Origin of the sequence: Mycolicibacterium brisbanense (genome assembly GCF_001570425.1) — a bacterium.
Taxonomy (GTDB): domain Bacteria; phylum Actinomycetota; class Actinomycetes; order Mycobacteriales; family Mycobacteriaceae; genus Mycobacterium; species Mycobacterium brisbanense.
The window spans coordinates 1-56,497 of sequence record NZ_BCSX01000003.1 but is presented as its reverse complement, the minus strand read 5'-3'; the positions used below and the strand labels follow the sequence as shown (position 1 = coordinate 56,497).

Sequence of the window (56,497 nt, the reverse complement as noted above, 5' to 3'; positions counted from 1 at the left end):
GTCGGCGACGGTGCGGTCGAAGTACGACTGGACGGTTTCGCTGTCCCACTCGGCGATCCGCTCGGTGGCGCTCGGGTCGTCGAGGTTGACCGTAATGGCGAGCTTGTCGATGGCCTCGGTCGCCTCGATGTACTGCTCGACACCGGGGCCACCGGCCGGCCCGGCGCCTCGGAAGGGGCGGCATTTGCCGTCGGCCCACAGTTCGAGGTGATCACCGGTGTCGTAGGTCGGGAAGGTCGCGCAGCCGAACCTGTCGGCGGCGGCGAGCAGCCGGTGCTGGGTGGGCCCCACCCACTGCCCGCCGTGGTCGACCACCACGCCGTCGTCGAGCCGCTCTGAGTGCACGCGGCCACCGACGCGATCCGACGCCTCCAGCACCAACACGTCGATACCGTTGTCCGCCAACGACAATGCTGCGGCGAGGCCGGCGTACCCGGCCCCGATCACCACGGTGTGCACGGAGTCCCCGGACGGCGAGGTTGTTGTCATGGGTTCGATTCTTATTGTTAATTGGCCCGCCAGTCAAGAATGAATGTGATTCCGTCAACCGGGTTGACAACTTGTGAGGGCCACCACAGACTCTCTTAAACTGGCCCGCCAATCAGAAATGGAGCCCGGTGGACGACACGACATTCGACCGAGAACTCGAGGACCGCCTGAGCATGCTTGAGTCCCCCGACGCCCCCACGATGGAGGTGTCCGACCTGCCGATGGCCGACCTGCTGGTCGCGATCGCCGTCCTCGCCCTGGCCACCGTCGCACTGCTGTGGTGGGCGTACTGATGACCGACGCACTGCGCCAGAGCGGCGCCGAGACCAGCCTGGATGCCACGCTGACCGACCTTCCCCTGCGTCCCGCCGAACGGATCTGGGGCTTCTGGCAGCACTCCGCGGTCAACGTGGGACTCGCGGTGGCCACCTGGGCCTTCCTTCAGGGCGCGGCCGTTGCGTACTACGTGGGTGTCACGCAGGCCATCGCGTCGATCGTCATCGGCTACGGCATCAGCGTCCTGCTCGTCGCGCTGGCCCCGTGCATGCCGTCGGTCAAATACGGCATCGAACAGTTCGTCGGCCTGCGCAGCATCTTCGGCGAGAACGGCGCCCGGGTGGTGATGGTCTCGGTATCCACCGTGCTCGCGGCGGCCTGGTCGGCCGTGCTGGCCATCATGTTCGGCCACGGCCTGGTGACCGTCGTCAACCAGGTTGCCGGAACGCACTTCTCCGAATCCGGCGTGGCCGCCAGCCTGCTGGGCCTGGTCGCGATCGTGGTGTCCTGGATCGTGCTGGCGCGCGGGCCCGTATCGGTCGAGGCGGTATGCCGCTTCATCGCGCCGCTGCTGGTGCTCATCATCGTGGGCGTCATCGTGATCGTGTTCTCCGGCCACACCTGGTCGGACATCACCGCACTGGTTCCGCTCGGCGGGGCCAGCGACGACCCGCACCTGAGCTTCATGCTGGCCGTGGAGCTGAACCTGGCCGGCGGCTTCGCCTGGTGGCCCAACCTTGGCAACCTCGCCCGGCTGACCCGCAGCTCCCGAGCGGCCTTCTGGCCCAACTGGATCGGCGTCTTCGGCGCCTCGGTGTGCGCCGCGGTGGTCGGCGTGCTGGCAGCCCTGTCGCTGCAGATCGAGGATCCGACCCAGTGGATGATCCCGCTCGCAGGCGCCGGCCTCGGCGTGGTGGCACTCGTCATCATCTGCCTGGCCAACATCACCGCGATCCTGTCACAGGGCTACGCGTCGATGGTCGCGCTCAAGGGCGGCGGCGGAGCGTTCTTCCGCAAGGCGGCATGGCCTCTCATGCTCGCGGTGATCCTCGGCCCGGCCGCCGTTCTCGTGTTCTTCCCGTCTGCCGTATACGACAACTACGGGCGGTTCGTGTCCTGGGGCGCGATCGTGCTGGCGCCGCTGTGCGCGGTCCAGGTGGTCGACTACTTCGTCCTGCGGCGTCGCCGTCTCAACGTCCGCGACCTGTTCCGGCCCGTCGGCGAATCCGCCTACAGCTACTGGAACGGCTTCAACATCGCGGCATTCGCCGCCGTCGCCGCGGGCGCGGTCACCTACGCACTTCTGCTCAACCCGGTGACCTACGAACCGACCGGCGTGTTCCGCTACACGACGGCCTCACTGCCCGCCTTCGCGGTCGCCGGGCTGGCGCACTACCTGCTGACGCGGCTGGTGGTGCAACGCACGGGAGCCGGCGGCTACCCGCGCTGAGCGCTACGTTCGACGGGCGCGGTGGAAGGGGCTACTTCTTCGCCTTGTCCCCCGCCGCGTCCGTCGAGAGCGCAGCAACGAAGGCTTCCTGCGGAACCTCAACGCGCCCAATGGTCTTCATGCGCTTCTTGCCCTCTTTCTGCTTTTCGAGCAGTTTGCGCTTACGGGTGATGTCACCGCCGTAGCACTTGGAGAGCACGTCCTTGCGGATGGCCCGGATGTTCTCGCGGGCAATGATTCTCGAACCGATCGCGGCCTGCACCGGAACCTCGAACTGCTGGCGTGGGATGAGCTCCTTGAGCTTGGTGGTCATCTTGTTGCCGTAGGCCGCCGCCGAATCCTTGTGCACGATGGCGCTGAACGCGTCGACCGCCTCGCCCTGCAGCAGGATGTCGACCTTCACCAGATCGGCCTGCTGCTCGCCGGCCTCCTCGTAGTCGAGACTGGCGTAGCCACGGGTGCGCGACTTCAGCGAATCGAAGAAGTCGAAGATGATCTCGCCGAGCGGCATGGTGTAGCGCAGCTCGACGCGTTCAGGCGAGAGGTAGTCCATACCGCCGAGTTCACCGCGGCGGGACTGGCACAGCTCCATGATGGTGCCGATGAACTCGCTCGGTGCGATCACCGTCGTCTTGACCACCGGCTCGTAGACCTCGCGGACCTTGCCCTCGGGCCAGTCCGACGGGTTGGTCACCACGATCTCCGACCCGTCGTCCTTGATGACGCGGTAGACGACGTTGGGCGAGGTGGAGATCAGGTCGAGATCGAATTCGCGCTCCAGGCGCTCGCGGGTGATCTCCATGTGCAGCAGTCCCAGGAAACCGCAGCGGAACCCGAAGCCGAGCGCCACCGAGGTCTCGGGCTCATAGGTCAGCGCCGCGTCGTTGAGCTGCAGCTTGTCCAGGGCGTCGCGCAGATCCGGATAGTCCGAACCGTCCACCGGGTACAGGCCCGAGTACACCATCGGCTTCGGTTCTCGGTAGCCGGTCAGTGCCTCCTTGGCGCCGCCGCGGGCCGTGGTCACGGTGTCGCCGACCTTGGACTGCCGGACGTCCTTCACACCCGTGATGAGGTACCCCACCTCGCCCACCCCGAGGCCCGCGCTGGCCTTGGGTTCGGGTGAGACGATGCCGACCTCGAGCAGTTCGTGGGTGGCCCCGGTGGACATCATGGCGATCTTCTCGCGCGGGACGATCTTGCCGTCGACGACGCGCACATACGTGACGACGCCGCGGTAGATGTCGTAGACCGAGTCGAAGATCATCGCGCGGGTCGGCGCGTCGGCGTCACCGGTCGGAGCAGGCACCTGCCGCACCACCTCGTCGAGCAGTTCCGCCACGCCCTCCCCGGTCTTGCCGGACACGCGCAGCACATCGGACGGCTCGCAACCGATGATGTGCGCAAGCTCACCGGCGTAGCGCTCGGGGTCCGCGGCGGGCAGATCGATCTTGTTGAGCACCGGGATGATGGTCAGGTCGCGGTCGAGCGCCAGGTACAGGTTGGCCAGTGTCTGCGCCTCGATGCCCTGCGCGGCGTCGACCAGCAGCACCGCGCCCTCACACGCCTCCAGCGCCCGGGACACCTCGTAGGTGAAATCGACGTGGCCAGGTGTGTCGATCAGGTGCAGGACGTGATCCTCACCATTGACCTGCCAGGGCAGCCGCACGTTCTGGGCCTTGATGGTGATGCCGCGTTCGCGCTCGATGTCCATCCGGTCGAGGTACTGCGCACGCATCGACCGGTCATCGACGACGCCGGTGAGCTGCAGCATCCGGTCGGCCAACGTCGACTTGCCGTGGTCGATGTGGGCGATGATGCAGAAGTTCCGAATCTGCGCCGGCGCAGTGAACGTCTTGTCGGCGAAACTGCTGATGGGAATCTCCTGGTGAGCGTGGGTGTCGAGCACGTGCTGTGCCCATCCAGGGTATCGAGCACCCACCCCCGCGACACAATCGCGGCCGCCGATCCTGCCCTATGCTCGACACCATGGCGTCGCAGTGGAAGGCGTTTCAGCGCTTTGCGGAAAACCTCGTGTTCAACGAGGCGCCGAAATTCATCCGCCAGCTGCAGAATCCCGAGACCGTGCCGCGCACGGTCCAACAGGGAATCCAGCAGGGCATCAAACTCGGCCTCGAGGTACTCGCCGGCAGCCAGGCCGAACGCACTCCGGCCATCACCGCGGGCCGTCCGGTCTCGCAGCACACTGTTCCGACCGCGCACCGGGCCCGCCGGCTGATCTACGCACCCGATCTCGACGGCCGGGCCGATCCCGGCGAGATCGTCTGGACCTGGGTGGTCTACGAAGACGACCCGACCAGAGGCAAAGATCGGCCGGTCCTGGTCGTGGGCCGCGATCACCGGACCCTGCTCGGCCTGATGCTGTCGAGCCAGGAACACCACCGCAACGAGCCCCACTGGGTCGGTATCGGCACCGGCAGCTGGGACTACGACGGCCGCGCCAGCTGGGTCCGGTTGGACCGCGTGCTCGACGTACCCGAAGAGAGCATCCGCCGCGAAGGCGCGATCCTCGACCGCGACCGGTTCGAGGTGGTCGCCGCGCGCCTGCGCGCCGAGTACTCCTGGAGCTGACGCAGCGCTACCGTGGCTGCCGCCACCCAAGCGTTACCGTGGCTGCCGCCACATCGGGGTCAGCGAGGGGCCGCCATCCGGCAACCGGATCTCGCCGGTGACCTCGAATCCGAACCGCAGGTAGTACGGAATGTTGTCCGGATTGCTGGACTCCAGATAGGCCGGCGCGTGCTCGGCATCGACACGGTCCAGCCGCGACCGCATCAACACATGACCCAAGCCACCGCCGCGGACCGTGGGGTCACTGCCGATCACCGCGAGGTACCAATGCGGCTCCTGCGGATGGTGCTCCTTCATCAGCGCTTCGATCTGTTGAGCACGCGTGCCCCGCCGCCCGAACGCCCGCAGAAACGTCGGCATCATCAACAGCTGCTGCAGCCGCGTGTGTCGCCACTGTCCCGGCGCATCCCACAGCGCCGCGGCCCCGATCCGTCCGTCTCGGGTGGCCACCTCGCTGCCGCCGCCGGCCAGGAAGTGGTGCCGCGTCATGGTCGCGAACATCGGTACCAGTCCCCGCTTGCGACGCGCGTCCTCGGGCAACATCCACTTCATCACCGGGTCTTCGTAGAAAGCCCGCGCCAACACGGCGGCGAGCAGCGTGACGTCGGGTTTGTCCACTGGGCGGACATCAATGCTGGCCACCTGCCCACGATCGCACATTCGATGAGCCGGGACACCACATGAGAAGTAGGAGTAGACGCGCGGGGAACGGGTAGTTCTAGGTCAGTATTGTCACCAAGGGGTTGCCATGACCGGTCCTAAGCTCGTCCGCATCTCGACTGCTTCACCCGCGCTCGGTGTGCGGCTGTGCAGCTACCCGCGCCCGCCTGCCGTGGTCATCGAAGTCGGCGGTGAGATCGACGCTCGCAGTGTCCGTCACGTCAGCCGCTACTTGATCGGATTCATCCACGTCGGCCGCCCGTTGGTACTCGATTGCTCCCGGGTGAGCTTCGTCAACTTCGCCGGTTTCAGGGCAATCCTTCGTTTCGCAACGGAGTGCCGTCAGACCGGGCGGGATTGGGTTTTGGTGGCAAGTGATGCCGTGAAGCTGCTGTTGCCCACCGCAACCGGGCTCCGGCTGCCTGTCGTTGACACCTTGGACGAAGCGCTGCTGCGACTCGCGCAAACGCCTGATGCCAGGTGGCGGCTTCGATCGATCACCACGCTGGAATCGAAGAAGTTGGCGGGCGACTGACGAGCGTGACGCGCCGCGACCGCGCTTGGCCGGACGAGCCATGCCGGACAACCGATTCCGTGCGACCCGGGTAGCCCACATCGGGCACAACTTTCCGAAATACGGGATTAAGCAGCGGTGATCCGGGGAATACAAAGATGTTTGGCGAGGATGGGTGAGGAGCTGTCCATCATGACTGGGATCGCTGTCAGTGCGGACATCCGTCCGCAGTTTGCGCCGTCCTTGCGGTCACGGTGATCGGAAGGACAGGCAAATGATCAATTTGATTGCCACGCTCGATAGCGAGATCTTCACTGCCTATCAAGAGGTCAAGAAGGCGCGAGCCGAGGCCGACTATGCCGCGATGATCCGATGGATGACGCGCGTCGACCGACTCCTCGACCGCCGAGCGGCCACATAGCAAACTCTGCTGCGAGTCGACGCCTGCGAGAGCGCCGGGCGTCTGACGTATCGGTCTGTGTCCCACTGAGTTAGCGGCGAACCGCGCCGGATCTATGCGAATCCCACTGCGCGGTAAGCGAACCTGATCCGGGCACTTTCGATCAATTCGATTTCTACCCTGTGGCGCGCGCCCTGCGGTGCGTACATTGCGGGCTGTCGGCAGGTGTCCGGCCATCCCCGCGCAGTGCTGCGCCGACGTGTCCGCATCAACCCAGAGAGCGTCCGTGATAGAGATCGAGAGCCTCACCAAACGTTTCGGGGACCGTACCGTTCTCGACGACATCTCGTTGTCCGTCGGCAGCGGTGAGATCCTGGCGGTCGTCGGCCCCAGCGGTGCGGGCAAAAGCACGCTGTCACGCTGCGTGAGCTTCCTCGAGCGCCCGAGCAGCGGCACCGTGCGGGTCGACGGCAAGGACTTCGCGCGGCTCGACGGGGCCGAACTGATCGCGGCGCGCCGTGACATCGGCGTCATCTTCCAGACCGCTCCCCTGCTGCGGCGTCGCACGGTCGCACAGAATGTCGCGTTGCCCCTGCAGTATCTGCGGGCCACAGACGATTCCGTCGACCGGCGGGTCGGCGAGTTGCTCGAGCGGGTGGGGCTCGCCGACCGCAGCGGGTACTTTCCCGCTGCGCTCTCCGGAGGCCAGAAGCAGCGGGTCGGGATCGCCCGTGCGCTGGCGCTGCGACCGTCGGTGCTGTTGTCCGACGAGGCCACCGCGGGGCTCGACCCGACCACCACCAAGTCAATCCTCGCCCTGCTCAGTCACCTTCGTGACGAGTTCGGTCTATCCGTCATCCTCATCACGCACGAGATGGAAGTGGTGCGCGAAATCGCCGACTCGGTGGCCCGCATCGACGGCGGCCGCATCGTCGAACACGGTTCGGTCACCGATGTCATCCTGGATCCGGACTCGGCCCTGGCCCGCGAGTTGCTGCCCGAGCGTCCCGCCGTGACGCCCACCGGTCCGGCCGACGTCTGGGAGGTCTCCTACGCCTCACGTCAGGTCCCACTGGACTGGCTGACCGCCGTGCACAGCGTTCCCGGTATCTCGGGCCTGCGGGTCGACGTGCTGTCCGCCAGTGTCGAAGCCATCCGTGGCGTCGCGGTAGGGCGGGCGGTGCTGGCGATCTCACCGTCGGCCCCAACAGGTTTCGCCGACTATCTGAGAGACCGCGGGCTGCACGTCCGGGCAGGCCAGATCAACTCCACTCGGGAGGCGGCGTGACGTCGTCCGTCACCGTCGTGGCCCAGGAGGACTTCAGCACGCCATGGGCCCACGTGCCCGATCTCCTCCTGCCCGCATACGGGGAGACCTGGCTGATGGTCGGCATCACGATGGTTCTTGTCGTCATCGTCGGCACCCCGCTCGGTGTCACGCTGCACAACACCTCGCCGCTGGGGCTCTATCCGAACCCGCGGCTGTTCACCACGCTCAACACGATCGTGAATGTGGGGCGGTCCCTGCCGTTTTTGATCCTGATGGCAGCGATCATCCCGGTGACCCGGTTCATCGTCGGCACCACGATCGGTATCCCGGCCGCGATCGTGCCGATGACCACGGCGGGCGTACCGTTCTTCGCCCGGCTCGTCCAGAACGCCTTGCGTGAGGTGCGGTCCGACGTCACCGACATGGGCCAGGCCTCGGGCGGTACCACGCTTCAGGTCATCCGGACCGTGCAGCTGTCCGAAGCCCTGCCCGCCCTGGCCGGGGCCTTGACGGTCAACGTCATCGCGATGATCGAGTACTCGGCCATCGCCGGATCGATCGGCGCCGGCGGTGTGGGCAATCTGGCAATCACCTACGGCTACAACAGGTTCGACGACAACATCATGATCGCGACCGCGGTCACGCTGATCGTCACGATCCAAGTCGTCCAGTTCGTCGGCGACCGCGTCGTCAAAGCACTCACACGCTGAAAAACCGCAACACGAAGGAACATCCGTGACCGAGCAGCAGACCGCGTCGCACACCGTCGGCGATATCGACATCGAGATCAAGAAAAAGCAGCGCTGGCCGTGGATCGCGGCCGCCGTCGGCGTCGTGATCGTCGTCGTGGGCGGCATCTTCTTCGCCAACAGCACCAACCAGGACAAGCCGTTCGGCACCACGCTCGACGTCGCGACGTGGAGCACCGACATCGCCGCCGAGAACCTGCTGGCCTACATCGCCCAGAATGTCGCACCCGACCACGGGATCACCATCAAACCGGTGCGGATCGACAATCTCATCGAGATCAACCGTGCCGTCGACGCTGGCACGGTGGCCGGCAACTTCTTCGAGCATCAGCCATTCCTCAACGACGCCATCGCAGCCAACGGATTCCAACTCACCCTGGCCGCCCCGACATTCACCTGGGACCAGGCGACGTACTCGAACAAGTACCGAAGCTGGGCGCAGCTGCCGACGGGCGCCAAGATCGCGCTGCGCGACGATCCGGCCGGCCAGGCGATCGCCCTGCTCGACCTGGCCGAGGCCGGGCAGATCACCCTCAAACCCGGCAAGGAGACGCTCGCGGGACTTCCGCAGCTCGGCGACATCGCGGCCAATCCCAAGAACTACCAGTTCGTTCAGGTTCCGATCGGCCAGCTGGCACGCAGCCTCGCCGACGTCGACGCCATCGTAGTCCACATCTCCGACGTGTATGCCGCGGGTCTGACCGAGAACCAGATCTTGGCCCGGCATCCGGCTCCGAAAGGCAGCGAAGGCGGATTGGTGGTGAGCAACAAGCATCTCAACGATCCCAACGTCCAGAAACTCATCCAGACGTTCAAGGATCCCAAGGTCGCCGAATTCCTCAAGACCACCGACAACACCCTGATCCGTGACACCTTGGGGCCGATCTCGTGAGCAAACCCCTGTACTTCTCGGCCTTCGTGATGAACACCGCATCCCATGTGCTGCACGGTCTTTGGCGTGCCCCGGAGGCGCAGAACCATAAGTTCAACTCGCTTCGGCACTGGACGTCACTGGCCACCGCGGTGGATCGGGCCGGCTACGATCTGCTCTTCTTCGCCGATGTCTTCGGGCTGCGGGCACCGTGGAACGGCAACTGGCGCAAATCCGTCGAGGGCGGTATCCAGATCCCGGTCAACGATCCGTCGGTGCTCGCCTCGGCGCTGGCCGCCGCGACCGATCACCTGGGCATCGTGTTCACCAGCTCGATCGTGCAGTCCCACCCGTTCGACTTCGCCCGGCGGATGTCGTCGTTGGACCACTACACCGACGGCCGGCTCGGCTGGAACATCGTGACGAGCTTCAACGAGAACATGTTTCGCAGCTTCGGCCACGAGGGCACCCTCGCCCACGACGAGCGCTACGAGTGGGCGTACGAATACGTCGACGTGACGTACAAGTTGTGGGAAGGATCCTGGGACGAGGACGCGCTCGTGCAGGACAAGGACCGTAGTATGCACTCCGACCCGGCCAAGATCCACAAGATCAACCACGTCGGCAAGCGGTACCGGGTGGAGGGTCCGCACTTCTCGTCGCCGTCGCCGCAGCGCACACCGGTTCTGTTCCAGGCAGGTTCGTCACCGGCCGGACAGTTGTTCTCGGCCCGAAACGCCGAGGGCGTGTACATCAGCAGCCCGAATCCCGAATCGGCGCACCAGCTGACCACCGAAACTCGCGCTCTGGCAGTCGAAAACGGTCGCGAGCCGCACGACATCACATTCGCCCAGGGCCTGTCGTTCGTGATCGGCGACACCCACGCTGACGCGGTCCGACGCAATGACGAACTCAAGCGTTTCCTGGACTTGGAAGGAATTGCCCTGCACGCGTTGGGCGATGCCGGAATCGACGCGGGCAGCCTGCCGCTGGACACGCCGATCAGTCAGCTCGGTGAGTTCACCGGGATCAAGAGCTTCACGCGGTGGGCGGCCGAAGCGTCGGGCAATGCCGAGCCGACGATCCGGGACATGGCTTGGGTGCTGGAAGGAGCCAACCGCGTCGTCGGCACCGCCGACGAGATCGCCGACCGCCTCGAGGAATGGCGCGAGGCCGGTGTCGACGGCATCAACGTCTATCACGCGACGGTGCCCCAGTCATTTCAGGAGGTGGCCGACCGGCTGTTCCCGACACTGCGCGAGCGGGGGCTGATCGCCACCGACAAGTCGGGCACGCTGCGCCACAAGCTGTTGGGTCGCGGCGACCGGCTCCCCGAGCGCCATCCGGCCGCCGCCTACCGAGGCGCCTTCGCCGACAACGATCTTCTGAACGGTGTCGGCGAGCGCGTCAGCGCTCCTGCGTGATGTAGGCCTGCAGCTGCTGTTGCTCGGCTTCGAGCTCCTCCATCCGCGTCTTGACGACGTCACCGATGCTGACGATGCCGGCGAGCCGGCCACCGTCGAGCACCGGCACGTGCCGCACGCGGTTCTCGGTCATCAGCACGCTGAGATGGTCGACCGTGTCGCGCGGGGTACACGTGGCCAGCACCGTCGTCATGATCTCCGAGACCGGCTGCGCCAACAGGCTGCTGCCGCGTTCATGGAGTTTGCGCACCACGTCGCGTTCGGACACGATGCCTGCCAGTCCTTCGGAACCGACCACCACCATCGCGCCGATGTTCATTTCGTGCAGCCCGGCCAGCAGCTGAGACACTGTGGCTTCCGGGGATATCGTCGCCACGGCGGCGCCCTTGTTGCTCAGCACGTCCGCGATCCGCATCGCCCGCCTCCGATCGTGATCCACCTCACACCAGGCTAGGTCGGCAACGGTCCGGGCGAAAGGGGCTCACCCAAGGCGCGTCACCGGGTATATCTGGGCGCATGATCGAGGTCACTCTGCTCGGCACCGGCAGCCCCATCCCCGACCCGGACCGCGCCGGGCCGGCCACCCTGATCCGTGCCGGCGGCCAGACGTTCCTCGTCGACTGTGGCCGCGGCGTGCAACAACGGTTGGCCGCAGTGGGTTCCGGCGCCAACACACTCAGTGCGCTGCTGCTCACCCACCTGCACAGCGATCACATCGCCGACCTGGGCGACGTCATCATCACCCGGTGGGTGACCACCTTCACCGAGCAGATTCCGCTGCAGATCATCGGGCCGCCGGGGACGAAACGGGTGGTAGAGGCCACGCTCGAGGCCTTCGGGCCCGACATCGGGTATCGGATCGCCCATCACGCCGATCTCACCGCACCGCCGCCGGTCGAGGTGCACGAATACACCGAGGGTCTGGTGTGGGATCACGACGGCGTGCGAACGCTGGTGGGCCCCACCGATCACCGGCCCGTGGAACCGACCATCGGGTTTCGTATCGAGCACCATGGCGCGTCCGTCGTGGTCGCCGGTGACACGGTGCCGTGCGCCGGCCTCGATGCCCTCGCCGCGGGCGCGGGCGCCCTGGTGCACACCGCGATCCGCAAGGATCTGGTGGAGCAACTGCCCATGCAGCGCATCCGCGACATCTGCGACTATCACTCATCGGTCGAGGAAGCCGCGGCCACCGCCGCGCGCGCCGGGGTCGGGATCCTCATCCTCACGCACTACGTGCCGGCGATCGCTGCGGGTCAGGAAGACGAGTGGCGCGCCAGGGCCGCAACGGAATTCGACCGGCAGATCGAGCTGGGCAACGACCTGCACCGCGTCGAGGTTCATCCGGGAGTCTGCGCCATCTCACGCAGCTGATCGGCCGCGCCGGCGACGACATCGAGATCGTCAGGGGCCCAGGGACGTCCGCGACTGATGAGCACGACGTGATCGAGGCCCAGTTCCCCGAGGGCCAGGCAGCGCTGAACCAACTGGGCAACCGACTCGCCAGGTGCTACAGCGGTGGTCACCGTGCGCTGGACCGCATCGGCAGGCCGCCCGACGTCGGCGCAATGCCGGTCCAACACTCCGAGTTGGCGACGGATGGCGCGCCCGCCGTCCGGAATGTCGAACAGGTTGCACGCGTCTGCGTACTGCGCGACAAGGCGTAGCGTGCGGCGCTCGCCCGTGCCGCCGATCAACACCGGAGGATGCGGCACGGTCACCGCTCGAGGACTGCCGATCGGCTGCTGTGCCGTCAGGTACTCACCGTCAAAGGCCGTCTGATCGCCACGCCACATGCGGTCGGCCAACTGCAGCACTTCGGTCATCCGCGCGAACCGTTCTGCGGTGTCCGGCAGGTGCAGTCCCATCGCCGTGGCTTCTGCAGTGTTGTAGCCCGCGCCGAGACCAAGCCAGGCCCGACCGTTGGAGAGCACATCGAGCGTCGTCACCGCTTTGACGAGCAAGGCGGGCGCACGGAAGGTCGCCGCCGTCACCATGGTGCCCAGCCGAACGCGGCGCGTCGCGGCCGCGAGGTAGCCGAGCACGGTGTAGGCCTCCAGCATCGGCTCGTCGGTCCGGCACGACGGATCGGCCTGCAGCAGATGGTCGGCCACCCACAGGGTGTCGACCGCGGTGCCATCAAGGCGTGCGGCCAGCGCCATCAGCCGGTCGTGGATCGGTTCCGGCCACGAGTAGTTCGTGACGCTGACGCTGAGCTTCATGCGTGCCGCCGATCGGTTCTCCGCTTCGGCAGGAGCGCACCGGCGACGATCAACCAGACGAATCCGGTGAGCCGGGCGATCGGCAACACCACGGCCATTTCGGGCCAGATGAGGACCAGCGTCGCGAATTCTGCCACCACGGCGATCGCAAGACCGACCCAGGCCAGCGTCCGCGGCAACAACCCGAGCAGCAGGCTCGGCACCGCGATGCCTGCGAGCAGCAGGCCGAGTGCCACGATGTGCCCCACCCCACCGGTGAGGAACACCAGGTAGTACAGCGCGCGAACCAGTCCGTCATCGACCACCACCTCAGGCCGGGACATGGCCCAGCAGATCAGCCCGGAGAGGGCGAGGGAGCCCGCAGCGAGAATCCCACCGGCCAGGGCGATGGTCGCCCCGGGCGCCGTGACGCCGAGCTGACGCAGCCGCGTGCTCACGGTCGCGGCGTAAATCGCCAGTGGCACCGATGCCGCGAATGTGCCTACCGCACAAGCCAACACGGCCCCGTGGTGGTCGTGGACGTATCGAAGAATGTCGGCGGCGGCGCCGTAGGGCAACGGCATGACACCGCCGATCACGACGCCGACGATGACCCCCGCCAGCAGCAACCCCAGCGAGACCGCGGCGAGCGGCGCCAGCGGTGGTCCGCCTTGTCTGCCGGGCCGGGCGGGCCCGGTAGACCGACCGAGCTGGGCGGTCGGGGCGGGCCGAATTCGATCACTCGATGAATCGTTCATAATTTGAACGATATGCCCGTGACGCACGAACGGCAATCCCCGCCCGGCGATCTGCTGAATGCTTGGCCGCTATCCCGCCGAATGCTTGCCCAGCGCCCTACCGAATGTCCACCCACCATCCCGCCGAATGTTTCCATATGTGAACCATTTGACGGTGATACGGTTTCTTGCATGGAAGGTGGGCCGGATACCGCGGCGTTCCTGCTGGCACAACTCGGCCACCGAGCAGCAGCGCTGTTCGCCGAGCAGATGGCGACCGTCGAACTGACCCCGCCGCACGCAGGCATTCTGCGCGCCATCGGCGCGCAGCCCGGGCTCAGCCAGCAGTCACTGAGCACCCAGCTCAGCCTGTTGCCGAGCCGGGTGGTCAGCTACGTCGACGATTTGGAGGACCGCGGCTACGTCGAACGGCGCCGCAACCCCGACGACCGCAGATTACATGCGCTGTACCTCAGCACCGCAGGCAAGAAAATCCTTCGGCGCATCGGCGAGCTGGCGCGCCGCCACGATGAGCAGATGACTGCGGGTCTCGATGCAGCACAACGAGAGACGCTGCGCGAACTGCTGCAGACCCTCGCCGATCGCCATGAGCTGACGCCGCACGTCCATCCGGGCTTCCGCAACCTGGGCCGCGCGGGCTCGGTCAAGCCAGCCGGGTGATCTCGACAACCACATCCAAGTCTGTGGAGCCCTCACCGGAATAGATGCCCTTGAGCGGTGTGACGTCGGAATAGTTGCGCCCCACACCGACGCTCACGTACCGCTCGTTGATCTCGACATCGTTGGTGGGGTCGTAGTTCCACCATCCGCCCGTCCATGCCTGGATCCAGGCATGACTCTGCCCGTCGATGGTGTCCCCCACCGCAGCCTTGCTGTCGGGGTGCAGATAGCCGGATACGTACCGCGATGGAATCCCCATGGAGCGCAACATGATCAACGACAGGTGTGCGAAGTCCTGACAGACGCCCTTACCCTCCCGCAGCGCATCGAGGCCCGATGAATGCACACCGGTTGTGCCGGGGACATAGTCGAGTTCGCTGCGCACCCATTGCGCGGCTACGACGACCGCGTCGCGCGGTTCGTACTCCTTGGCGATCCGCTCCCCCACCCGCTGGATCCGCTTGCTCGTCGGCGTGTACCGGGTGGGGCTGAGCACCTCGTCGAACCGGTCGAGCACCGCCTCGGAGGCAAGATCGTCCCAGCTGACGCTTTCCTCGGACCGCTCGCCCACTTCAGTTTCGACCACCGACGACGACGTCACCTCCAGTTCGGTGTGCGGCGCGTGCAGGTCGAATGCCGTCACCGCGGTGCCCCAGTAGTCCACGTAGCGGTAGGACCTCGTGGCCGGCACGGTCTCCACCCGGTTGAGGATCACGTTCTGACGCGAATCCGACCGGGGGGTCAGCCGCGCCTCGTTGAACGACGCGGTGACCGGTGACTTGTACGCGTAGCCGGTCGAATGCACCACCCGCATGCGCCACATCTACAGTTCCCCTTCTTCGATCACCAGAGCGTTGCCTCGGCCCGCGTCGGTCCAGCCCACCCACGGCGCGGCATGGAAATACTGCAGCGCCAACGCTTCTCCCACATCTCGGCAGGTTTTCTGCAAACCCGCAAGCCGCACCTCCAGTGATTCCAGCAGCGCACCGGGCTGCAGGAACTCCAACTCGCTGCGCGCCCGGCCCAGCAGCCGCTGTGCCTCGGCGGTCGCCCCCACCCGGCTGTGCGGACTGTTCTGCAACTCGTCGAGGCTGTGTTCGGCCAGCCGCAGCGAATGGAAGATCGACCGCGGAAACAGCCTGTCCAACAACATGAATTCGATCACTCGGCCGGCGTCGAGCACCCCTCGGTAGGTGCGCAGGTAGGTGTCGTGCGCGCCGGCCGAACGCAGCAGCGTGACCCACGCCGGTGACGATCCACTGTCCCCGACCCGCGAGAGCAGCAGCCGCACGATCATGTCGACGCGTTCGATCGCGCGGCCCAGCACCATGAACCGGTAGCCGTCGTCGCGGCTCAGTGTCGAGTCAGCCAGTCCGGCGAACATCGCCGCGCGGCCCTCCACATAGGACAGAAACTGATGCGGGCCCAGCCGCCGGGCTACCCGCTCCCGCTCGGCCAATCCGTTGTAGGTGGTGTTGAGGCATTCCCAGATTTCGGTAGAGGTGACCTCACGGGCGCCGCGGGCGTTCTCCCGGGCCGCGGAAATGGCTCCGACGATCGAGGTCCCGCCGTAGGTGTCTCGGCTGAACGCCACGATGTCGGTGAGCGACCACATGTCGAGTCGCTCAGCGGGCGGCTCGATGCCGAGGACGCGCAGCAGTGTCCGCGACGCCTGGTCCGGGTCGACGCTGGAATCCTCCAGCAGCTGATGGACCGTGACGTCGAGGATCCGCGCGGTATCGTCGGCCCGCTCCACGTACCGCCCGATCCAGTACAGCGATTCGGCATTTCGCGCCAGCATTCACCTCACCCCTACTGCTGCTGTTGGGACGACGAACCCACCGGTGCGCCATCGCTTTTCGGATCGGTCGCGGCTCTCGGCAGTGACCGCACCACCTCAGCGGCCGCGAGTTCACGGTTGGCCGCCGACGTGCGTGACGCGAGCACCCAGGTGTCCTTCGACCCGCCACCCTGGCTGGAGTTGACCACCAGGGAGCCCTCGGGCAACGCCACCCGGGTGAGCCCGCCCGGCAGCACCCAGACGTCATTGCCATCGTTGACCGCGAACGGCCGCAGGTCCACGTGCCGTGGCACCAATTTGCTGCCGACCTGGGTGGGCACCGTGGACAGCTGCATGACCGGCTGCGCGATCCAGCCCCGGGGATTGCTGCGGATCTTCTTGGTGATCGCCGCAAGCTCCTTGGCCGAGGCGTCCGGACCGAACACGATGCCGTATCCGCCTGAACCTTCTACCGGTTTGATGACCAGCTCGGCCACCCGGTCGAGCACCTCCTCACGCTCGTCGTCGAGCCAGCACCGGTAGCTGTCGACGTTGGCGAGGACCGGTTTTTCGCCGAGGTAGTACTCGATGATCGTCGGTACGTAGGTATAGACGAGCTTGTCGTCGCCGACCCCATTGCCGACCGCACTGGAGATGACGACGTTGCCGGCGCGGGCGGCGTTGAGGATGCCGGCGACACCGAGCATCGAGTCGGGCTTGAACTGCATGGGATCGAGGTATTCGTCATCGATCCGGCGGTAGATCACGTCGACCTGCCGCTCCCCTTCGGTGGTGCGCATGTAGACGACGTTGTCGCGGCAGAACAGGTCGCGACCCTCGACCAGCTCGGCACCCATCTGCCGAGCCAGCAGCGAATGCTCGAAGTACGCCGAGTTGTACACGCCCGGGGTGAGCACGGCGATGGTGGGATCGGCGACGTTGGTCGGTGCGGCGTTGCGCAGCGCCCGCAGCAGGTGCGACGCGTAGTCGCCGACGGCACGCACGCGGTTGGTGGCGAACAGTTTCGGAAAGACCCGCGCCATGGTGCGCCGGTTCTCCATCACGTAGGACACGCCCGACGGCGACCGCAGGTTGTCCTCCAGCACCCGGAAGTCGCCTTTGTCGTCGCGGATCAGATCGATGCCTGCGACGTGGATGCGGACGCCGTTGGGCGGGACGATGCCCGCCGCCTCGCGGTGGAAATGCTCACACGACGTGACCAGCCGACGCGGGATCACCCCGTCGCGCAGGATCTCCTGCTCGCCGTACACATCGTCGAGATACATCTCCAGCGCCTTGACGCGCTGGGTGATACCGCGTTCGAGCCGCGACCACTCCGCCGCCGAGATCACTCGCGGCACGAGGTCCATCGGGATGTGTCGCTCCTGACCCGACAGCGAGAACGTGATGCCCTGATCGATGAACGCCCGGCCCAAGGCCTCCGAGCGGGCCTGCAGCTCGGAGGCATCTGACGGAGCGAGCTCGGCATAGATGCCCTTGTACGGGCCACGCACGTTGCCGGAGGCATCGAACATCTCGTCGAACGCCGCGGCGTAGCGCCCGAGCCGGTTGTAGCCGTCGAAGACGCCTTGGTGTCTGACGCGCGCGGTCGGAGCGGGCTCGGCTCCCCTGGTCCGGGCTGTGCGGAGGCTCATCCCCAACATGCTGCACCACCTGTCGCGTTTTCGCCGTCCAACCACGCAGCCCGTTTCAGCCCGCCAAACGCGGGTTGACGTGGTAAAACGATGGCACCCTGTCAGTGCCCGGCGGCCGCCGCTTTGGGGGTTGGGGTACCGCGCTGGTACCCTGAACAGTCGCTGCCCGCTGTGCGGGTACCGCAGAGACTTAGGTAACCCCAGCTAGAGAATTACGAAGGAACTTCTACGTGGCCAACATCAAGTCGCAGGAAAAGCGCATCCTCACCAACGAGCGTCGCCGGCTGCGCAACCAGTCGGTGAAGTCGTCGCTGCGCACCGCCGTTCGCGGCTTCCGTGAGGCCGTCGAGGCAGGCGAGAAGGAAAAGGCCGCCGAGCTGCTGGTGTCGACCAGCCGCAAGCTCGACAAGGCCGCCAGCAAGGGCGTCATCCACGCAAACCAGGCCGCGAACAAGAAGTCCGCGCTGGCTCTGGCCCTCAACAAGCTCTGAGCTTCACGCTTCACCCCGCCGCGAGTTGCGCCACCCGGCGCACCGCGGCCTCAAGGGCGTAGTCGGCATCTGCCGCTGCGCCCTTTACGTCTGCATTGAGCGCGGCCACCACCCGCATCGCCTCCGCGACGGAGTCCCGCGACCATCGCCGCGCCTGCTTCTGGGCCTTCTGCACCCGCCACGGCGGCATACCGAGCTCCCCGGCCAGCTTGTAAGGGTCTCCCGACAGCGGGCCCACCCGGGCGATGGTGTGCACCGCCTCGGCCAGCGCATCGGCCAATACCACCTGCGGCTCGCCTGCGAGCATCGCCCACCGCAGCGCCTCCGCGGCGCCTGCCACGTCGCCGACGACGGCCTTGTCGGCGATGTCGAAGCCCTTCACCTCTGCCTTGCCGCTGTGATAGCGACGGACCGCGGCAGCGTCGACCTGACCGTCCGTATCGGCCACCAGCTGCGAGCACACCGCCGCGAGCTCTCGAATGTTCGACCCAACCGCATCGAGGACGGCGTTGACGGTGTCATCGGAAACCTTGACCCGTAAATCCCGGAATTCGCGGCGCACGAAGTCCGCCCGCTCCCCCGGCTTGGTGATGCGCGCACACGGATGCACTTGCGCCCCAAGCTTTTTCAATTGATCGGCCAGCGCCTTGGCCCGGCCACCACCGGAGTGCACGACCACCAGTGACGTGCCGGGCGGCAGGTCGGCGGCGGCACCGGCGATGAGCGAGACGGCGTCCTTGCCGGCTTCGGCAGCGGATTCGAGCACCACGAGGCGCTGCTCGGCGAACAGCGACGGACTGAGCAGCTCGGCCAGCTCGCTCGTACTGACCTCGCCGGCGCGCATCCGGTCCACCGGCACGTCGTCGGTTCCCGCCTGCGCGCGCGCAGCACGCAGGACTGCCGCGACAGCACGCTCGACAAGCAGTTCCTCGTCACCCAGCACCAGGTGTAGCCCTTCGGCCTGTTGGCTCACGCCGATGATGGTGTCACGCCGGGGCGACAGGGCTGACAGTCAGGCTTGCAGTGCATCCGACAGCGTCCAGGCCAGCGCGCACATGGCCAGGCCAGCCGCGGTCCGGCGCACCCAACGCCATCGCCACGCGCCCACCAGGGCCACTCCCCCAGCGGCCACCACCGCCACACCCGCCCACCCCGACGGCGTCGGTATTGCTGCGCCCGGCACGGCCGACGCCCACCGCGCGACCGACAACAACCACCACAGCTCGGGCCCAGTGAACCGGATCAGCAGTTGCGCCGCCGGGGGCCAGACGGTCGCCATCACCGCGGCCGCGGTGCCGAGCACGGTGATGGGCGGGATCACCGCCGCCACCGCGAGGTTCGCCGCGACCGCCACCAGGCTGAAGGTGCCCGAGATCCCGGCCACCAGCGGTGCGGTGACCAGTTGGGCGACGGCTGCGACGCTGACGGCTGCGGCCAGCGGACGAGGCCACCCGCGGGCCGCCAACCGCCGGGTCCACAGCGGTGCGAGCACCACGATGCCCGCCGTCGCGGCGACCGACAGGGCGAACCCGGCATCGACGGCCAATTCAGGTGCGGCAACCATCAGCACGATGACACTGGCCGCGAGCGCTGGAATGGCGCGCCTGCGACGGTGGATCAACACCGCGAACAGGGTCACCGCGCCCATCACCGCCGCACGCAGGACACTGGCAGACGGTTGCACCACAACGACGAATCCGATCAGGCCGAGCGCCGCAACGCCGACCGCCACCCGTGGCCCGAGAAGTCCCGCGCTCAGCAGCAGTGCACCGCACACGATGGTGACGTTGGCTCCCGACACCGCCGTCAGATGCGTCAGCCCTCCAACCCGAAACTGAGCGGTGGTCTGCGCGTCCACGGTCGAGGTGTCCCCCAGCGCCAATGCCGGCAGCATCGCTGCCTGGTCTGCGGGCAGGGCGGCCCGGGCAGACTCGGCGAACCCGGCCCTGATCCGCTGCGCCGCCCGCTGTACCACCGAGGCCTGCCCGAGCGTCGGCCGCCCGCTCGCGGTGAGCACGGCCACCGTGAGATCACGCCGGGTGGGCCTGCCGATCGCCGCTCGGAAGCGCGCGGGACGACCGACCGTCATCTCGCTATAGCCGCCTGCGGAGGCGAAGACCAGCACCCGCCCCGCGACGGGGAGGCCGTCCAGTTCGGCAAGGGCACCGCGGAACATGAGCCGGCCGCCCGCGATGACCCGCGGTGTCTCGGTGGCGCTGACGAGCACGGTCGCCGCGCCGCCGTAGCGGGCGGTGATCGGGTGGTGCTGCTGCTGGTGCACACGCAAACCGACGGCCACGGCGAACCCCGCACCGGTGGCCGCAACGGCCAGGACCGCGGCGACGCCGAATCGCAGACCGCCGAACCGGGTCAGCACCGCGACAACACCCGTCGCGGCGGCTGCGGCGAGCGCCGAACCGCCGATGCCCCACACGATGCCCGTGGCCGTCACGGCCCATGCCGCCAGTGCTGCCGGAAGCAACCGCAGGTCCAGCCGGTCGATCTCGGCCTCGGGTTCACCGGTGGTCACACGCGGACCAGCGGCCGTAGTTTCTCCAGCCGCGCCGGGCCGATCCCGTCGACCTCGCCGAGCTGATCCACGCTGCCGAACCGACCATGCGTGTCGCGCCACGCAACGATGGCGGCCGCCGTCACGGGTCCGACCCCGGGCAACGCGTCGAGCTGCTCGACGGTCGCGGTGTTGAGATCCACCGGCCCGGCCGGCCCGTGACCGGCAGCCGGCGTCGCGCTCGCGGTCGATGCCCCGGTGCTGCCGCCGGTCACCGAGCTGCCCATCGTGGTCGGCCTGCCCGGTGGTGCAGCGATTCCGACCACGACCTGTTCGCCATCGGTGAGACGGCGCGCCATGTTCAGCCCGACCAGATCGGCACCATCGAGCGGACCGCCGGCCGCGGTGAGGGCGTCGGCGATGCGCGCTCCGGCGTCCAGGGTGACCAGCCCCGGTTTCTGAACCAGGCCCACGACGCTGACCACGACCGGCCCCGCGGCGGCGCTCGGTGTCGCACTCGCAGACGAAACCATCTGCACCGGAGGCAGATTCGCCGCAGTTACCGGTGGCGGCTTGTCCCGCACCAAGGTGAAGACGGTGACGAGGACGGCCAACACACCGACCACGGCCAGTCCCACGGCCCCGGCTCGTCCCGGATCGGCGCGCGCGGCTGCCAGCCAGCCCGACGGTCCGTCGGGTGGGGTGTCGGGCAGCCAACGGGCCAGTGCACTGTCCGGCGGGGCGGTTGGCTCAGGATCAGGATCATCGGCGACCGGATCAGCAGGCGTCAGCCGGCGACGCAGCCGCTGCTCGGGCAGTTCGGTGGACATGCCACGACGGTAGGTACGCGCACGGACGAATCGGCCCGCCGCGGGCCCGAAAGTGTGCCGGCTGTGGATGAACTCAGCTTTGTGGATAACTACCGCGCGTGCCGCCCCTTGCGGCCCGTCGCCGAATCGGACGTGTTGGGGTGCAACGCCTTCGACTGCACGTCCGCGACGGATTTGACCACGCGGTTGACCCGGTCGATCGCGGGACGTGCCGTCAGCGGCTTGGCGGGCTTCACGGCGTTGCCCGTGTCGACCTCGGCGGGCGACGCGTGCGACTTCGGTGCCGCGACCGGGAGCCCCACCGAATGCGTTGCCGGGAACTCGTGTGCGGCCGCGGCGCGGATGTTCGTCACCGCGGTGTCGACGGAGTCCTTGACGATGGTCGAGGCCACGTGGACCACATCGGCGGCCTGGTTCGCGGCGGCTTCGACCGCGGCGACGGGATTGCCGGTCTCGGCCAGCGCCTGCGCACCGGCGTTCGCGGTCTGTACGACACCGAGCAGCACCAGCTCACCGGCCTGGAAGGCGACCGCGGCACTGACCTTGATGGCCTCCACAGCCACCACCTGCGGCAGCGTGTGGGCGCCGGTCTGGGACGGGTCCGGTGGCGGCAGCGGTTGGTGCAGCGCCGTCAGGATCGTCTGGCGGGCCGTGTCGATCGCCGCAGGCAACTGGCCCGGGGTGAGCAGCGCCGCCCCGACGTCGGACAGCTGCACCACGGTGACTTCCAGGTTGTTGAAGGCCTTGGGCACCACATGGAACACGTCGTTGAGGATGATGCCCTCGGCCGCCGTGTTGGCCGGGCCCGTCACCGCCGCGGCCGCCGCTCCGATCGCACGGGTCAGAGAACCGTTGGCGCCCAGGGAATTCAGGAACGCGACGGGCGCCTGCACCACGCCGAGCGGTACCGTCACCGCGCCCTGGACCAGGAACGGACAGATCAGGCTGCAATAGGTCGCCTGGTTCTGCAGGAACGCGATGGGGATGGCACCGAACGCCGGGGCGGCCGCGAGCCGGACCTGCTCACCGACGACGCGGGGCGCCACGAGTTGCGCGGGTGGCGTCACCGGGGCGATGGCGACCGCACCGATCGATGCGGCGGTGACGGTGGACAGAACGGCTGAGTGGACACGTGCATACACTTCGGCTCCCAAGAGTTGTGGTCCGGACACTCCTTCCAGACACGGCAGCCGAAGGACAATGGTTCAACACTCAAGTACCGGGTGCGGAAATCCGGCTGGGCAACGGCTCTTCGAGCGCGATGCCGCGGGCGTCGTCGGGCACACTGGGCCGGTGCGGCGGCGTCGCCCGCTCCAGGAACCGCAGCAGTTCAACCGGGAACGGCAGCACCACGGTGGAGTTCTTCTCCGCAGCCACTTCGACGACAGTCTCCAACAGTCGCAGTTGCAGGGCGGCGGGCTCGGCGGCCATCACATCGGCTGCCGCCGCGAGCTTTTCGGAGGCCTGCAGTTCGCCGTCGGCGGTGATCACGCGGGCGCGCCGCTCACGCTCGGCTTCGGCTTGCCGGGCGATCGAGCGCTTCATCGAGTCCGGGAGTACCACGTCCTTGATCTCCACCCGGTCGATATGGATGCCCCAGCCCAACGCGGGACTGTCGATGAGCAGTTCCAGACCCTGGTTGAGGTGTTCGCGGTTGGACAGCAGATCGTCCAGATTGCTCTTGCCGATGATCGACCGCAGCGACGTCTGCGCGACCTGACCGATCGCCGACATGTAGTCCTGCACATCGACCACCGCGCGCACCGGGTCGACGACGTTGAAGTAGATCACCGCGTCGACCCGCACCGTCACGTTGTCGCGGGTGATGCCGTCCTGCGCCGGGACCGGCATGGTGATGATCTGCGTGTTGACCTTCTGCAGCCGGTCGGCGACCGGGATCAGCATGGTCAGCCCGGGACTACGGACCTGATCCTGTACCCGGCCGAACCGGAACACCACCCCGCGCTCGTACTGCTTGACCACGCGGATGTTGCTGACGCCGACCCAGAGCAGGATCAGAAGGACGGCGCCGGCCGCGCCGAGGGAATAGAGCATGTCCATGATCAGACCTCGATCCGTCACTGTGGACCTCTATCCGATTGTGCGACGCGCGCGCTCGCGCCGCCAGGGCAATCTTGCCGGGGGCGACGACGAGTGAACACAGCGTCGATAGTGTCTACTACACCAGTGCAGACTCACCGAGGAGACGATCCATGACCGCAACACCCCGACCGCTCCGGGTCATCCAGTGGACCACCGGCAACATCGGAAGGCGCTCGCTGCACGCGATCATCGGCCGTGACGACATGGAGCTGGTCGGGGTGTACGCGTACGGGGCCGACAAGGTCGGCGTCGACGCCGCCGAGCTCGCCGGATGGCCGCAACCGACGGGCATCAAAGCCACCAACTCGATCGACGATCTCATCGCGCTCAAGCCGGACGCCTGCTGCTACAACCCGATCTGGCCGAGCATCGACGAGTTGGTGAGGCTGCTGGAATCGGGGATCAACGTCTGCTCGAGTGCGGCGTGGATCACCGGCGGAAAGCACACGCCTGAAGATCGCGCGCGTATCCAAAAGGCCTGTGAGGCAGGAAATTCCACCATATTCGGCAGCGGCGCACACCCCGGATTGACCAACATGGTCGGCATGGTGCTCAGCAGCGCGTGCGAACGCGTCGACGAAATCCGTATCACCGAATCGGTCGACTGCGGCGTCTACGAGTCCGCAGGAACGATGGCCGCGATGGGATTCGGGCAGGATCCGCAGACGCCCGGCTTGGCCGAGAGTGTGCGCCGCGAGAGTGAGGTGTTCGCCGAGTCGGCCGCGATGATGGCCGACGCCATCGGTGCAGAGCTGGACCGGATCACCTTCGACGTGCAGTTCACCGCCGCCACCGATGACACCGATCTGGGGTTCATGCAGATCCCGAAGGGCACCGTGGCCAGCGTGTACGGCTACCACCGCGGTTGGGTCGGCGAGAAGAATGTGGTCAGCGTCGGATTCAACTGGATCATGGGCAACCACGTCACACCGCCGAAGCCCGTGGCGCACGGTCACGTGATCCAAGTGTTCGGCGTCCCCAACATGCGCACCGTGGTGTACTGCCTGCCCTCCAAGGACTGGAGCGAGGTCAGTCTCAACGGGCTGGGCATGATCTACACGGCGCTGCCCGTGACCAATGCCGTGCCTGCCGTGGTCGCCGCGGCACCGGGCATCCTCACCCTCAAGGACCTGCCGCCGGTGACAGGACGCTTCGCGGGCTGACCTGCAGCGAAACTTATTGCGCCGCAATCTCCTCGGCGCGACCGACGAAACGGTCGAGGATTCCGGTCCAACCATCGGGCGATTCGAAGGCCGACCGCATCTGTCCGGCACGCTCGCCGTAGCGGTCCAGGTTGCGGTGCGTCAGATCGAGTCGGGTGCGTCCCGGCTCCACTGCTGTGAACGTCACCTCGACTTCGGTTTCGAAGTCGGGATTGAACTTCCAGTCGGCATCGAGTTGCCACAACAGGACCACCCGGCTCGGCGGCTCCCACGCCACGACTCGGCCCCAGTCACATTCGCTGCCGTCTTCGCCACGCTCGAACCACCGGCCACCGGCGTGCGGTTCGAGTATCACGTCGACTTGGGGCGCAGTGCCGATCGAGTGCTCGCGTGGCCAATATTCGCCGATCCGGGCGGTGAACAATTCGAACGTTCGCTCGCGGCTCAACGGCACGGTCACAGACCGCGTCACCTCCAGCTCAGCAGCTGATTGGGTGTCCATCATTTCTCCTCACGTCGCTTCTCGGCCTCGGCTTCTGCCAGCAATGCGAAATTGTCGAGCGTGGTCTCCCAGAACCGATCGAGGTAGCGGCGCACCACGGTCAACCCCGCTCGGTCGATGCGATACAGCCTGCGGGTGCCGACCACCGATTCCACGACCAGCTCGGCATCCTTGAGCACGCGCAGATGTTGGGAGACCGCAGGACGAGATACCGGCAGCTGGTCTGCCAGCACCCCGACTGCAACCGGCCCCTCCGAGAGAATCTCCAGAATGGACCGGCGGGTGTGATCCCCGAGTGCATCGAGGACAGCGGCAGCGGATGCCATATCGGTAAGTCTAGACTTACCGATATTTTCTCGTCAACCGTAAGTGGAGACTAACGGTTCACTCGGTATTGTCGAGCGACACGCACACCCCGACCGCACCGGCACCGACGTGCACGCCGAGCACCGCGCCCATGTCGGTCACCATCGGCGGCTTCAGCTGCGGCAGCCGCTCACTGAGCGCGACGCCGATCGCGTCGGCGCCTGCGGCATTGTCGACGTGGTGCACCGCGATGCCGGCCGGACGGTCTCCGATCACCTCGACAACCTGATCCACAAGTGCGGCATGGGCTTTCGACACGGTGCGGATGCGCTGCGAAAGCACCAGGCGACCGTCGACATCCATCCGCAGCAGCGGATTGAGTGACAGCGCGGTACCCAACCAGGATGCCGCGGTGCCGAGGCGACCGCTGCGGCGCAGGTTGTCCAGCCGATGTACGACGATGAACGCATGCCCCCGTGGCACTGCGGCGCGAGCCGCCGCCTCGACCTCGTCGAGTGCGGCGCCCGTGCGGGCCGAGCGGGCCGCGGCGAGTGCGACGAAACCCACCCCCATGGCCGCCGACCGCGAATTGACCACCCGCACCGCATGGCCGAATTCCCGCGCCGCCAACGCCGCCGAACTGTAGGTGCTCGACAGCGCCGCCGAGATATGCACCGCGACAACGCCATCGCCGTCACTGTCGGCCAGCGCCTGCCGGTAGGTGGCCGCAAGCTCGGCGGGCGACGCCCCTGCCGTGGTCACGCGGGCCCGATCGTGGATGTCGTGCGGGAGCGGGTCCACGCCGTCACGCAGGTCGGTGCCGTCATCGAGGATGTGCAGCGGAACCTGCCGGATCGCCAGATCGTCACGCAGGTCGGACCGCAGCCGCGACGACGAGTCCGTCACCACCACGACAGCCATCGTCAGTCAGCGGAATTCTGTTGTGGGACACCCGCTGTCGCGAGAGCCTTGAGCATCGACTCCGCCACCGCGCGATGTGCCTCGAAGTTCCAGTGAATGCCATCGGGGTTGCCGCGCCCACCGAGAACCTCGTCGGCGACGGCCGCTTTCAGATCCACCAACGGCACATCGTGTTCCTCGGCCCATGCCGTGATGGCCTGCACCGTCGGCTCCCGGCCGTGGTGGGCCTTGCCGTAGGTCTCGGCGATGTGCACCGAGGGCAGAGACGCCACCACCGGAATCCCTGGACGGTTGAAATCGATGGCGTTACGGGTCATTTCGAGATACTCGACGGTGACGTGCGGCGGAAGGGCGGAGCGGGCGATCGGCGACAACCGCGGCTGCAACCAGCCGTAACCGTCGCGTGCCCACCGCCGCAGCCACGCCGGCCGCACATAGCGGATCAGTTCCCGCAGCGCCGTCGGCAGCGGTGACGGCAGTGAATCCATGCCGCCGGTCGCAAAGATCACCGCGCCGGCCCGCGGCAACGCCGCCCAGGCCCGTGGGTCCTGAGTGGCCGCCCACCACACATCTCGACTGGTCCAGCCGATGCGACCGATGAGTTCCAGATCCCAACCGAGTTGGTCGGCAACGAGATTGGGCCAGATCCTGGGATCATCCGACGGCAACCCACCCGTCGGGCCGAAATAGGACAGCGAGTCCGCGAACACCAACAGCGTCGGCCTGCGCCCCTGAGCGCGACCGCCCGTGGGCTCAGAGGACATCGTTGGCCACCTGCGCGGACGCGTTCCACACGTCCAGTCGCCACCGGATGTCGTCGAAAGGCGCATCATCGGCGGAATGCCCGGACAGCTGCACCCAGCTGGCGTTGCCCATGCCGCCCAGCACCGGCCAGTTGTCCACCGGCAGGCCCAGCAGCCCCGCGGTGAGCGCCGCGATGAGCCCGCCGTGGGCCACCAACACCACGGGGCGCTCCGGCTCGTCGAGTCCCCACTCATGCTGCGTGGCAACAATTTCCGAAACCAGCGGGACACTGCGCCGGGCGACGTCGACCCGGCTCTCGCCGCCGTGCGGCGCCCACCGGGCGTCATCACGCCAGATCGCCCGGGCACCCGGTGCCACGGCATCGACCTCGAGGTGGTTCAAACCCTGCCAGTCCCCGAGATGTGTCTCGCGGAGCCGCTCGTCGATCTGCACCGGAAGTCCCGCTCGGTCCCCGAGCGTCATGGCGGTGTCGAGCGCGCGTTTGAGATCCGACGAGACGATCAGCAGCGGTTGACGTTTCGCCAGCACCTCGGCCGCAGCGGCGGCCTGGTCGCGCCCGAGATCGGACAGCTCGGTGTCGAGCTGGCCCTGCATGCGGCTGCCTGCGTTGTACTCGGTCTGGCCGTGCCGCAGCAGCAGCAGCCGACGGAACCTCATTCGGCGGCGTCCTGGTGATCCAGGTCGACGGGAATCTGCGGGCAGTCCCGCCACAGGCGGTCCAGGGCGTAGAAATTGCGTTCGTCCTGATGCTGGATGTGCACGACGATGTCGATGTAGTCCAGCAGCGTCCAGCGCCCTTCGCGGGTGCCTTCACGGCGGGCGGCCTTGTATCCCGCGAGCCGCATCTTCTCCTCGACCTCGTCCACGATGGCATTGACCTGACGTTCGTTGGACGCCGAGGCGATCACGAAGCAGTCGGTGATGACCAGCTGGCCGGACACGTCGATCACCACGACGTCGTCGGCGAGCTTGCCGGCCGCCGCGCGGGCGGCCACTTCGGCCATCGCGATGGCGTCAGCCGTGGCGGTCATCGGGCTCCCCCTCCGTTGTGGCCCTTCTTCGGGTTCGCGGTATAGAGGCCGCGCTTGGCCACGTACTGCACCACCCCGTCGGGTACCAGGTACCAGATGGGCCGGGAGGCCTCCGCACGCTGACGGCAGTCGCTCGACGAGATCGCCAGCGCGGGCACCTCCACGAGTTGCAGCGCGTCGGGTGGGAGCTCCTGACGGGCTGCCGAGATGTGCTTACCGTCGAGCTCATAGCCCGGTCGGCTGACGCCGACGAACTTCGCCATCGAAAAGAGGTCCTCCCAGTTCTGCCAGGACAGGATCGACGCCAGGGCATCGGCGCCGGTGATGAAGTACAGATCACTGGTGGCGTTGAGTTTCCTCAGGTCACGCAGCGTGTCGGTGGTGTAGGTGGGGCCGCCCCGGTCGATGTCGACCCGGCTCACCGAGAACCGTGGGTTGGACGCCGTGGCGATCACCGTCATGAGGTAGCGGTCCTCGGCGGCGCTGACCTGGCGGTCATGCTTCTGCCAGGGCTCGCCGGTCGGCACGAACACCACTTCATCCAGGTCGAACAGATCGGCGACCTCGCTGGCGGCGACCAGGTGCCCGTTGTGGATGGGATCGAACGTCCCACCCATCACACCCAGTCTGCGCCGTGTTGCCACGAGCAGCCAGCTTACGGCAGGGGTGGTTCGGCCTCATGAATGGCGGTTTTCGGCCGCTGCGGCCGGGCGCTGACTCAGACCGGCAGCAGCCCGTCGATGACCGAGGCCAGCTGCTTGGCCGAGCGGCACTCGTGCATGGTGATCACCTCGCCGTACTTGGGTGCCGCCGAGTCCCCGCTGCCCCACAGGTGCCTCGGCTCGGGGTTGAGCCAGTGCGCGTGCCTGCTCGCCGACACCATGTGCGCCAGCAGGTCGGCCTGCGGATTGCGGTAGTTGTTGCGCCCGTCTCCGAGCACCAGCAGCGAACTGCGCGGTGAGAGCACACCCGGGAACTTCTCCAAGAACGATACGAACGCATGCCCGTAATCGGAGTGCCCGTCGCGGGTGTACACGCCGGCCTCCCGGGTGATGCGTTGCACCGCGACCGCCAGGTCGGCTTCCGGGCCGAACAGCTCGGTGACCTCGTCGGTGGTGTCGATGAAGGCGAAGACGCGGACGCGGGAAAACTGCTGACGCAGAGCCGCCACCAGCATGAGCGTGAAGTGGCTGAAACCGGCGACCGAGCCGGACACGTCACACAGCACGACCAGTTCGGGCCGGGCGGGGTGCGGCTTTTTGAGCACCACGTCGATCGGCACGCCGCCGGTCGACATGGACTTGCGCAGCGTCTTGCGCAGGTCGATCTCGCCTGCTCGGGAGCGACGCCGCCGCGCGGCCAGCCGGGTCGCCAGGGTGCGGGCCAGCGGCGCGACGGTCTTGCGCATCTGGCGCAGCTGTTCGCCTGAGGCGCGCAGGAATTCGACGTTCTCGGCGAGCTGCGGCACACCGTACATCTGGACGTGCTCGCGGCCCAGCTGTTCGGCGGTGCGGCGTTTGGTCTCCGCCTCGACCATCTTGCGCAGCTGTGAGATCCGTTGCGCAGCCATCGCTTTGGCGATCTCTTCTTGGGTGGGCGTTGGCTCGTCGCCGTACGGGGCCAGGAGCCCGGCGAGCAGCCGGCCCTCCAGATCGTCCAGGCTCATGGCCTTGAGCGCCTGATACGACGAGTACGACGGCCCGCGGCTCGACGTGTACCGGCCGTAGGCCTCGACGATCTGGGCGATCATCGCGGCCAACCGATCGTCGAGGCTGGCCAGATCCTCGTTGTCGGAAAGCATTTGCACCAGCGCGGCCCGCATGGCCTCGACATCCTCCGGCGGCAGCTGGTGTGGCTGGTCGTCCGGCGCGTCGTCGTCCGACAGCACGGTGCGCGCCCCCAGCGCAGCGGGGAAGAACAGATCGAACATCGCGTCGTAGGTGTCGCGGTGGTCGGCACGGCGCAGGACTGCGCACGCGATACCCTCGCGCAGGGCCTCGCGGTCCCCCAATCCCAGCACCGTCATCACCCGGCCCGCATCCACCGTCTCCGACGGGCCGACCGAGATGCCTTGCTTGCGCAGGGCTTCGACGAACTCGACGAGATGTCCCGGCAGGCCGTGGGGGGCCAGCGGCTGCGGTGGTCGAATCCGGCGAGCGGCCATCAGTTGAGCCTCAGCTCCCCGGCGGCTCGCTGCTGATCGGACTGGTGTTTGAGCACCACGCCGAGCGTGGCGGCGATCATCGCGTCGTCGATGGTGTCCAGTCCGAGGGCCAGGACGGTGCGGCCCCAGTCGATGGTCTCGGCGACCGATGGGAGCTTCTTGAGCTGCATGCCCCGCAACACTCCGATGATCCGCACGAGTTCGGCGGCGATGTGCTCGGGCAGTTCCGGGACCCGGGACAGCAAGATGCGCCGCTCGAGGTCGGCGTCGGGAAAGTCGATGTGCAGGAACAAGCAACGACGCTTGAGCGCCTCGGACAATTCGCGGGTGGCGTTGGAGGTCAGCAGCACGAACGGCGGCCGCTCGGCGGTGATGGTGCCCAGCTCCGGCACGGTGACCGCGAAGTCGGACAGCACCTCCAGCAGCAGGCCTTCGATCTCGATGTCGGCCTTGTCTGTCTCGTCGATCAGCAGCACTGTCGGATCGGTGCGCCGGATCGCGGTCAGCAGCGGGCGGCTCAGCAGGAATTCCTCGCTGAACACGTCCATCTTGGTCTGATCCCAGTCGCCACCGCCGGCGGAGCCGGCAATCGAGCCTTGGCCCGCCTGGATGCGCAGGATCTGCTTGGCGTGGTTCCACTCGTAAAGTGCGCGGGCCTCGTCGACGCCCTCGTAGCACTGGAGCCGCACCAGTTCGCTGCCGGTGGTCTGCGCGACCGCGCGGGCCAGTTCGGTCTTGCCCACCCCGGCCGGCCCCTCCACCAGCAGTGGCTTGCCGAGCCGGTCGGCGAGGAAAACCGCTGTGGCCGTGGCGGTATCGGGCAGGTATCCGGTTTCGGCCAGCCGCCGCGCGACATCGTCGATGTCGGCGAACAGCGGCGCCGGGCGCGCGGGCACGCTCACGTGGTTCTCCCTTGGTTGTCTAGGACGGCCGGGTCTGACCGTCGCCCCATACGATCCATTTCGTCGAGGTCAGTTCGGGCAGCCCCATCGGGCCGCGGGCATGCAGCTTCTGGGTCGAGATGCCGATCTCGGCGCCGAAGCCGAACTGCTCGCCGTCGGTGAACGCCGTGGAGGCGTTGACCATCACCGCGGCCGCATCGACCCGTTCGGTGAACCGTTGCGCCGCAGCGAGATCCGTCGTCACGATGGCCTCGGTGTGCCCGGTGCCGTATTCGTTGACGTGCGCGATCGCGGCGTCGACGCCGTCGACCACGGCCAGCGCGATGTCCATCGACAGGAATTCCGCGCGCAGTTCGTCCTCGGACGGGTCGGCGTGCACGGTGACACCGGCATCCTGCAGCGCCGCTACCAGCCGCGGCACCGCCACATCGGCGATGGCGGCGTCGACCAACAGCGACTCGGCGGAGTTGCAGACGCTGGGCCGCCGGGTCTTGGAGTTCAGCAGGATCTTCTCGGCCAGCTCGAGGTCTGCCGATTCATGAACGTAGACATGGCAATTGCCGACGCCGGTCTCGATGGTCGGCACTTGCGCGTCGCGCACCACGGCGTCGATCAGACCGGCCCCGCCACGCGGGATCACCACGTCGACCAGACCGCGGGCCTGGATCAGATGCGTCACGCTGGCCCGGTCGTGGCTCGGCAGCAACTGCACGGCGTCGGCGGGCAGCCCCTCGGCCACCAGAGCGGTGCGCAGGGCATGCACCAGTGCCTCGTTGGAGCGCACCGCCGAGGAACTGCCGCGCAGCAGCGCCGCATTGCCGGATTTGAGCGTCAGCCCGAACGCGTCGACCGTGACGTTGGGCCGGCCCTCGTAGACCATGCCCACCACGCCGAGCGGCACGCGCTGCTGACGCAGCTGCAAGCCGTTGGGCAGCGTGCGCCCGCGCAACACCTCACCGATCGGATCGGGCAGCCCGGCCACCTGGCGCAGGCCCGCGGCGATGCCGTCGATGCGTTGTTTGTTGAGCGCCAGCCGGTCCAGCATCGCCTCGGGCGTACCCGCGTCCCGGGCCGCGTCGAGGTCGCCTGCATTGGCCGCCAGCACGGCGTCGGCGCTGGCCAGCACACTGTCGGCCGCCGCGTGCAGCGCACGGTTCTTGGTTGCGGTGTTCAGTGTGGCCAGGGTGCGTGCCGCGACCCGGGCGCGCCGGGCAGCCTCGTGCACCTGCTCCCGCAAATCCTGCGTCGGCGCACTCACGGCGGGTGTCTGCACACTCATCGTCCCAGGGTATCGGAGGTGTTCAGGAGAGCTCGACACGTGTCAGCACCCGACTGGTTTAGCGTTGTCGACTATGGCGTCCTCACGGGTGTGCGTGGTCGGAAGCGTCAATGCGGATCTCACGTTTGCCGTACCGGCTCTGCCCAAACCGGGTCAGACCGTGCTGGCGTCGTCGCTGATGTCGGCCTCGGGCGGCAAGGGCGGTAATCAGGCGGTCGCCGCGGCACGCGCCGGGGCCGCGGTCAGTTTGGTCGCCGCACTCGGCGACGATCCGGTCGCCGAATCCCTGCGCGCTCATCTGCGGGCCAACGGCGTCGGCCTGGACGCGGTTGCGACCGTGCCCGGGCCGAGCGGGTCGGCGGCCATCGTCGTCGAGGCCGGCGGCGAGAACAGCATCGTGGTGGCGCCCGGCGCCAACGCGCATGTCGAGGTCAAGTCCGCCGCTGCCCGCGCCGCCATCACCTCCGCCGAGGTGGTGTTGATGCAGTTGGAGATCCCTCCGGCGACTGCGATCGCCGCGGCCCGGCTCGCCCGGGCTGCCGGTGCGGTCGTCATTCTCAACGCGTCACCCACGGGGACCCAGGCCCATGACCTGCTGGCGTTGTCCGAAGTGGTCGACGTGGTGGTGGTCAACGAGTCCGAAGCCGCCGAATGGCATTGGCCGGTAAACCATCTGGTGATCACCCGGGGTTCGCGGGGAGCGAGCTACATCGGCGCCGACGAGCGATTCGACGTGCACGCACCGGCCGTCCGGGCGGTGGACACCACCGGAGCGGGCGACGTGTTCGCCGGTGTGCTGGCTGCCGATTGGCGCTCGGGGTTCGAGGACGCGCTGCGCCGCGCGTGTGCGGCCGGCGCCCTCGCGACACGGGTGCGCGGCGCGGGTGACTGCGCCCCGACCGGGGCGGACATCGACGCGATGCTGGCCCGCTGAAGCACTGAACTGAAGGCGATACCGTTGCCGTTATAGTCGGCGTTCATGACATCGGGACACACCCCGCGACCTCCCGAGGGCGACTGGCTCGGCACGCCCTATCTGAGGTTCGAGCGACAGGGGCCGTTCGGCGTCGTCACCCTCGATCGTCCCGCGGCCCGCAACGCGATGACCCCGGCGATGTACTTCGGGATTCGCTACGCGGTCACCCATGTCGAAGCCGATCCCGACCTGGCCGGCCTGCTCATCACGGGCACCGGCGATGTGTTCGCGCCGGGCGGTGACCTCGGCGGCGGCGACGGCGTCGACGACTGGATGAGCTTCGGCGCAGCACTGTCCATGGATGTCACGCCGTTCGAGACCCTGCGGCAGTCGGTCAAGCCGGTGGTTAGTGCGGTCAACGGGCTGTGCCAGGGCGGCGGGCTGCAGATCGCGATCTGCAGCGACATGGCCGTGGTGAGCGATCGGGCCACGTTCCGGGTGCCCGAGCTCTACCGCGGCATCGCCGACACCTACTACAGCCAGATGCTGGCCCGGTTGATCGGGCCTGTCCGCACCCGCGACCTGATGTTCACCGGGCGCACGTTGTCGGCCGCCGAGGCGGTGGACTGGGGCATGGTGGCGCGCGTCGTCCCGCACGAGGAACTCGCGGACGCTGCGCGTGAGGTACTGGGCCAGTGCTGCCGGACCGCACCGCGGGCCCGCGGAGTCGTGAAATCCAGCCTGGACAACTACCTGGGGCTCTACGACCGGATCGGCATGAAGGCCAGCTACAGCGGCGCCGAGGCGACCGAGGGCTTCATGGCGTTCAAGCAACGCCGTTCGCCGGACTGGGTTCACCCGCAGTTGCGTACCGAGGGCCGTCTCTAACCCTCCGGGATCTCCCGCTCGATCTCGTCGAGCCAGATCCGCGCCGACATGTCCGACGGCGCCCGCCAGTCACCACGGGGTGACAGCGAGCCGCCGGCCGACACCTTCGGACCGTTGGGCAGTGCCGAACGCTTGAACTGGGAGAACGAGTAGAAGCGCTGGGCGAACACCTGCAGCCAGTGCCGGATCTCCTTGAGCGAGTAGGTCGGTCGCTTGTCCTCGGGGAATCCGGCAGGCCAGTCACCCACACCCGGATCATGCCAGGCATGCCAGGCCAAGAAGGCCACCTTGGCCGGACTGAACCCGTAGCGCAGCACCTGGAACAGCGAAAAGTCCTGCAGCGCATAGGGTCCGACCTTGGCCTCGCTGCTCTGGATCTGCTCCCCCGCTTCGGTCGGCACCAGCTCGGGGGTGATCTCGGTGTCCAGCACCGACTGCAATACCGCGTTCACGTCGGCCTCGAACTGTCCCGATGAGATGACCCACCGGATGAGGTGCTGGATCAGGGTTTTCGGGACGCCGCCGTTGACGTTGTAATGGGACATCTGATCGCCGACACCGTAGGTCGACCAACCCAGGGCCAGCTCGGAGAGGTCCCCGGTGCCCAGCACGATGCCGCCGCGCTGGTTGGCGAGCCGGAACAGATAGTCGGTGCGCAGACCGGCTTGCACGTTCTCGAACGTGACGTCGTAGACCTTCTCGCCTCGGGCGTACGGATGATCCAGACCGGCCAGCATCACCTCGGCGGTACTCGTGATGTCGAGTTCTGCGAAGGTGACGCCGAGCGCCTCCGCCAGCCGCGTCGCGTTGTTCTTGGTGTGGTCACCGGTGGCAAACCCGGGCATCGTGAACGCGAGAATGTCACTGCGGGGCCGGGATTCGCGGTCCATGGAACGGGCGGCAACGATCAGGGCGTGGGTGGAATCGAGCCCGCCGGACACCCCGATGACGACCTTGGGGTAGTTCAGCGCCCGCAGCCGCTGCTCAAGACCCGACACCTGGATGTTGTACGCCTCGTAGCAATCCTGTTGCAGCCGTTGCGGATCCGCAGGCACGAACGGGAACCGCTCGACCTCGCGCAGCAGCCCGATGTCGCCGGTCGGCGGGTCGAGCTGAAACTCGATGCGCCGGAAGGCATCACCGACGGCACGGTAGTGCCGTGCGTTGTCGTCGAACGTGCCCATGCGGAGCCGCTCGGCGCGCAAGAGGTCAAGGTCCACGTCGGCGACCGACCGCCGTTCGCCGCGCGGGAACCGCTCGGTCTCGGCCAGCAGCAGCCCGTTCTCCCAGATCATGGTCTGGCCGTCCCAGGCCAGGTCGGTGGTGGATTCACCCTCGCCTGCGGCGGCATAGATGTAGGCCGCGAGGCAACGCGCCGACGCCGACCGGGCCAACAGACAACGATCCTCGGCCCGGCCGACGGTGATCGGGCTGCCCGAGAGGTTGGCGAGCACCGTCGCACCGGCCAGCGCGGCCTGGGCACTGGGCGGGACCGGGACGAACATGTCCTCACAGATCTCGACATGCAGGACCAGCCCCGGCAGGTCCGAAGCCACGAACAGCAGGTCGGGCCCGAACGGCGCGTCGGCACCGGCGACCCGGATGGTGCCGCGCACATCGTCGCCCGCCGCGGCCTGCCGGCGCTCGTAGAACTCGCGATAGGTGGGCAGATAAGACTTCGGCGCCACCCCGAGCACGGCGCCGCGGTGAATGACCACGGCGGTGTTGTAGATCCGGTGCCCGTGGCGCAGCGGGGCGCCGACCACGAGCACGGGTGTCAGGACGGCCGAGGCCGCGACGATCTCGACGAGCGCCTCCTGCACGGAGTCCAGCAGCGTGTCCTGCAGGAGGATGTCCTCGATCGAATACCCGGACAGCGTCAGCTCGGGAAAGACCGCGACGGCCACTCCGTCGTCGTGGCAGGCCTGGGCCAGTCGAAGCACTGATTCGGCGTTGGCCGGCGGGTCCGCCAACGCGGTGTGAAGGGTGCACGCAGCGACCCGGGCGAAACCATGCCGGTAAGCGGAGTAGAAGTCCATCGCCTCCATTGTCACCCGCGCCGGGCGAATATCTTGGTCAACCACCCGCTCACGGGCTGTCACCGGAATCGGTCTGGGGTGTGAGGTCACGCTGAAGCGATTCGAAACGCTCGATACGCCGACGCGATGTGTCACCCAGGCGGTCGATGACCGCGGCGATCAGCGCCTCGGTCATGGCCAGCGCCGGGCTCAGCGAGTCGAACGGCGACGGTGCGGTGACCGTGCACGGAAACACGACGTCCGCATTGACAGCCAGCGGTGACAACCATGGGTCGGTGAAGACGATCAGGGCGGCCCCCTGGCCCTGAGCCGCCAGCCCGAAAGCCACGATGTCGTGCTGATATCGACGGAAGTCGTAGGCAATGACGACGTCGCGCCGGCCGATGTCGAGCAGCAGGGCGGCGCGATCCATGGCTTCGCCGGGAACGGCCGCGCTCGTCGGGCGGAGCAGCTGCAGGTGGGCGTTCAGATAGCCGGCCGCATGACCGCTGAAGCGCCCACCGATGGTGAAGACACGGCGCGCGGGATCACAGATCAGGTTCACGGCGGCCACCAGCCGATCGGGTGGCACCGCTTCGAATGTCTGACGGATTCCCACGGTGAGCACCTCCTCGGCGCGAGCCAGCACGCCGCCGTGGGGCGGGCTGTCATCCGGTGGGTGCGGCGGACGGTCTGTGTACTGCGCCAGAGCGGATTTCGAGCGAGCAGCGACTTCCTGGCGTAAGTGCTCCTGAAAATCAGGAAAGCCGTTGTAGCCGAGCTTGGTCACCAGCCGCACCACACTCGGCGCACTGACGTCGGCGCGCTGCGCAAGTCGGGCCACCGTTTCCAGGCCCGCGCGCGGGTAATCGGCGAGCAACTCGCGGGCGACTTTGCGTTCCGCGGGAGTGAATCCCGCCAGATTCTGCCGGAGCACCTCCGAGACGGGGCGGACAGCCATGAAACAAATATTACAGCCGAACTCTTGACAAGTTTCGATGTAATGCAGATAACATCTGTCCGTTACATCACGCGTCTGTGTAACAAATGAAACATCCACCGGCCGTCCTGCCGCCGCAACGCCATGAGGAAGCCCATGTCCCAGACCACATCACCGGAGTCCACGCTGGCCCCGCGCAGCAAGCTCAAGCTGTGGGAGGCGCTTGCCCTCTCCGTCGGTCTCATGGGCCCGACCCTGGCGATGAGCCTCAACGGCCAGGGCGTGGCCACCCTGGTCGGCAAATCGGTGCCGCTGGTGTTTCTCATCGGGTTCGTCGCGGTGATGGCCATCGCCTACGGGTTCTGGCGGCTGACCCAGCACTTCAACCACGCAGGGTCGGTGTACGCGCTGGCAGGCGTCACTTTGGGGCCCCGCGCCGGGTTTTTCGGCGGCTTCGCCCTGCTGGGCACGTACGTGTTCTTCGCTGCCTGCACGATGGCCGCCACCGGAGTCTTCCTGCAGGCTTTCCTCGACGCCGCCGGCATCAAGGTCTCCGTGCCGTGGATCGTCGTCGCGCTGCTGACCGCGGTCGCCTGCGCGGTGTTCAACAGCCGTGAATCCCGGGTCACCGCCCGCACGCTGCTGATCGTCGAAGGCATCGGGATCGCCTGCATGACGATCCTCGCCGTGGTCATCGTGGCCCGCACCTCGGCAGATGCCGGCGCCGGGGCGGCATTCGACCTGTCCCTCTTCACCTTCGGCGGCGCGCCGGCGAGTGAGATCGCCACGGCATCGGTGTTCGCGTTCCTGTCGTGGGCCGGCTTCGAAGCGTGCGCGGCACTCGGAGAGGAAACCGACAACCCCAAGCGCAACATCCCCCGCGCTCTCATAGGCAGCGTCCTGCTCACCGGTCTGCTGTTCGTGTTCGTCATGTACGCCCAGACCATCGGCTTCGCGCACGGCTCAGACGGGATCGACGGGTTCTCCGCCAGCGCATCCTCGGTGTCCACCCTGTCGGAACGGTTCATCGGAACGTGGTTCGCGTTGGTCGTCGGGTTCAGCGCATTCGCGGCGGGCTTCGCGTCGGCGCTCAGCTCGTCCGCGGCCGCCAGCCGGCTGGTGTTCGCCCTGGCCCGCGACGGCTTCGGCCCCAAGGCGCTGGCCCGAACCAACCCGCACACCAGGGCACCGGTTGTCGCGCTGCTCACCGTGCTGGCTGTCGCGGCCGCCCTCGATATCGCATTGAGTATCGGCGGAGTCGCCGGTTTCGACGCGTACTACTGGTACGCCACACTTGGTGTCCTGTGCGTCCTGGTGGTCTACGCCGTGGCCGGCACCGGTGTGGTGCGGTTCATCGTGTCGCGGCGCGCCCCGATTCCGTTGTGGCAGGCCGTGATACCCGTCGCATCGATCGCCTACCTGGCCTACGTGTTCTACGTGCAGTCCACCGGGCAGAAGGCGCCGATCTCCTATTTCCCCCTCATCGCCGGGTTGTGGTGCCTGACCGGGCTGGCCGTGGTGCTCGTCGCGCCCGGACTGGCCAGGCGGATCGGCGCAAGCCTGACCGCCGAACTGTCGAGCACCGACAGCGACGTCGACGAGACCCTCGACCCGCGATGACCCACCAGCCTCCCGCCAACCCGAAAGTGCCACAGATGTCCGAACCCACAGCATTCATCGCAACCTGCGACCTGGCCGCGATCGTGCGCGGTCGCGCAGTGCCTGCCTCCCGGTTGACCTCGACCCTGACCTCCGGCGTCGGCTGGGTGCCCGCCGATCTCGCGCTGACATGTTTCGGAAACATCGCGCCGGACAACATGTTCGGCTCAGTGGGCGACCTGCGCCTGGTACCGGACGCCACCGCCTTCGCGACCCTCGCCGAGACCGAGGGACGCCCGGCCACCGTCCTCTATGTCGCCGACCAGACCCAGCTCGACGGCTCTCCCTGGGGCGGATGTCCACGCACCGCGCTCAAGGACGCGATCGCGGCTCTGGAGGATGCCACCGGTCTGACCGCGCATGCCTCCTTCGAGCACGAATTCATGGTCGGGACCATGACCGGTGCCCCGCCGTTTTCCTTCGAAAGAGCGCGCGGTGCAGAGCCTTTCGGCTCCGCACTGGTCGCGGCGGTGGAAGGCGCCGGCCTGGAGCCCGAATCGTGGCTGCCGGAGTACGGGGAAGGACAGTTCGAGGTGCCCATCGCGCCGACGTGCGCACTGCTCGCGGCCGACCGGGCGGTGCTGCTGCGTGAGGTGATCCGCGATGTGGCCCGCGGCCACGGCCACCGCGCGACGTTCACGCCGCTGGCGAGGCCGGACGGCGTCGGCAACGGGGTGCACATCCACATCTCGTTGTACGACGCGTCCGGTGCACCGGTGCTCTACGACCCACAGCGACCCGGAAAGCTGTCCCAGATCGGCGCCCGGTTCGCCGCAGGCGTGTTGGCCCATGCCGATGCACTCGTCGCGATCACCGCGCCCAGCCCGGTGTCGTTCCTGCGGTTGGCGCCGCATCGGTGGAGTGCCGGTGGTGCGTTCCTGGCCGAACGCAACCGCGAGGCGCTGCTGCGCATCTGCCCCACGATCCGGATCGGTGGCCGCGACGAAGCAGCACAACTTCATCTCGAGTACCGGGCCGCGGATGCCACCGCCAACCCATGGCTGGCGCTGGCCGCACTGCTGCGCGCAGGACTGGCCGGGTTGTCCGGCGATGAGGAGGCACGGGTGTGGCCGGAGACCGCCACCGAGGCCGAGCTCGCCGAGGTACCGGCGCTACCCGGCGACCTGGCCTCCGCGCTCGACGCGCTCGCGCGCGACGAGGTTGCCCAATCCTGGTTCGGCACTGAGCTGATTCACACATTCCAACTCGTCAAGCGTGCCGAATTGGAGGCTGTCGGCGACCTTGACCCGGCCGGGGTGTGCCGGCGGATCGCGGAGGTGTACTGATCCATGCTCGGACTGGGAGCAGCGAGCGCCGAGTTGACCGGACCGCTCCTCGAAGCTCTCGAGCGACGGAAAGACGTCGCCGTCGAGCTTCGCCACCGGCTACACCGCATGCCCGACGTGTCCGGCGATGAAGGCCCGACCCGGGACGCTGTACTCGGTGCCCTGCCACCGGGTGTTGTCACCCCGGTGGCCGAAACGGGTGCCCTCGTCCGGATCGGCGCGTCCGGACCGGCCATCGGTGTGCGAGGCGAACTCGACGGACTGCGCCTCACCGAGCGCTCGGGTGTCGAGTGGGCCTCGGAGCGGCAGGACGCCATGCACGCCTGCGGCCACGACATCCACCTCGCGGCGGTCGTGGCGCTGAGCCACGCGGTCGCGGACACGCCCGGCGCGCCGCCACTGGCAGTCGTGCTGCAGCCGCGCGAGGAGTCCTACCCGTCCGGCGCGCAGGACATCGTCAAGTCGGGAGTCCTGCTGGACAACCACGTCACGGCCATGGTGGGCGCCCACGTGCAGCCGTCCCTGAAACCGGGCGTAATCGCTTGCACCCCAGGCGCAGTCAACGCGGCGGCCGACGAATTCCAGGTCACCGTCCGCGGCTGCGGCGGCCACGCGGCCTACCCGCACCTCACCCGCGACCCCGTGCTCGCCCTCGCCCACGTGGTGGTGGCGCTGCAGCAGGTGGTCGGTCGCAACACCGATCCGACCAACTCCGCGGTGGTCAGCGTCAGCACCCTGTCGGCCGGCGATGCCGCCAATGTCATCCCCGACGTCGCGACCGCCCGGGGCACGGTGCGCAGCATGTCCGAACACACGCGGACCTATCTGCATCGACGCATCCGCGAGGTCGCCGAATGGGTCGCCCAGGCCCACGAATGCAGCGCCGAAGTGGATATCACGTCCGGGGAGCCCGTGCTGGTCAACGAGCCCGCGATCGTCGGCCCGGCTTCTGAACACTTGCGGCACTTCGGCTTTCGGGTGGACAGCGACCTGCGTTCGTTCGGTGCCGACGACTTCTCCTTCTATCCCGAACAGGTCCCGGCGCTGATGATGTTCGTCGGTGTCGACGGCCGCGGCGCAGGCCTGCATCACCCCGAGTTCGCGCCCGACGACGCGGCGGTAATGGATGTCGCGCGAACACTTCTTGCCGGCTACCTGGCCGCCGCCGATTTGTCCTCACTCACCACCTCTGCTTCGGAAGGACCACGATGACCGACCAGACCTTCGCCGAGATGTCCCAGGCGGAGATGCCGTACACCGATGCGATCCGGCGCTACGCCGACCTCGACTACGTGCGGTTGGACGTACCCGGCCATTGTGGTTCGGCACTGGCCCAGCCCGAGCTGGCCGAGTTGTTCGGCGAGCGGGTGCTGCAATTGGACCTGCCCCCACTCGTCGACGGTATCGACCAGGGCACCGTCCCTACCCCGCTGCAGCAATCGGCGCGCCTCGCCGCAGATGCCTGGGGTGCCCGCCGCACCTGGTTGGTTACCAACGGCGCCTCGAAGGGCAACCTGGTCGCTTGTCTTGCTCTACGTCACCTCGGGGAACACATCGTCGTGCAGCGGACGATGCATTCGTCGGTGATGGACGGCATGGTGCTCGGCGGGCTGATCGGCCACTACGTGCAGCCCGACATCGACTCCGAGATCGGCGCCGCCCACGGTCTGCACCCTGACGCGCTCGACGCCGCGCTGGACGCTCACCCGGAAGCCGTCGCCGCGTATCTGGTGACGCCCAGTTACTTCGGCGCGGTCGCCGACGTACCGGCGCTGGCCCGCGTCGCCCACGACCACGGCGTGGTGCTGGTCGTCGACCAGGCGTGGGCCGCCCATTTCGGCTTCCATCCCGACCTGCCCGCCAATGCCCTGTCCCAGGGTGCGGACCTGGTCATCTCGAGCACCCACAAACTGGGTGGCAGCCTGACGCAGTCCGCCATGCTGCACCTCGGTGAAGGCCCTCATGCCGAGGTTCTCGAACCTCTGGTGAACCGCGCCTTCCGGTCGATGCAATCCACTAGCGCCAGTTCGCTGTTGATGATGTCGCTGGACGTCGCCCGCCACGCTCTGGCCGTCCACGGCCGTGAGCGCATCCGACGATCCCTGGACGCCGCCGCCGAACTACGCGCCGGGTTGGCCGCCGAAGGCCGCTTCGCCGACCTGTCCGAACGCTTCCGGCGCAGCCCCGCCGTCGTCGACATCGACCCGCTCCGGATCGCGATCGACACCCGCGCCGGTGGCATCAGCGGGCACGCCGCGCGCCAGCTGCTGTTCCACGACCACCACATTCACACCGAGATGGCCACCGACTCCGCCGTCGTCGCCGTCATCGGCGCGGGATCCGCCCCTGACGTCCCCCGCGTCCTGGCTGCCCTGCATGCCCTGCCGGACCAGGGCGCCGCCAATTCCCCGCTGGTCGGCCTGCCCGAGTCCGGACCCACGGCGATGACCCTGCGCCAGGCCTACTTCGCCCCCGCAGAACTGGTGCCCGCCTGCGAAGCGGTCGGCCGCATCTCCGCCGACTCCCTGGCCGCGTATCCACCGGGCATACCCAACGTGCTGCCGGGCGAGATCTTGACCGACGATGTGGTGAACTTCCTGCGCACCACCGCCAATTCGCCCTTCGGTCACGTGCGCGGCGCAGCTGACCCGAGCCTGGACCACATCCGGGTGCTGACGCAACGCTGAGCACCGGACGCGGGTGCGCCTATCCTCGTCAGGGTGGATGCACCCGAACTCGTCGCCCTGTTGCAGGGCCGTCGTGTCGCGGTGTTGACCGGCGCGGGCATGTCCACCGACTCGGGTATCCCCGACTACCGTGGCCCGGATTCGCCGCCGAGCAACCCGATGACCATCCGGCAGTTCACCTCCGATCCGGTGTTCCGGCAGCGGTACTGGGCCCGCAATCACATCGGCTGGCGGCACATGGACGAGACGCTGCCCAATGCCGGGCACCGGGCGCTGGCCGCGCTGGAGGCCGAGGGTGTGGTCGTGGGCCTGATCACCCAGAACGTGGACCTGCTGCACACCAAGGCGGGCAGCCGCACCGTGGTCAATCTGCACGGCAGCTATGCGCAGGTGGTGTGCCTGGACTGTGGTCACACCATGTCGCGCGCTGCGCTCGCCGACCTCCTCGAAGCGGCCAATCCCGGGTTTCTCGAGCGGGCCGAAGCGGTCGGCGGGATCGCGGTGGCCCCTGACGCCGACGCCGTGGTGACCGACACGTCGTCGTTCATCATCGTCGACTGCCCGGTCTGTGGGGGCATGCTCAAGCCCGACATTGTCTATTTCGGGGAAAGCGTCCCCAAAGACCGGGTGGAACAGGCGTATTCGCTCGTCGATGCCAGTGATGCGCTGCTGGTGGCCGGGTCGTCGCTGACGGTGTATTCGGGTTACCGGTTCGTGCGCCACGCGGCCGCTCACGGCATCCCGGTGGGGATCATCAACCGGGGACCCACCCGCGGCGACGATCTGGCCGCCGTGAAAGTCGACGCCGGCTGCTCGGAGTTGCTCACGCTGCTCGCCGGTGAGCTGGTCAGAACGTGTACGGCATCGCCCGGATAGCGTGCACGAAATTGCCCTGCAGGTAGGCCGGTTCGCCTGCCGCGATGTCGGGTAGTTGGTGCAGCAGCTCACCGAACAGTGCCCGCAGCTGCGTCCTCGCAACGTGGGCCCCGAGGCAGAAGTGCCGTCCGCCGCCGCCGAAACCCAAGTGGGGGTTGGGCTTTCGGCTCAGGTCGAAGCGGTCGGGGTCTTCGAAGACCTCGGTGTCCCAGTTGCCCGACGCGTAGAACATCACCACCTTGTCCCCGGCCGCGATGCGCTGGCCGGCGAGCTCGACGTCGACCGCCGCGGTGCGGCGGAAGGTCATCACCGGCGTCGCCCACCGCACGAACTCCTCGACCGCGCCGCCGATCCGGTCGTCGAAATCCGCCATGAGCCAAGCCCTTTGATCGGGATAGTCGGTGAGGGCCTTCAGCGCGTGGCTGGTGGCCTGTCGCGTGGTGTCGTTGCCCGCGACGGCGAGCAGCACGAAGAATGCGGCGACCTCAGCGTCGGTGAGCCGGTCACCGTCGACCTCCGCGTGTACCAGCGCACTGATCAGGTCGTTGCCCGGGTTCTTCCGGCGATCGGCCGCCAGCGCGTGGGCCACCTGATGCAGGTAGAACTGGTTGGCGCCCAACACTTCCAGCGGATTGCGCCCGTCCAGATAGATCGGGTCGGCCCACGACACCAACGCGTCGGCGGCGTGCGCCACCTGCTGCCGCTCGGATTCGGGGATACCGACCATGTCCGACAGCGTGCGGATGGGTAGTTCCTTGGCGCACTGTTCGACGAAGTCGGTCCCACTGCCCGCTTCCTTCAGCTCCTGGACGATCTCGCGGGCGTTGTCTTTGATCGAGGATTCGATGCGGGCCACCTGCCGCGGGGTGAAGGCCGAGTGCACCAGCTTGCGGATCAGCGTGTGCCGCGGCGCGTCCATGGCCAGGAACGACTGCGACGCCTCCAGCAGCTCCTGCGGCACCGTGTCGAACAGCACGCCCTTGCCGGAGAGGAAGGTCTCGCTGTCGCGGCTGACGGTGAGGATGTCGGCGTGCCGGGTGACGGCCCAGAACCCAGGGTCCTCGGGGTCGGGCATGAGGGTCTCCTCGACCGGCTTGTGCCAGCTGACCGGGCGTTGCTCCCGCAGCACGGCGAACGACTTCTCGCGTTCAGCGGCGGTGGTCGACCAGAAGGCCTTCGAGGAGATGTCGATCGGATCGTAGGCGCGCGAACCGACGGATGTGATCGGTGACACAGACATGACGGTGACGCTACGTCTAGACATTGTGTCTAGTCAAGATGTGAACCGGCCCGATACGCTGGGACGCATGGCATCGGTGACCCGCAAACCGCAGGCCAACCGCGAGGAGCGGCGCGGACAGATCGAGCGGCAGCTTCTGGACGCGACCGATCGGTTGATGGCTGACGGCACGAGCTTCACCGAGCTCAGCGTGGACCGGCTGGCCACCGAGGCAGGCATCTCGCGGGCGAGCTTCTACATCTACTTCGAAGACAAGGGCCACCTGCTGCGCCGGCTGGCCACCCAGGTGTTCGCCCATCTCGCCGGCGCCGCTCAGCGCTGGTGGGCAGTGGCCGACCGCACCGACCCTGCCGACGTATATGCCGCCATGGCCGGCATCATCGCCAGCTATCGACGCCACCAACCGGTGCTCATCGCGCTCAACGAGATGTCCGGCTACGACCCCCTGGTCGGCGAAACCTACCGCGAGCTGCTTGTCGGGATCGCGGCTCAGCTGGCCCGCGTCATCGACGCCGGGCAGGCCGCCGGGACAATCCGTGCCCAGCTGCCCGCCCAGACCACCGCGAGCACGCTGACCTGGATGGTGGAACGCACGTGCCACCAGAACCTGCCGTCACGGCCCGCCTCCTACGATGCCGAGCTCGCCCGCACGCTGACCGACATCATCTGGGGCGCGTTGTATCTCCAGGCCCCCGACTTGTGATTTGTGGAGTCTCAGCCGTGCCGACCACGGTTGAAACTCCACAGGTCACTAGAGGGCGACCAGATCGTCGGCGTGTACCGCGGGCCGGCGCATCTCGGCGGGCAGATCGTGGGTGGAGCGGCCCATCATGGTCGCCAGCTCCGAGGCCTCGTAGGCCACCACGCCGCGGGCGACCGTCTGCCCGTCAGGCGCTCGCAGATCGACCACGTCGCCGCCGTGGAACCGGCCTGCGACCTCGGTGATCCCGGCCGGCAGCAGCGATCGGCGCTGTTTGATGACCGCGCGCACCGCGCCGTCGTCGAGGGTCAGTGCCCCCGCGGACTCTGCGGCATACCGCACCCAGAACCGCCGCGCCGACATCCGTTCGGGGCGTGGCGCGAACACCGTGCCCACCGACGCATCACGCAGCGCCGCAGCGGCGTCGGCCGCCGCCGCCAACAGCACCGGCACGCCGGCATCTGCGGCCAACAAGGCCGACGACAACTTCGAGGCCATCCCACCGGTTCCGAGGTGGCTCCCCCGGCCTGCGACCACGCCGTCCAGATCCCCCTGCGCGGCAACCTCAGGAATGAAGCGCGCGTTGCCTTTTCGCGGATCCGAGTCGTAGAGGCCGTCGATGTCGGACAACAACACCAGCGCGTCGGCGCCGACCAGTTGCGCCACCAGTGCCGAGAGCCGGTCGTTGTCACCGAACCGGATCTCGTTGGTGGCCACGGTGTCGTTCTCGTTCACGATCGCCACCGCGTGCAGCGCCCGCAGCCGGTCGAGGGTGCGTTGGGCGTTGTTGTGCTGCACCCGCATCGAGATGTCGTGGGCGGTCAGCAGCACCTGACCGACAGTCCGGTTGTAGGCGGCGAACGCCGTGTTCCATGCGTTGATCAACGCCACCTGGCCGACGCTGGCGGCGGCCTGCTTGGTGGCGAGGTCCGTGGGGCGCTTGCTCAACCGCAGAGGTTCGATGCCTGCGGCGATCGCGCCCGAGGACACGATCACCACGTCCGAGCCGGCCTTCATCCTGCCCTCGATAGCCTCGACGAGGTACGCCAGCCGGGCCGCGTCGAACACCCCGGTGGGCGTCGTCAGCGCGGTGGTTCCGATCTTCACGACGACGCTGCGCGCAGTGCGGATCGCCTCCCGGTGAGCCGAGGGTGCGCCGGTCACTCGTCTTCGCTTCCCGGCCTGCGGCGCTCGCGACGGGCGGCCTTGCGCTCAGCGGCTCCGACGCGTTCGGTCTGCTCCAACCGGACGTCGGTGCCACGGCCGGTCAGCGGCACGTCGATGCCTGCCGGGGTCTGCGGTTCCCAGTCGAAGGTCATGTCGCCGATGGTCACCGCACAACCCGGCCGCGCACCGAGCTTGAACAGTTCGTCCTCGACGCCCAGGCGGGCCAACCGGTCACCGAGATAACCGACGGCCTCGTCGTTGGCGAAATCGGTCTGGGCAATCCAGCGTTCGGGACGCACGCCACGAACGATGAAGCCGCCCTGCCCGTCTGAGGTCACGGTGAACCCGCTCTCGTCGACGGCGATGGGCCGGATCACCGGGCGCCGCGGTGCGATCTCGGGCTGCGCGTCGCGGTAGGCCTTCACCATGTCCCACAACGCAAAGGTCAAGGGGCGCAAGCCCGCCCGGCTCACAGTCGACACTTCGAACACCGGCCAGCCGAACCGGCGGGCCACCTCGTCGCGAACGAAGTCGGCAAGCTCATGCGCGTCCGGAACGTCGATCTTGTTGAGCACCACCGCCCGTGGCCGCGACGCGAGGTCACCCAGGGTCGAATCGCCTTGCAACGTCGGGGTATACGCGGCCAGTTCCGCCTCGAGCGCGTCGATGTCGGAGATCGGGTCGCGGCCGGGTTCCATGGTGGCGCAGTCCACGACGTGCACGAGCACCGCGCAGCGTTCGAGGTGCCGCAGGAATTCCAGGCCCAGCCCGCGTCCTTCGGATGCGCCGGGGATGAGACCGGGGACATCGGCCACGGTGAAGGTGTGGTCGCCGGCCGACACCACGCCGAGATTGGGCACGAGGGTCGTGAACGGATAGTCGGCGATCTTCGGTTTGGCCGCCGAGATCGCCGACACCAGTGAGGATTTGCCTGCCGACGGGAAACCGATCAGACCGACGTCGGCGACGGTCTTGAGTTCGAGGGTGAGATCGCGGGCCTGGCCCTTCTCACCGAGGAGTGCGAAGCCGGGGGCCTTACGGGCCCGGGACGCCAATGCGGCGTTGCCCAGGCCGCCCCGCCCGCCCGCGGCGGCTTCGAAACGACTGCCCGCACCGACGAGGTCGGCGAGCATCCGTCCGTCTTCGTCGAGGACGACGGTGCCGTCGGGTACGCGGACTTCGAGATCGGCGCCCGCTGCGCCGTCACGGTTGCTGCCTGCGCCCTGCTTGCCCGAGGGCGCCGCGACATGCGGATGAAAGTGAAAGTCCAGCAGGGTGTGCACCTGCGGGTCCACAACGAGGATGACGCTGCCGCCACGACCACCGTTGCCGCCGTCTGGGCCACCGAGGGGTTTGAATTTCTCGCGGTGCACCGAGGCACACCCATTGCCGCCGTTACCGGCCCGCGCGTGGATGACGACGCGGTCGACAAACCGGGACATTGGACATCCTCTCCGTCGAATGTGAAGCTATCGCGATATCTCAGTCGAGAACTCGCAGCTGCTTCACATTCGCGGAGAATCCTCGATGTCTCAGGCCTCCGGGCGCGCCACGGGAACGATGTTCACGTTCTTGCGGCCGCGCTTGGAGCCGAATTCCACGGCGCCGGGGGCCAGCGCGAACAGCGTGTCGTCGCCGCCACGGCCGACGTTCACGCCGGGGTGGAAGTGGGTGCCACGCTGGCGGACGATGATCTCGCCTGCCTTGACGACCTGGCCGCCGAAGCGCTTGACGCCGAGCCGCTGTGCTGCGGAATCCCGGCCGTTACGAGAGCTGGAAGCGCCCTTTTTGTGTGCCATTTATATGTCCCTCGCGCTGTGTTGTCTGTTCTTCGCCTGACGGCGCATCACTTGATGCCGGTGACCTTGAGCACGGTCAGCTGCTGACGGTGCCCCTGACGCTTGTGGTAGCCGGTCTTGTTCTTGAACTTGTGGATGCGGATCTTGGGGCCCTTGGTGTGCTCCAGGACCTCGCCGGTCACGGCGACCTTGGCCAGGTCGTCGGCCTTGCTCGTCACCTTGGCACCGTCGACCACCAGCGCGACCGGCAGCGACACAGACGCGCCAGGCTCGGCGTCGAGCTTCTCAACCTTCACCACGTCACCGGCTGCAACCTTGTACTGCTTGCCGCCGGTCTTGACGATTGCGTATGTCGCCATCGTGTCCTCTGCTGTGCGGGCGCGCGCTACCGGTCGGTGCGTGCGCGGGTCTTGGGTGGCGGGGGTACCCCGCCGTCACCGGCCTGCGACCGCAGGCACTGGCGACAACTGGTCAAGGGTACGTGACCAGCGGGTAGAGGGTCAAACCGCCCGGAAACCCCTGCTACTCATGGGTGGGCGGGCCCGCAGGTCGAGCCGCCGCCCGGCGACGCGGCCGGCGAGCGACGGTGATCACCTGCGGCAGTTCGACCTCGGTCTCGTCCTCGTCGTCGGAGTCGTCGTCGATGACCTCGATATCGTCGTCGATGTCGACTTCCTCGTCATCGGAGTCCAGGTCGATCTCGTCCTCGTCCGATTCGTCCTCGGAGTCGTCCTCATCGTCCTCGTCGGAGTCGGCGTCTTCGTCCTCATCAGAGTCGACGTCGTCTTCGTCGTCCGATTCCTCGTCATCCGAGTCTTCGTCGTCGAGGTCTTCCTCGGCGGTCTCACGCGCGACCTGCTCAGCGGTGTCGTCGCCGTGCGTGGTCTCGACGACGTCGTCCTCGGTGCTCTCGAGCTCGTCGAGTTCCTCGTGCTCCTTGCCGTGCTCATCGTGCGACTCGTCGTCGTGATGGCGACCGTTGGCCGCGGCCATGGCCTTGAACATCGGGTGCTCACCGGCCGGATGGTCGGGCACCTTGACGACCGGCACGTCCTCGGGCTTGCCGGTCTTCTTGCCACGCTTGCTGCGCCGACCGCTGCCGCTCGCGGGCTCGGACTTGCGCCCGCCACCACCTGTCGACACGGAGTCGACGGGGTCGCCGTGGAGCACGATCCCGCGTCCACCGCAGTGCGTGCACGACGTGGAGAACGCCTCGATCAGCCCGGTACCCAACCGCTTTCGCGTCAGCTGCACCAAGCCCAGTGAGGTCACCTCGGAGACCTGGTGGCGCGTGCGGTCCCGGGCCAGCGCCTCGGTCAGCCGCCGCAGCACCAGATCGCGGTTGGACTCCAGCACCATGTCGATGAAGTCGATCACGACGATGCCGCCGATGTCGCGCAGCCGCAGCTGCCGGACGATCTCCTCGGCAGCTTCCAGGTTGTTGCGGGTGACGGTCTGTTCGAGGTTGCCGCCCGAGCCGGTGAACTTGCCGGTGTTGACGTCGACGACGGTCATCGCCTCGGTGCGGTCGATGACCAGGGTGCCGCCCGAGGGCAGCCACACCTTGCGGTCCATGGCCTTGGCCAGCTGCTCGTCGATGCGGTGCACGGCGAACACGTCCGGGCCCGATCCGCCGTCCGGGCCGCCGGCCTCGTACTTGGTCAGCCGGCCCACCAGGTCGGGGGCCACGGTGTTGACGTAGGAGTTGATGGTGTTCCAGGCGTCGTCGCCGGACACGATCAGCCCGGAGAAGTCTTCGTTGAACAGGTCGCGGATGACCTTCACCAGCACATCGGGTTCCTCGTAGAGGGCAACGGCGGCGCCGGCCTTCTTCTCGGTGATCTCCGCGGCCTTGGCCTCGATGCCCGCCCAGCGCTCCTGGAGCCGGTTCACGTCAGAGCGGATGTCGTCTTCGTTGACGCCTTCGGATGCGGTGCGGATGATCACACCGGCATCGGCCGGGACTACCTCACGCAGGATCTCCTTGAGGCGCTGCCGCTCGGTGTCGGGCAACTTGCGGCTGATGCCGGTCGAGGACGCCCCGGGGACGTAGACCAGATAGCGCCCGGCCAGCGACACCTGTGTGGTGAGCCGCGCTCCCTTGTGCCCGACCGGGTCTTTGCTGACCTGCACGACGACGTAGTCGCCGGGCTTGAGGGCCTGCTCGATCTTGCGCTGCGCGCCGCCGAGCCCGGCGGCCTCCCAGTTGACCTCGCCTGCGTAGAGCACGCCGTTGCGGCCGCGACCGATATCGACGAACGCAGCCTCCATCGAGGGCAACACGTTCTGCACGATGCCGAGGTAGATGTTGCCGACCAACGATGCCGAGGCGGCAGAGGTCACGAAGTGCTCGACCACCACGCCGTCTTCGAGCACCGCGATCTGGGTGTAGCGGGCACCCTCGTGCGGCGGTTCGGTGCGCACCTTGTCGCGAACGATCATCGTGCGCTCGACGGCCTCGCGCCGCGCCAGGAATTCGGCTTCGCTCAGGATCGGCGGACGGCGCCGGCCGGCGTCGCGGCCGTCACGACGGCGCTGGCGCTTGGCCTCCAGCCGGGTCGACCCCGAAATGCCTTGGATCTCGGATTCGTCGCTCGCGGACTTGTCCGGCCGGTCGGCACGCGGAGCCCGCTCGTGCACGACCGTGTTGGGCGGGTCATCGGGCGACCCACTGTCCTCGGAATCACCCGAGCCGGTCTTGCGGCGCCGGCGACGACGCCGCCTGCGGGTGCCGGCGTCAGTGCCGGTGCTGTCCTCGTCGCCGCTTTCCTCGGAGTCATCGGACTCGTCCTCGGAGTCGTCGGACTCGGCCTGGTCGTCACCGGATTCGGTCTCGCCCTCCGCTTCCGGGCCGTTGTCGTCGCTCTGCTCACCACGGCCGCGACCCCGGCCCCGGCGACCGCGGCGACGTCGACGCGCGGCGGGCCGGTCGGCCTGGTCGTCGTCGGAATCGCCATCGGAATCGGTGTCGGAGGAGGCGTCGAAGTCGTCGTCCTCGTCGTCGGTGTCGACCGGCTCGAAAACGATCGGCTGAGGTGCGACGAACAGTGGCAGGTAGTCCGCACGTTCGGTGTGCGGCTCACGCGCCGGAGGGATGTTCGCGGTCTCCAGGATCAGCCGGGACTCGGGTTCGTCACCCACCACGACAGCCTCGGCCCGCGTGGCTTCCTGTTCAGGCTCGGGTTCGGCCGCCGCGAGCTCCGGCTCGGCCGACTGATCGGATGCCACGGGCTGGGACTCGGCGGGCGGTTCGGATTCCGCCGTCGGTTCCGGTGCCATGGGCACCGGGGGCGGCTCGGGCACGGTCACGGATTCGGTGACCGTCACCGGTTGGACGGACTCGACCACAACGGCCTCGACCACGCTAGGTTGGACGTCGGGCTCAGCCGGGGCCAGGACCGCACGGACCCGCTCGGCGTCAGCCTTGTTGACGGTCGAGTGCGCACTGCGGTGGCGTCCGTCGAACTCGGCGAGCGCATCGAGCACCCGCCGGCTCGTGGTACCGAGCACTCGGGCGAGCGAATGGACCCTCAGGCGTTCTGGGAGTCCGTCCTGCTGCGGAGTCTGGGTGGATTGGTCTTCGGTATGGGCATCTTCGGCCACGTATTCTCCTCAAGCCCCCGGGCGCGTCGTAGCGACGCGGCCACGCGAGGGCTTCCGCTATGGGCCCGGGATACTTCACCCGGACTTGTTTGTGGTCTCGCTCCGGGCGGCTCAATGGTGAACGCACCCGGTGCCTGGCTGAATGATGGCTGGACGGTCGGCGCCGCACCGGCTTGCGGTGGTCGCGCTCGTCGAAGTCTTCATCCGGGTGTTCAGCCTCGGTTGAGGCTGGCTACCCGCGACCAGTATCCCACATCACTGCGGCTGTACCGACCAGACCGCGTGAGGAGTTACTCCCCGGCAGATTCTCCGGGAAACCAAAGGGCGATCTCACGGGCCGCCGACTCCAGCGAATCGGAGCCGTGCACCAGGTTGTCCTGGGTCACCAGGGCCAAGTCGCCACGGATCGTGCCCGGCACGGCCTTCTCCACCGGATCGGTGCCGCCGGCCAGTTGCCGGAACGCAGCCACCGCGCGGGGGCCCTCGACGATCGCGGCGACCACGGGGCCGGACGTGATGAATTCGAGCAGCGAACCGAAGAACGGCTTCTCCGCATGCTCGGCGTAGTGCTGCCGCGCCAGCTCATCGCTGACGTTCTTCAGCTCCAGGGCCGCGAGGGTCAGGCCCTTGCGTTCGATCCGGCCGATGATCTCCCCGACCAGGTGGCGCTCTACGCCGTCGGGCTTGATCAACACGAGGGTCCGCTCAGTCACGGCGCACAGCGTACCGGCTGCCGTTCAGGCGATCGTCGCCACTCCCGTGTCAAGGCTGTAGTACGCCGTGACGACCTTCACCGCACCGGAATTCAGCCGGTCACGTATCACCGACGTCGCCACGATCGCGTCCTTGGAGAGCTCGGCGTTGGCCCGCACGGTGTTGTCCAGGAGGTCGCCCTGCCGCTTCTCGGCGACGGCGATGGCCGGGGTGATCGCCGAGACCAACGCGTTCATGTCTTCTTCGGGCGCCTTGTGATCCTGGACCGTCTTGAGCGTCGCCGACACCGCTCCGCAGCTCTGGTGGCCCATGACGACCACCAGAGGGGCACCCAGATGCGCGACGCCGTACTCGATGCTGTCCAGCAACGCGGCGTCGACGATGTTGCCTGCGACGCGTGCGACGAACAGGTCACCAAGGCCTTGGTCGAAGATCACCTCCGGCGGCAGCCGCGAGTCCGAGCAACTGAGGACCACCGCGAACGGCTTTTGGGACTTCGACAGCGAGAGCCGGCTGGCCGGGTCCCGGTTCGGATTACGCATCTGGGCGTCGACGAATCTGCGGTTGCCGTCGCGCAGTTGCTGCAACGCCACGTCGGGGTTGGTGATCACCGGCCGCGGACTCTCGGTGACGAACACCTCCCCCGGCGGAACGGTCACGGTGTCCGAGCCGCCCCCGGATGCGGGCTTGCCACAGCCCGCCAGTGCTGTTGCCGCACCGAGGCCGACGAGCCCGAGCCAGCGGCGCCGCGAAAATGTAAGGTCCACCGCACCGCTCCTGTCGCCGACGTCAATAACTGACAATCATCGGCGGCCGGTGACGGTGCCGTCAGCTTTCCGGCGAATCCTGTTGACCGGGCAGCAGGCCTCGGTCCTGACGCCGTTTCACCTCGCCGCGCAGATACAGGATCAGCAGCCAGACCAACAAGAACACCAGCCCGATGAAGCCGATCCCCGCGTGGATCACCACCCCGGCGATCACCACGAACTGCAGTGCCAGATTCACCCAGAGCGCCCATGGCCGGCCCTGCATGCCTGCCATCAGGATGAGGACCACCGCCAGCCCGACGAGATAGCCCCCGGACCACACGGTCAGACCGGGCGCGCCCGTTGCGACCACCGGCAGAGCCAACAGCACCACGATGGCTTCGAGGATCAGGGTTCCGGCCATGACACCGCGGAAGCTCTTCCACGGATCAGGTGGCGTACTCACTGTGGATCCTTCCCGAAGAGGGTCCGTGCGGCGCCTGCTGTCACCACCGAACCGGTGATCACCATGCCCGCCCCGGACAGGCCCTCACCCTCTGCGCCGGCGTCCTCGACCAAGGCGGTGGCGATTTCGATGGCGTCGGGGAGGGTGGCCGCCGTGATCACCCGGTCCTGACCGAAACGCTCCTCGGCGCGTTGCGCCAGCGACTCGACGTCAAGGGCGCGCGGCGAGCCGTTGTGGGTCACCACAAGCTGATCGAACGCGGGCTCCAGCGCGGTCAGGATGCCGTCGACGTCCTTGTCGGCCAGCACCGACACCACACCCACCAGGTAGCGGAAGTCGAACTCCTCGCGCAGCGCTTCCACCAGCGCCTCGGCCCCGGCGGGGTTGTGTGCGGCATCGATGAAAACCGTTGGCGCACTGCGCATCCGCTCCAGTCGACCGGGACTGCGGACCGCCGCGAAACCGGCCCGCACCGCGTCGATGTCGAGTTGGCGGTCGGCACCGGCACCGAAGAACGCCTCGACCGCTGCCAGCGCCACCACCGCGTTGTGCGCCTGGTGTTCGCCGTGCAGTGGCAGGAAGATGTCCGAGTACACCCCGCCCAGGCCCTGCAGTTCCAGGAGCTGGCCGCCGATGGCGACCTGACGGCCCAGCACCGCGAACTCCGAATTCTCCCGCGCCACCGCGGCGTCGGCACGTACCGTCTCGGCCAGCAGCACCTCCATCGCCTCGGGCGGTTGCTGGGCGATGACCGCAACGGTGTCGGTGGGCACGAGATCGTCGGGCTGCCGGGTGATGATCCCGGCCTTCTCCCCCGCGATCTCGGCGAGCGTGTCACCGAGATAGTCGGTGTGGTCGAGGCCGATCGGGGTGATCACCACGACAGGCGCGTTGACGACGTTGGTGGCGTCCCAGCGGCCGCCCATACCGGTCTCGATGACGGCGACGTCGACCGGCGCGTCGGCGAATGCCGCGAAAGCCATCGCCGTGAGCACCTCGAACTTGCTCATCTTCGGCCCGCCCGCCGCCTCGGACTGCTGATCGACGAGCAGGACGAAAGGCTCGATCTCGCGGTAGGTCTCCACATAGGTCGCCGGCGAAATGGGTTTGCCGTCAATGGAAATCCGCTCCACCGCGGATTGCAGGTGCGGGCTGGTGGTGCGCCCGGTCCTGCGGTGCAACGCGGTCAGCAGGGCGTCGATGATCCGGCACACCGAGGTCTTGCCGTTGGTGCCCGCGACGTGGATCGACGGGTACGCCCGTTGCGGTGAACCCAGCAGCTCCAGCAGCGCGACGATGCGGGTGGTGCTTGGTTCCAGCTTGGTCTCCGGCCACCGCTGGTCGAGCAGATGCTCGACCTGAAGCAACGCGGCGATCTCGTCCGGCGACGGGATCGGGTCAGGTCCCGGATCCGTCATTTGAGCCCGGCCAGGCGCGCGGTGATGCGTTCGACCTCCTCGGTGGCCACCTGCTGGCGGCCGCGGATCTTGTCGACCACCTCGGCGGGCGCCTTGGCCAGGAACGCGTCGTTGCCGAGCTTGGCGGCGGTGGTGGCCATTTCCTTCTGGGCGACGGCCAGGTCTTTTTCGAGCCGGCGCCGTTCGGCGGCGACGTCGACGGTGCCGGACGTATCCACCTCGACCACAACGGTGCTCTGCGACAACCGCACCTCGACAGCAGCCGACGGCGTGAACCCGTCGCCGGCCTCGGTCAGCCAGGCCAGCGACGTGATCGCGGGCAGCTGCCCGGAAAGCCCGGCCGCGGCGATGTCGGACAACCGCGCCGGAACCTTCTGCCGGTCGGCCAGCCCCTGGTCGCTGCGGAACCGGCGCACCTCGGTGATGAGCTTCTGCATATCGGTGATGCGTTGTGTCGCAACGGGATCCGGGGCAAATCCGGACGCTTCCGGCCAGGCCGCGACCACGGCCGACTCCCCACCGGTCAGCGTCTTCCACAGTGTCTCGGTGACGAACGGCATCACCGGATGCAGCAGCTTGAGCAGCGTGTCGAGCACTGCTGCGAGCACCGCCGTGGTGTGCGGCGAACCACCGAAGATCTGCACCTTGGCCAGCTCCACGTA

Annotated in this window: 58 protein-coding genes (1 of these 58 cut by a window edge); 21 read left to right on the top strand and 37 right to left on the bottom strand. The window is 67.7% G+C overall.

The window, feature by feature from the left end:
- Positions 1-489: the start of a flavin monoamine oxidase family protein gene (locus RMCB_RS00950; RefSeq protein ID WP_062827254.1), read on the bottom strand. It extends 891 nt beyond the left edge of the window; only the first 489 of its 1,380 coding nucleotides appear in the window; it begins with the start codon at positions 487-489; its stop codon lies beyond the left edge, outside the window.
- A 128-nt stretch (positions 490-617) separates the two neighbouring features.
- Between RMCB_RS00950 and RMCB_RS35950 the strand changes: the two genes are divergently transcribed.
- Together RMCB_RS35950 and RMCB_RS00945 are read left to right on the top strand one after the other, a co-directional pair.
- Positions 618-782 carry a hypothetical protein gene (locus RMCB_RS35950; RefSeq protein WP_165606235.1) on the top strand — a complete coding sequence of 55 codons (165 nt, stop codon included), beginning with the start codon at positions 618-620 and terminating at the stop codon, positions 780-782.
- Positions 782-2,215: a cytosine permease gene (locus RMCB_RS00945; RefSeq protein ID WP_062827253.1), complete on the top strand. Its 1,434-nt coding sequence runs from the start codon at positions 782-784 to the stop codon at positions 2,213-2,215. Before RMCB_RS35950 ends, RMCB_RS00945 begins: the two co-directional genes overlap by 1 nt.
- Before the next feature lie 31 nt (positions 2,216-2,246).
- Here the strand turns inward: RMCB_RS00945 and lepA are convergent, their stop codons facing one another.
- Positions 2,247-4,154, bottom strand: coding sequence for a translation elongation factor 4 (gene lepA / locus RMCB_RS00940; protein ID WP_234791950.1), 1,908 nt, complete (start codon positions 4,152-4,154; stop codon positions 2,247-2,249).
- Positions 4,155-4,189: 35 nt separating this feature from the next.
- On the opposite strand from lepA, the gene RMCB_RS00935 reads away from it, so the two are divergent.
- Positions 4,190-4,804 (top strand): type II toxin-antitoxin system PemK/MazF family toxin, encoded by a 615-nt coding sequence (locus RMCB_RS00935; RefSeq protein ID WP_029367256.1) that lies wholly within the window; start codon positions 4,190-4,192, stop codon positions 4,802-4,804.
- A gap of 33 nt (positions 4,805-4,837) precedes the next feature.
- Here the strand turns inward: RMCB_RS00935 and RMCB_RS00930 are convergent, their stop codons facing one another.
- Positions 4,838-5,464, bottom strand: coding sequence for a GNAT family N-acetyltransferase (locus RMCB_RS00930; RefSeq protein WP_062827252.1), 627 nt, complete (start codon positions 5,462-5,464; stop codon positions 4,838-4,840).
- A gap of 88 nt (positions 5,465-5,552) precedes the next feature.
- Between RMCB_RS00930 and RMCB_RS00925 the strand changes: the two genes are divergently transcribed.
- From RMCB_RS00925 to RMCB_RS00905, 6 genes are all read left to right on the top strand, one after another.
- A complete protein-coding gene (locus RMCB_RS00925; protein WP_062827251.1) occupies positions 5,553-5,999 on the top strand; it encodes an STAS domain-containing protein in 447 nt (148 codons plus the stop codon).
- Between the two features lie 253 nt (positions 6,000-6,252).
- Positions 6,253-6,399: a hypothetical protein gene (locus tag RMCB_RS35945; RefSeq protein WP_165606237.1), complete on the top strand. Its 147-nt coding sequence runs from the start codon at positions 6,253-6,255 to the stop codon at positions 6,397-6,399.
- Positions 6,400-6,664: 265 nt separating this feature from the next.
- A complete protein-coding gene (locus RMCB_RS00920) occupies positions 6,665-7,666 on the top strand; it encodes a methionine ABC transporter ATP-binding protein (protein WP_062827250.1) in 1,002 nt (333 codons plus the stop codon).
- Positions 7,663-8,358: a methionine ABC transporter permease gene (locus RMCB_RS00915; RefSeq protein WP_029367262.1), complete on the top strand. Its 696-nt coding sequence runs from the start codon at positions 7,663-7,665 to the stop codon at positions 8,356-8,358. Before RMCB_RS00920 ends, RMCB_RS00915 begins: the two co-directional genes overlap by 4 nt.
- A 25-nt stretch (positions 8,359-8,383) precedes the next feature.
- Positions 8,384-9,289, top strand: a complete 906-nt coding sequence (locus RMCB_RS00910; RefSeq protein ID WP_062827249.1) for a MetQ/NlpA family ABC transporter substrate-binding protein — start codon at positions 8,384-8,386, stop codon at positions 9,287-9,289.
- Between the two features lie 29 nt (positions 9,290-9,318).
- Entirely contained in the window at positions 9,319-10,692 is a 1,374-nt protein-coding gene (locus RMCB_RS00905; RefSeq protein ID WP_084388330.1) for an NtaA/DmoA family FMN-dependent monooxygenase, read from the top strand.
- Here the strand turns inward: RMCB_RS00905 and RMCB_RS00900 are convergent.
- Positions 10,676-11,107, bottom strand: a complete 432-nt coding sequence (locus RMCB_RS00900) for a CBS domain-containing protein (RefSeq protein ID WP_062827247.1) — start codon at positions 11,105-11,107, stop codon at positions 10,676-10,678. The genes RMCB_RS00905 and RMCB_RS00900 overlap by 17 nt on opposite strands.
- 101 nt (positions 11,108-11,208) lie before the next feature.
- Between RMCB_RS00900 and RMCB_RS00895 the strand changes: the two genes are divergently transcribed.
- Positions 11,209-12,066, top strand: coding sequence for a ribonuclease Z (locus tag RMCB_RS00895; RefSeq protein ID WP_062827246.1), 858 nt, complete (start codon positions 11,209-11,211; stop codon positions 12,064-12,066).
- Here RMCB_RS00895 and RMCB_RS00890 read toward each other — a convergent pair.
- A complete protein-coding gene (locus RMCB_RS00890) occupies positions 12,033-12,914 on the bottom strand; it encodes a TIGR03560 family F420-dependent LLM class oxidoreductase (protein WP_062827245.1) in 882 nt (293 codons plus the stop codon). The genes RMCB_RS00895 and RMCB_RS00890 overlap by 34 nt on opposite strands.
- Positions 12,911-13,651, bottom strand: coding sequence for a hypothetical protein (locus RMCB_RS00885; RefSeq protein WP_234791948.1), 741 nt, complete (start codon positions 13,649-13,651; stop codon positions 12,911-12,913). Before RMCB_RS00885 ends, RMCB_RS00890 begins: the two co-directional genes overlap by 4 nt.
- Positions 13,652-13,822: 171 nt before the next feature.
- Between RMCB_RS00885 and RMCB_RS00880 the strand changes: the two genes are divergently transcribed.
- Entirely contained in the window at positions 13,823-14,311 is a 489-nt protein-coding gene (locus RMCB_RS00880; RefSeq protein WP_062827244.1) for a MarR family winged helix-turn-helix transcriptional regulator, read from the top strand.
- On the opposite strand, the gene RMCB_RS00875 is transcribed toward RMCB_RS00880, so the two are convergent.
- Genes RMCB_RS00875 through RMCB_RS00865 form a run of 3 tightly spaced genes read right to left on the bottom strand, consistent with a single transcriptional unit; the run spans position 14,295 to position 17,746 of the window.
- Complete coding sequence (locus tag RMCB_RS00875; protein ID WP_062827243.1) at positions 14,295-15,134, bottom strand: transglutaminase family protein; 840 nt, start codon at positions 15,132-15,134, stop codon at positions 14,295-14,297. The genes RMCB_RS00880 and RMCB_RS00875 overlap by 17 nt on opposite strands.
- A complete protein-coding gene (locus tag RMCB_RS00870; protein WP_029367271.1) occupies positions 15,135-16,112 on the bottom strand; it encodes an alpha-E domain-containing protein in 978 nt (325 codons plus the stop codon).
- An 11-nt stretch (positions 16,113-16,123) separates the two neighbouring features.
- On the bottom strand, positions 16,124-17,746 hold the full coding sequence (locus RMCB_RS00865; RefSeq protein ID WP_062827242.1) for a circularly permuted type 2 ATP-grasp protein: 1,623 nt from the start codon (positions 17,744-17,746) through the stop codon (positions 16,124-16,126).
- A 230-nt stretch (positions 17,747-17,976) separates the two neighbouring features.
- On the opposite strand from RMCB_RS00865, the gene rpsT reads away from it, so the two are divergent.
- Complete coding sequence (gene rpsT / locus RMCB_RS00860) at positions 17,977-18,237, top strand: 30S ribosomal protein S20 (RefSeq protein ID WP_029367273.1); 261 nt, start codon at positions 17,977-17,979, stop codon at positions 18,235-18,237.
- 10 nt (positions 18,238-18,247) lie between these two features.
- Here the strand turns inward: rpsT and holA are convergent, their stop codons facing one another.
- The 5 genes from holA to RMCB_RS00835 form a co-directional block, all read right to left on the bottom strand.
- On the bottom strand, positions 18,248-19,210 hold the full coding sequence (gene holA, locus RMCB_RS00855) for a DNA polymerase III subunit delta (RefSeq protein ID WP_201028207.1): 963 nt from the start codon (positions 19,208-19,210) through the stop codon (positions 18,248-18,250).
- A gap of 39 nt (positions 19,211-19,249) precedes the next feature.
- Positions 19,250-20,767: a ComEC/Rec2 family competence protein gene (locus tag RMCB_RS00850; RefSeq protein ID WP_062827240.1), complete on the bottom strand. Its 1,518-nt coding sequence runs from the start codon at positions 20,765-20,767 to the stop codon at positions 19,250-19,252.
- Entirely contained in the window at positions 20,764-21,576 is an 813-nt protein-coding gene (locus RMCB_RS00845) for a ComEA family DNA-binding protein (RefSeq protein ID WP_062827239.1), read from the bottom strand. The genes RMCB_RS00850 and RMCB_RS00845 overlap by 4 nt, the downstream gene beginning before the upstream one ends.
- Before the next feature lie 89 nt (positions 21,577-21,665).
- The gene (locus RMCB_RS00840; protein ID WP_062827238.1) at positions 21,666-22,718 is read right to left on the bottom strand and encodes a hypothetical protein; all 1,053 of its coding nucleotides are present in this window, start codon (positions 22,716-22,718) and stop codon (positions 21,666-21,668) included.
- Positions 22,719-22,788: 70 nt separating this feature from the next.
- Entirely contained in the window at positions 22,789-23,637 is an 849-nt protein-coding gene (locus RMCB_RS00835; protein ID WP_062827237.1) for an SPFH domain-containing protein, read from the bottom strand.
- Positions 23,638-23,789: 152 nt separating this feature from the next.
- On the opposite strand from RMCB_RS00835, the gene RMCB_RS00830 reads away from it, so the two are divergent.
- Complete coding sequence (locus tag RMCB_RS00830) at positions 23,790-24,842, top strand: NAD(P)H-dependent amine dehydrogenase family protein (RefSeq protein ID WP_062827236.1); 1,053 nt, start codon at positions 23,790-23,792, stop codon at positions 24,840-24,842.
- A 13-nt stretch (positions 24,843-24,855) separates the two neighbouring features.
- On the opposite strand, the gene RMCB_RS00825 is transcribed toward RMCB_RS00830, so the two are convergent.
- The 10 genes from RMCB_RS00825 to RMCB_RS00780 all read right to left on the bottom strand — a co-directional run bounded on the left by RMCB_RS00825 (position 24,856) and on the right by RMCB_RS00780 (position 32,712).
- The gene (locus RMCB_RS00825; protein WP_062827235.1) at positions 24,856-25,344 is read right to left on the bottom strand and encodes an SRPBCC family protein; all 489 of its coding nucleotides are present in this window, start codon (positions 25,342-25,344) and stop codon (positions 24,856-24,858) included.
- Positions 25,344-25,670 carry an ArsR/SmtB family transcription factor gene (locus tag RMCB_RS00820; RefSeq protein ID WP_062827234.1) on the bottom strand — a complete coding sequence of 109 codons (327 nt, stop codon included), beginning with the start codon at positions 25,668-25,670 and terminating at the stop codon, positions 25,344-25,346. Before RMCB_RS00820 ends, RMCB_RS00825 begins: the two co-directional genes overlap by 1 nt.
- A 58-nt stretch (positions 25,671-25,728) precedes the next feature.
- Positions 25,729-26,571 (bottom strand): DegV family protein, encoded by an 843-nt coding sequence (locus tag RMCB_RS00815; protein WP_062827233.1) that lies wholly within the window; start codon positions 26,569-26,571, stop codon positions 25,729-25,731.
- A gap of 2 nt (positions 26,572-26,573) precedes the next feature.
- Positions 26,574-27,335, bottom strand: coding sequence for a diglucosylglycerate octanoyltransferase (gene octT, locus RMCB_RS00810; protein ID WP_062827232.1), 762 nt, complete (start codon positions 27,333-27,335; stop codon positions 26,574-26,576).
- Entirely contained in the window at positions 27,325-27,993 is a 669-nt protein-coding gene (gpgP, locus tag RMCB_RS00805; RefSeq protein ID WP_062827231.1) for a glucosyl-3-phosphoglycerate phosphatase, read from the bottom strand. Before gpgP ends, octT begins: the two co-directional genes overlap by 11 nt.
- Positions 27,990-28,367 (bottom strand): ribosome silencing factor, encoded by a 378-nt coding sequence (gene rsfS / locus RMCB_RS00800; protein ID WP_062827230.1) that lies wholly within the window; start codon positions 28,365-28,367, stop codon positions 27,990-27,992. Before rsfS ends, gpgP begins: the two co-directional genes overlap by 4 nt.
- Positions 28,364-29,011 carry a nicotinate-nucleotide adenylyltransferase gene (gene nadD, locus RMCB_RS00795; protein ID WP_072278386.1) on the bottom strand — a complete coding sequence of 216 codons (648 nt, stop codon included), beginning with the start codon at positions 29,009-29,011 and terminating at the stop codon, positions 28,364-28,366. Before nadD ends, rsfS begins: the two co-directional genes overlap by 4 nt.
- A gap of 74 nt (positions 29,012-29,085) precedes the next feature.
- Positions 29,086-30,531, bottom strand: a complete 1,446-nt coding sequence (locus RMCB_RS00790) for a vWA domain-containing protein (RefSeq protein ID WP_062827229.1) — start codon at positions 30,529-30,531, stop codon at positions 29,086-29,088.
- Complete coding sequence (locus RMCB_RS00785) at positions 30,531-31,433, bottom strand: AAA family ATPase (protein ID WP_029367291.1); 903 nt, start codon at positions 31,431-31,433, stop codon at positions 30,531-30,533. The genes RMCB_RS00790 and RMCB_RS00785 overlap by 1 nt, the downstream gene beginning before the upstream one ends.
- Positions 31,434-31,452: 19 nt before the next feature.
- A complete protein-coding gene (locus RMCB_RS00780; RefSeq protein ID WP_062827228.1) occupies positions 31,453-32,712 on the bottom strand; it encodes a glutamate-5-semialdehyde dehydrogenase in 1,260 nt (419 codons plus the stop codon).
- Between the two features lie 73 nt (positions 32,713-32,785).
- Here RMCB_RS00780 and RMCB_RS00775 point away from each other — a divergent pair, with 73 nt between their 5' ends.
- Positions 32,786-33,646: a PfkB family carbohydrate kinase gene (locus tag RMCB_RS00775; protein ID WP_062827227.1), complete on the top strand. Its 861-nt coding sequence runs from the start codon at positions 32,786-32,788 to the stop codon at positions 33,644-33,646.
- Positions 33,647-33,691: 45 nt separating this feature from the next.
- Positions 33,692-34,516, top strand: a complete 825-nt coding sequence (locus tag RMCB_RS00770) for an enoyl-CoA hydratase/isomerase family protein (RefSeq protein ID WP_062827226.1) — start codon at positions 33,692-33,694, stop codon at positions 34,514-34,516.
- Here RMCB_RS00770 and RMCB_RS00765 read toward each other — a convergent pair.
- Together RMCB_RS00765 and RMCB_RS00760 are read right to left on the bottom strand one after the other, a co-directional pair.
- A complete protein-coding gene (locus RMCB_RS00765; RefSeq protein ID WP_062827308.1) occupies positions 34,513-36,555 on the bottom strand; it encodes an NAD(+) synthase in 2,043 nt (680 codons plus the stop codon). The two genes, RMCB_RS00770 and RMCB_RS00765, sit on opposite strands and share 4 nt — an antisense overlap.
- 49 nt (positions 36,556-36,604) lie before the next feature.
- Positions 36,605-37,594: a MurR/RpiR family transcriptional regulator gene (locus RMCB_RS00760; RefSeq protein WP_131805475.1), complete on the bottom strand. Its 990-nt coding sequence runs from the start codon at positions 37,592-37,594 to the stop codon at positions 36,605-36,607.
- Positions 37,595-37,630: 36 nt separating this feature from the next.
- On the opposite strand from RMCB_RS00760, the gene RMCB_RS00755 reads away from it, so the two are divergent.
- Genes RMCB_RS00755 through RMCB_RS00735 form a run of 5 tightly spaced genes read left to right on the top strand, consistent with a single transcriptional unit; the run spans position 37,631 to position 43,982 of the window.
- Positions 37,631-39,094, top strand: a complete 1,464-nt coding sequence (locus tag RMCB_RS00755) for an APC family permease (RefSeq protein ID WP_063979558.1) — start codon at positions 37,631-37,633, stop codon at positions 39,092-39,094.
- Between the two features lie 35 nt (positions 39,095-39,129).
- Positions 39,130-40,419 (top strand): type I glutamate--ammonia ligase, encoded by a 1,290-nt coding sequence (locus tag RMCB_RS00750; RefSeq protein WP_062827307.1) that lies wholly within the window; start codon positions 39,130-39,132, stop codon positions 40,417-40,419.
- Between the two features lie 3 nt (positions 40,420-40,422).
- The gene (locus tag RMCB_RS00745; protein ID WP_062827224.1) at positions 40,423-41,631 is read left to right on the top strand and encodes a M20 metallopeptidase family protein; all 1,209 of its coding nucleotides are present in this window, start codon (positions 40,423-40,425) and stop codon (positions 41,629-41,631) included.
- Positions 41,628-43,106, top strand: coding sequence for an aminotransferase class I/II-fold pyridoxal phosphate-dependent enzyme (locus RMCB_RS00740; protein WP_062827223.1), 1,479 nt, complete (start codon positions 41,628-41,630; stop codon positions 43,104-43,106). Before RMCB_RS00745 ends, RMCB_RS00740 begins: the two co-directional genes overlap by 4 nt.
- Before the next feature lie 33 nt (positions 43,107-43,139).
- Complete coding sequence (locus RMCB_RS00735; RefSeq protein ID WP_062827222.1) at positions 43,140-43,982, top strand: NAD-dependent protein deacetylase; 843 nt, start codon at positions 43,140-43,142, stop codon at positions 43,980-43,982.
- On the opposite strand, the gene RMCB_RS00730 is transcribed toward RMCB_RS00735, so the two are convergent.
- On the bottom strand, positions 43,954-45,222 hold the full coding sequence (locus RMCB_RS00730) for a cytochrome P450 (RefSeq protein WP_062827221.1): 1,269 nt from the start codon (positions 45,220-45,222) through the stop codon (positions 43,954-43,956). The genes RMCB_RS00735 and RMCB_RS00730 overlap by 29 nt on opposite strands.
- A gap of 67 nt (positions 45,223-45,289) precedes the next feature.
- Between RMCB_RS00730 and RMCB_RS00725 the strand changes: the two genes are divergently transcribed.
- Positions 45,290-45,925 (top strand): TetR/AcrR family transcriptional regulator, encoded by a 636-nt coding sequence (locus RMCB_RS00725; RefSeq protein WP_062827220.1) that lies wholly within the window; start codon positions 45,290-45,292, stop codon positions 45,923-45,925.
- Positions 45,926-45,973: 48 nt separating this feature from the next.
- Here RMCB_RS00725 and proB read toward each other — a convergent pair whose 3' ends face one another.
- The 10 genes from proB to RMCB_RS00675 all read right to left on the bottom strand — a co-directional run.
- Entirely contained in the window at positions 45,974-47,086 is a 1,113-nt protein-coding gene (gene proB, locus RMCB_RS00720; RefSeq protein ID WP_062827219.1) for a glutamate 5-kinase, read from the bottom strand.
- Positions 47,083-48,531 carry a GTPase ObgE gene (gene obgE, locus RMCB_RS00715; RefSeq protein WP_029367316.1) on the bottom strand — a complete coding sequence of 483 codons (1,449 nt, stop codon included), beginning with the start codon at positions 48,529-48,531 and terminating at the stop codon, positions 47,083-47,085. The genes proB and obgE overlap by 4 nt, the downstream gene beginning before the upstream one ends.
- Positions 48,532-48,621: 90 nt before the next feature.
- Positions 48,622-48,888 (bottom strand): 50S ribosomal protein L27, encoded by a 267-nt coding sequence (gene rpmA / locus RMCB_RS00710; protein ID WP_029367317.1) that lies wholly within the window; start codon positions 48,886-48,888, stop codon positions 48,622-48,624.
- 47 nt (positions 48,889-48,935) lie between these two features.
- Positions 48,936-49,247, bottom strand: a complete 312-nt coding sequence (gene rplU, locus RMCB_RS00705; RefSeq protein WP_029367319.1) for a 50S ribosomal protein L21 — start codon at positions 49,245-49,247, stop codon at positions 48,936-48,938.
- A gap of 163 nt (positions 49,248-49,410) precedes the next feature.
- On the bottom strand, positions 49,411-52,491 hold the full coding sequence (locus tag RMCB_RS00700) for a ribonuclease E (protein ID WP_062827218.1): 3,081 nt from the start codon (positions 52,489-52,491) through the stop codon (positions 49,411-49,413).
- 290 nt (positions 52,492-52,781) lie between these two features.
- The gene (gene ndk, locus RMCB_RS00695; protein ID WP_029367322.1) at positions 52,782-53,204 is read right to left on the bottom strand and encodes a nucleoside-diphosphate kinase; all 423 of its coding nucleotides are present in this window, start codon (positions 53,202-53,204) and stop codon (positions 52,782-52,784) included.
- 24 nt (positions 53,205-53,228) lie between these two features.
- On the bottom strand, positions 53,229-53,972 hold the full coding sequence (locus RMCB_RS00690; RefSeq protein ID WP_062827217.1) for a carbonic anhydrase: 744 nt from the start codon (positions 53,970-53,972) through the stop codon (positions 53,229-53,231).
- Positions 53,973-54,033: 61 nt separating this feature from the next.
- Positions 54,034-54,375: a DUF4233 domain-containing protein gene (locus tag RMCB_RS00685; protein ID WP_234791952.1), complete on the bottom strand. Its 342-nt coding sequence runs from the start codon at positions 54,373-54,375 to the stop codon at positions 54,034-54,036.
- Between the two features lie 38 nt (positions 54,376-54,413).
- On the bottom strand, positions 54,414-55,835 hold the full coding sequence (gene folC / locus RMCB_RS00680; RefSeq protein WP_062827216.1) for a bifunctional tetrahydrofolate synthase/dihydrofolate synthase: 1,422 nt from the start codon (positions 55,833-55,835) through the stop codon (positions 54,414-54,416).
- A partial coding sequence (locus RMCB_RS00675) for a class I tRNA ligase family protein (protein WP_165606236.1) occupies positions 55,832-56,497 on the bottom strand: 666 nt, incomplete at its 5' end. The genes RMCB_RS00675 and folC, both read right to left, overlap by 4 nt.

Bases quoted from the DNA above. Each gene is read 5' to 3' on its own strand.
- RMCB_RS00945 (WP_062827253.1), top strand. From the start codon at position 782: ATGACCGACGCACTGCGCCAGAGCGGCGCCGAGACCAGCCTGGATGCC.
- RMCB_RS00935 (WP_029367256.1), top strand. From the start codon at position 4,190: ATGCTCGACACCATGGCGTCGCAGTGGAAGGCGTTTCAGCGCTTTGCG.
- RMCB_RS00930 (WP_062827252.1), bottom strand. From the start codon at position 5,464: ATGTGCGATCGTGGGCAGGTGGCCAGCATTGATGTCCGCCCAGTGGAC.
- RMCB_RS00925 (WP_062827251.1), top strand. From the start codon at position 5,553: ATGACCGGTCCTAAGCTCGTCCGCATCTCGACTGCTTCACCCGCGCTC.
- RMCB_RS35945 (WP_165606237.1), top strand. From the start codon at position 6,253: ATGATCAATTTGATTGCCACGCTCGATAGCGAGATCTTCACTGCCTAT.
- RMCB_RS00905 (WP_084388330.1), top strand. From the start codon at position 9,319: ATGAACACCGCATCCCATGTGCTGCACGGTCTTTGGCGTGCCCCGGAG.
- RMCB_RS00900 (WP_062827247.1), bottom strand. From the start codon at position 11,107: ATGCGGATCGCGGACGTGCTGAGCAACAAGGGCGCCGCCGTGGCGACG.
- RMCB_RS00895 (WP_062827246.1), top strand. From the start codon at position 11,209: ATGATCGAGGTCACTCTGCTCGGCACCGGCAGCCCCATCCCCGACCCG.
- RMCB_RS00890 (WP_062827245.1), bottom strand. From the start codon at position 12,914: ATGAAGCTCAGCGTCAGCGTCACGAACTACTCGTGGCCGGAACCGATC.
- RMCB_RS00885 (WP_234791948.1), bottom strand. From the start codon at position 13,651: ATGAACGATTCATCGAGTGATCGAATTCGGCCCGCCCCGACCGCCCAG.
- RMCB_RS00880 (WP_062827244.1), top strand. From the start codon at position 13,823: ATGGAAGGTGGGCCGGATACCGCGGCGTTCCTGCTGGCACAACTCGGC.
- RMCB_RS00875 (WP_062827243.1), bottom strand. From the start codon at position 15,134: ATGTGGCGCATGCGGGTGGTGCATTCGACCGGCTACGCGTACAAGTCA.
- RMCB_RS00870 (WP_029367271.1), bottom strand. From the start codon at position 16,112: ATGCTGGCGCGAAATGCCGAATCGCTGTACTGGATCGGGCGGTACGTG.
- RMCB_RS00865 (WP_062827242.1), bottom strand. From the start codon at position 17,746: ATGAGCCTCCGCACAGCCCGGACCAGGGGAGCCGAGCCCGCTCCGACC.
- RMCB_RS00845 (WP_062827239.1), bottom strand. From the start codon at position 21,576: ATGTCCACCGAACTGCCCGAGCAGCGGCTGCGTCGCCGGCTGACGCCT.
- RMCB_RS00835 (WP_062827237.1), bottom strand. From the start codon at position 23,637: ATGGACATGCTCTATTCCCTCGGCGCGGCCGGCGCCGTCCTTCTGATC.
- RMCB_RS00830 (WP_062827236.1), top strand. From the start codon at position 23,790: ATGACCGCAACACCCCGACCGCTCCGGGTCATCCAGTGGACCACCGGC.
- RMCB_RS00825 (WP_062827235.1), bottom strand. From the start codon at position 25,344: ATGGACACCCAATCAGCTGCTGAGCTGGAGGTGACGCGGTCTGTGACC.
- RMCB_RS00820 (WP_062827234.1), bottom strand. From the start codon at position 25,670: ATGGCATCCGCTGCCGCTGTCCTCGATGCACTCGGGGATCACACCCGC.
- RMCB_RS00815 (WP_062827233.1), bottom strand. From the start codon at position 26,571: ATGGCTGTCGTGGTGGTGACGGACTCGTCGTCGCGGCTGCGGTCCGAC.
- octT (WP_062827232.1), bottom strand. From the start codon at position 27,335: ATGTCCTCTGAGCCCACGGGCGGTCGCGCTCAGGGGCGCAGGCCGACG.
- gpgP (WP_062827231.1), bottom strand. From the start codon at position 27,993: ATGAGGTTCCGTCGGCTGCTGCTGCTGCGGCACGGCCAGACCGAGTAC.
- rsfS (WP_062827230.1), bottom strand. From the start codon at position 28,367: ATGACCGCCACGGCTGACGCCATCGCGATGGCCGAAGTGGCCGCCCGC.
- RMCB_RS00790 (WP_062827229.1), bottom strand. From the start codon at position 30,531: ATGGCCGCTCGCCGGATTCGACCACCGCAGCCGCTGGCCCCCCACGGC.
- RMCB_RS00780 (WP_062827228.1), bottom strand. From the start codon at position 32,712: ATGAGTGTGCAGACACCCGCCGTGAGTGCGCCGACGCAGGATTTGCGG.
- RMCB_RS00775 (WP_062827227.1), top strand. From the start codon at position 32,786: ATGGCGTCCTCACGGGTGTGCGTGGTCGGAAGCGTCAATGCGGATCTC.
- RMCB_RS00770 (WP_062827226.1), top strand. From the start codon at position 33,692: ATGACATCGGGACACACCCCGCGACCTCCCGAGGGCGACTGGCTCGGC.
- RMCB_RS00765 (WP_062827308.1), bottom strand. From the start codon at position 36,555: ATGGACTTCTACTCCGCTTACCGGCATGGTTTCGCCCGGGTCGCTGCG.
- RMCB_RS00755 (WP_063979558.1), top strand. From the start codon at position 37,631: ATGTCCCAGACCACATCACCGGAGTCCACGCTGGCCCCGCGCAGCAAG.
- RMCB_RS00750 (WP_062827307.1), top strand. From the start codon at position 39,130: ATGTCCGAACCCACAGCATTCATCGCAACCTGCGACCTGGCCGCGATC.
- RMCB_RS00745 (WP_062827224.1), top strand. From the start codon at position 40,423: ATGCTCGGACTGGGAGCAGCGAGCGCCGAGTTGACCGGACCGCTCCTC.
- RMCB_RS00740 (WP_062827223.1), top strand. From the start codon at position 41,628: ATGACCGACCAGACCTTCGCCGAGATGTCCCAGGCGGAGATGCCGTAC.
- RMCB_RS00730 (WP_062827221.1), bottom strand. From the start codon at position 45,222: ATGTCTGTGTCACCGATCACATCCGTCGGTTCGCGCGCCTACGATCCG.
- RMCB_RS00725 (WP_062827220.1), top strand. From the start codon at position 45,290: ATGGCATCGGTGACCCGCAAACCGCAGGCCAACCGCGAGGAGCGGCGC.
- obgE (WP_029367316.1), bottom strand. From the start codon at position 48,531: ATGTCCCGGTTTGTCGACCGCGTCGTCATCCACGCGCGGGCCGGTAAC.
- rpmA (WP_029367317.1), bottom strand. From the start codon at position 48,888: ATGGCACACAAAAAGGGCGCTTCCAGCTCTCGTAACGGCCGGGATTCC.
- rplU (WP_029367319.1), bottom strand. From the start codon at position 49,247: ATGGCGACATACGCAATCGTCAAGACCGGCGGCAAGCAGTACAAGGTT.
- RMCB_RS00685 (WP_234791952.1), bottom strand. From the start codon at position 54,375: ATGGCCGGAACCCTGATCCTCGAAGCCATCGTGGTGCTGTTGGCTCTG.
- folC (WP_062827216.1), bottom strand. From the start codon at position 55,835: ATGACGGATCCGGGACCTGACCCGATCCCGTCGCCGGACGAGATCGCC.